Origin of the sequence: Aurantimonas coralicida DSM 14790, assembly GCF_000421645.1 — a bacterium.
Lineage (GTDB): Bacteria > Pseudomonadota > Alphaproteobacteria > Rhizobiales > Rhizobiaceae > Aurantimonas > Aurantimonas coralicida.
In genome coordinates, this window is record NZ_ATXK01000013.1 from 57,672 (window position 1) to 105,353 (window position 47,682).

The 47,682-nt window shown below is 67.1% G+C and carries 44 protein-coding genes (1 of these 44 cut by a window edge); 25 read left to right on the forward strand and 19 right to left on the reverse strand.

Going from position 1 to position 47,682, the window contains the following annotated elements; genetic code table 11:
* On the forward strand, positions 1 to 130 hold the final stretch of the coding sequence (locus H536_RS0119955; RefSeq protein WP_024352127.1) for a TRAP transporter substrate-binding protein. Its footprint begins 962 nt before the window's first position; the window shows 130 of its 1,092 coding nt (coding positions 963-1,092); the start codon falls outside the window, past its left edge; its stop codon occupies positions 128 to 130.
* Positions 131 to 208: 78 nt separating this feature from the next.
* Here H536_RS0119955 and H536_RS0119960 read toward each other — a convergent pair whose 3' ends face one another.
* The 3 genes from H536_RS0119960 to H536_RS0119970 all read right to left on the reverse strand — a co-directional run bounded on the left by H536_RS0119960 (position 209) and on the right by H536_RS0119970 (position 5,440).
* Positions 209 to 979 (reverse strand): MauE/DoxX family redox-associated membrane protein, encoded by a 771-nt coding sequence (locus H536_RS0119960; RefSeq protein WP_024352128.1) that lies wholly within the window; start codon positions 977 to 979, stop codon positions 209 to 211.
* 181 nt (positions 980 to 1,160) lie between these two features.
* A complete protein-coding gene (locus tag H536_RS0119965; protein ID WP_024352129.1) occupies positions 1,161 to 2,060 on the reverse strand; it encodes a response regulator transcription factor in 900 nt (299 codons plus the stop codon).
* Positions 2,057 to 5,440 carry a hybrid sensor histidine kinase/response regulator gene (locus tag H536_RS0119970; protein WP_024352130.1) on the reverse strand — a complete coding sequence of 1,128 codons (3,384 nt, stop codon included), beginning with the start codon at positions 5,438 to 5,440 and terminating at the stop codon, positions 2,057 to 2,059. The genes H536_RS0119965 and H536_RS0119970 overlap by 4 nt, the downstream gene beginning before the upstream one ends.
* A 309-nt stretch (positions 5,441 to 5,749) precedes the next feature.
* Between H536_RS0119970 and urtA the strand changes: the two genes are divergently transcribed.
* The 7 genes from urtA to H536_RS0120005 all read left to right on the forward strand — a co-directional run bounded on the left by urtA (position 5,750) and on the right by H536_RS0120005 (position 12,335).
* Positions 5,750 to 7,018, forward strand: a complete 1,269-nt coding sequence (urtA, locus tag H536_RS0119975; RefSeq protein ID WP_024352131.1) for an urea ABC transporter substrate-binding protein — start codon at positions 5,750 to 5,752, stop codon at positions 7,016 to 7,018.
* 154 nt (positions 7,019 to 7,172) lie between these two features.
* Positions 7,173 to 8,099, forward strand: coding sequence for an urea ABC transporter permease subunit UrtB (urtB, locus tag H536_RS0119980; protein ID WP_024352132.1), 927 nt, complete (start codon positions 7,173 to 7,175; stop codon positions 8,097 to 8,099).
* Positions 8,100 to 8,109: 10 nt separating this feature from the next.
* Positions 8,110 to 9,258 carry an urea ABC transporter permease subunit UrtC gene (gene urtC / locus H536_RS0119985; protein ID WP_024352133.1) on the forward strand — a complete coding sequence of 383 codons (1,149 nt, stop codon included), beginning with the start codon at positions 8,110 to 8,112 and terminating at the stop codon, positions 9,256 to 9,258.
* An 11-nt stretch (positions 9,259 to 9,269) separates the two neighbouring features.
* A complete protein-coding gene (gene urtD / locus H536_RS0119990; protein ID WP_024352134.1) occupies positions 9,270 to 10,016 on the forward strand; it encodes an urea ABC transporter ATP-binding protein UrtD in 747 nt (248 codons plus the stop codon).
* A gap of 11 nt (positions 10,017 to 10,027) precedes the next feature.
* Positions 10,028 to 10,717 carry an urea ABC transporter ATP-binding subunit UrtE gene (gene urtE, locus H536_RS0119995; protein ID WP_024352135.1) on the forward strand — a complete coding sequence of 230 codons (690 nt, stop codon included), beginning with the start codon at positions 10,028 to 10,030 and terminating at the stop codon, positions 10,715 to 10,717.
* Between the two features lie 42 nt (positions 10,718 to 10,759).
* On the forward strand, positions 10,760 to 11,989 hold the full coding sequence (fmdA, locus tag H536_RS0120000; protein WP_024352136.1) for a formamidase: 1,230 nt from the start codon (positions 10,760 to 10,762) through the stop codon (positions 11,987 to 11,989).
* Between the two features lie 4 nt (positions 11,990 to 11,993).
* Entirely contained in the window at positions 11,994 to 12,335 is a 342-nt protein-coding gene (locus H536_RS0120005) for an FmdB family zinc ribbon protein (protein ID WP_009208021.1), read from the forward strand.
* A gap of 87 nt (positions 12,336 to 12,422) precedes the next feature.
* Here H536_RS0120005 and H536_RS0120010 read toward each other — a convergent pair whose 3' ends face one another.
* Both H536_RS0120010 and H536_RS0120015 read right to left on the reverse strand, forming a co-directional pair.
* On the reverse strand, positions 12,423 to 13,883 hold the full coding sequence (locus H536_RS0120010) for an aldehyde dehydrogenase family protein (RefSeq protein ID WP_024352137.1): 1,461 nt from the start codon (positions 13,881 to 13,883) through the stop codon (positions 12,423 to 12,425).
* 79 nt (positions 13,884 to 13,962) lie between these two features.
* Entirely contained in the window at positions 13,963 to 14,688 is a 726-nt protein-coding gene (locus H536_RS0120015; RefSeq protein ID WP_051141664.1) for a GntR family transcriptional regulator, read from the reverse strand.
* 146 nt (positions 14,689 to 14,834) lie between these two features.
* Between H536_RS0120015 and H536_RS0120020 the strand changes: the two genes are divergently transcribed.
* The 5 genes from H536_RS0120020 to H536_RS0120040 all read left to right on the forward strand — a co-directional run bounded on the left by H536_RS0120020 (position 14,835) and on the right by H536_RS0120040 (position 19,779).
* Positions 14,835 to 15,812, forward strand: a complete 978-nt coding sequence (locus H536_RS0120020; protein ID WP_029703759.1) for a TRAP transporter substrate-binding protein — start codon at positions 14,835 to 14,837, stop codon at positions 15,810 to 15,812.
* Positions 15,813 to 15,941: 129 nt separating this feature from the next.
* A complete protein-coding gene (locus tag H536_RS0120025) occupies positions 15,942 to 16,460 on the forward strand; it encodes a TRAP transporter small permease (protein ID WP_024352140.1) in 519 nt (172 codons plus the stop codon).
* Positions 16,457 to 17,728, forward strand: coding sequence for a TRAP transporter large permease (locus H536_RS0120030; protein ID WP_024352141.1), 1,272 nt, complete (start codon positions 16,457 to 16,459; stop codon positions 17,726 to 17,728). Before H536_RS0120025 ends, H536_RS0120030 begins: the two co-directional genes overlap by 4 nt.
* 46 nt (positions 17,729 to 17,774) lie before the next feature.
* On the forward strand, positions 17,775 to 18,869 hold the full coding sequence (locus H536_RS0120035) for an isocitrate/isopropylmalate dehydrogenase family protein (RefSeq protein WP_029703762.1): 1,095 nt from the start codon (positions 17,775 to 17,777) through the stop codon (positions 18,867 to 18,869).
* Positions 18,870 to 18,894: 25 nt separating this feature from the next.
* Entirely contained in the window at positions 18,895 to 19,779 is an 885-nt protein-coding gene (locus tag H536_RS0120040; protein ID WP_024352143.1) for an NAD(P)-dependent oxidoreductase, read from the forward strand.
* A 54-nt stretch (positions 19,780 to 19,833) separates the two neighbouring features.
* Here H536_RS0120040 and H536_RS0120045 read toward each other — a convergent pair whose 3' ends face one another.
* From H536_RS0120045 to H536_RS0120065, 5 genes are all read right to left on the reverse strand, one after another.
* A complete protein-coding gene (locus H536_RS0120045; RefSeq protein WP_024352144.1) occupies positions 19,834 to 21,126 on the reverse strand; it encodes an amidase in 1,293 nt (430 codons plus the stop codon).
* A gap of 68 nt (positions 21,127 to 21,194) precedes the next feature.
* Entirely contained in the window at positions 21,195 to 22,154 is a 960-nt protein-coding gene (locus tag H536_RS0120050) for an ABC transporter substrate-binding protein (RefSeq protein WP_024352145.1), read from the reverse strand.
* Positions 22,155 to 22,190: 36 nt separating this feature from the next.
* Positions 22,191 to 23,057, reverse strand: a complete 867-nt coding sequence (locus H536_RS0120055) for an ABC transporter permease (RefSeq protein ID WP_024352146.1) — start codon at positions 23,055 to 23,057, stop codon at positions 22,191 to 22,193.
* A 9-nt stretch (positions 23,058 to 23,066) separates the two neighbouring features.
* Positions 23,067 to 23,840 (reverse strand): ABC transporter ATP-binding protein, encoded by a 774-nt coding sequence (locus H536_RS0120060; RefSeq protein ID WP_024352147.1) that lies wholly within the window; start codon positions 23,838 to 23,840, stop codon positions 23,067 to 23,069.
* Positions 23,841 to 24,195: 355 nt separating this feature from the next.
* The gene (locus H536_RS0120065) at positions 24,196 to 25,236 is read right to left on the reverse strand and encodes an SMP-30/gluconolactonase/LRE family protein (protein WP_024352148.1); all 1,041 of its coding nucleotides are present in this window, start codon (positions 25,234 to 25,236) and stop codon (positions 24,196 to 24,198) included.
* Positions 25,237 to 25,497: 261 nt separating this feature from the next.
* On the opposite strand from H536_RS0120065, the gene H536_RS0120070 reads away from it, so the two are divergent.
* The 9 genes from H536_RS0120070 to H536_RS0120110 all read left to right on the forward strand — a co-directional run bounded on the left by H536_RS0120070 (position 25,498) and on the right by H536_RS0120110 (position 35,740).
* Complete coding sequence (locus tag H536_RS0120070) at positions 25,498 to 26,562, forward strand: ABC transporter ATP-binding protein (protein WP_024352149.1); 1,065 nt, start codon at positions 25,498 to 25,500, stop codon at positions 26,560 to 26,562.
* 134 nt (positions 26,563 to 26,696) lie between these two features.
* Positions 26,697 to 28,013, forward strand: coding sequence for an ABC transporter substrate-binding protein (locus tag H536_RS0120075; RefSeq protein ID WP_024352150.1), 1,317 nt, complete (start codon positions 26,697 to 26,699; stop codon positions 28,011 to 28,013).
* 122 nt (positions 28,014 to 28,135) lie between these two features.
* Positions 28,136 to 29,068: a carbohydrate ABC transporter permease gene (locus H536_RS0120080; RefSeq protein WP_024352151.1), complete on the forward strand. Its 933-nt coding sequence runs from the start codon at positions 28,136 to 28,138 to the stop codon at positions 29,066 to 29,068.
* Between the two features lie 31 nt (positions 29,069 to 29,099).
* Positions 29,100 to 30,002, forward strand: coding sequence for a carbohydrate ABC transporter permease (locus H536_RS0120085; RefSeq protein WP_024352152.1), 903 nt, complete (start codon positions 29,100 to 29,102; stop codon positions 30,000 to 30,002).
* A 150-nt stretch (positions 30,003 to 30,152) separates the two neighbouring features.
* Entirely contained in the window at positions 30,153 to 32,270 is a 2,118-nt protein-coding gene (locus H536_RS0120090) for a catalase (protein ID WP_024352153.1), read from the forward strand.
* 64 nt (positions 32,271 to 32,334) lie between these two features.
* The gene (locus tag H536_RS0120095; RefSeq protein WP_162142674.1) at positions 32,335 to 33,390 is read left to right on the forward strand and encodes a glycosyltransferase family 2 protein; all 1,056 of its coding nucleotides are present in this window, start codon (positions 32,335 to 32,337) and stop codon (positions 33,388 to 33,390) included.
* On the forward strand, positions 33,380 to 34,465 hold the full coding sequence (locus tag H536_RS0120100) for an acyl-CoA dehydrogenase family protein (protein WP_024352155.1): 1,086 nt from the start codon (positions 33,380 to 33,382) through the stop codon (positions 34,463 to 34,465). The genes H536_RS0120095 and H536_RS0120100 overlap by 11 nt, the downstream gene beginning before the upstream one ends.
* Positions 34,462 to 35,181 carry a PIG-L deacetylase family protein gene (locus tag H536_RS0120105; RefSeq protein ID WP_024352156.1) on the forward strand — a complete coding sequence of 240 codons (720 nt, stop codon included), beginning with the start codon at positions 34,462 to 34,464 and terminating at the stop codon, positions 35,179 to 35,181. Before H536_RS0120100 ends, H536_RS0120105 begins: the two co-directional genes overlap by 4 nt.
* The gene (locus tag H536_RS0120110; protein ID WP_024352157.1) at positions 35,165 to 35,740 is read left to right on the forward strand and encodes a class I SAM-dependent methyltransferase; all 576 of its coding nucleotides are present in this window, start codon (positions 35,165 to 35,167) and stop codon (positions 35,738 to 35,740) included. Before H536_RS0120105 ends, H536_RS0120110 begins: the two co-directional genes overlap by 17 nt.
* Before the next feature lie 34 nt (positions 35,741 to 35,774).
* Here the strand turns inward: H536_RS0120110 and H536_RS0120115 are convergent, their stop codons facing one another.
* The 7 genes from H536_RS0120115 to H536_RS0120145 all read right to left on the reverse strand — a co-directional run bounded on the left by H536_RS0120115 (position 35,775) and on the right by H536_RS0120145 (position 43,683).
* A complete protein-coding gene (locus tag H536_RS0120115) occupies positions 35,775 to 36,533 on the reverse strand; it encodes an amino acid ABC transporter ATP-binding protein (protein WP_024352158.1) in 759 nt (252 codons plus the stop codon).
* Complete coding sequence (locus H536_RS0120120) at positions 36,530 to 37,210, reverse strand: ABC transporter permease subunit (protein ID WP_024352159.1); 681 nt, start codon at positions 37,208 to 37,210, stop codon at positions 36,530 to 36,532. The genes H536_RS0120115 and H536_RS0120120 overlap by 4 nt, the downstream gene beginning before the upstream one ends.
* Before the next feature lie 129 nt (positions 37,211 to 37,339).
* The gene (locus H536_RS0120125) at positions 37,340 to 38,101 is read right to left on the reverse strand and encodes an amino acid ABC transporter substrate-binding protein (RefSeq protein ID WP_024352160.1); all 762 of its coding nucleotides are present in this window, start codon (positions 38,099 to 38,101) and stop codon (positions 37,340 to 37,342) included.
* 187 nt (positions 38,102 to 38,288) lie between these two features.
* Positions 38,289 to 39,668, reverse strand: coding sequence for a hypothetical protein (locus tag H536_RS0120130; RefSeq protein ID WP_024352161.1), 1,380 nt, complete (start codon positions 39,666 to 39,668; stop codon positions 38,289 to 38,291).
* A gap of 146 nt (positions 39,669 to 39,814) precedes the next feature.
* Positions 39,815 to 41,728: a TRAP transporter permease gene (locus H536_RS0120135; protein WP_024352162.1), complete on the reverse strand. Its 1,914-nt coding sequence runs from the start codon at positions 41,726 to 41,728 to the stop codon at positions 39,815 to 39,817.
* An 88-nt stretch (positions 41,729 to 41,816) separates the two neighbouring features.
* Positions 41,817 to 42,776, reverse strand: a complete 960-nt coding sequence (locus H536_RS0120140) for a TAXI family TRAP transporter solute-binding subunit (protein WP_024352163.1) — start codon at positions 42,774 to 42,776, stop codon at positions 41,817 to 41,819.
* Between the two features lie 25 nt (positions 42,777 to 42,801).
* A complete protein-coding gene (locus tag H536_RS0120145) occupies positions 42,802 to 43,683 on the reverse strand; it encodes a fumarylacetoacetate hydrolase family protein (RefSeq protein ID WP_024352164.1) in 882 nt (293 codons plus the stop codon).
* 160 nt (positions 43,684 to 43,843) lie between these two features.
* Here H536_RS0120145 and H536_RS0120150 point away from each other — a divergent pair, with 160 nt between their 5' ends.
* The gene (locus tag H536_RS0120150) at positions 43,844 to 44,533 is read left to right on the forward strand and encodes a GntR family transcriptional regulator (RefSeq protein WP_230788450.1); all 690 of its coding nucleotides are present in this window, start codon (positions 43,844 to 43,846) and stop codon (positions 44,531 to 44,533) included.
* Positions 44,534 to 44,601: 68 nt separating this feature from the next.
* On the opposite strand, the gene H536_RS0120155 is transcribed toward H536_RS0120150, so the two are convergent.
* The gene (locus H536_RS0120155) at positions 44,602 to 45,300 is read right to left on the reverse strand and encodes a haloacid dehalogenase type II (RefSeq protein WP_024352166.1); all 699 of its coding nucleotides are present in this window, start codon (positions 45,298 to 45,300) and stop codon (positions 44,602 to 44,604) included.
* 124 nt (positions 45,301 to 45,424) lie between these two features.
* On the opposite strand from H536_RS0120155, the gene H536_RS24580 reads away from it, so the two are divergent.
* On the forward strand, positions 45,425 to 45,562 hold the full coding sequence (locus H536_RS24580) for a hypothetical protein (RefSeq protein ID WP_155898572.1): 138 nt from the start codon (positions 45,425 to 45,427) through the stop codon (positions 45,560 to 45,562).
* 58 nt (positions 45,563 to 45,620) lie between these two features.
* Here H536_RS24580 and H536_RS0120165 read toward each other — a convergent pair whose 3' ends face one another.
* Positions 45,621 to 47,135, reverse strand: a complete 1,515-nt coding sequence (locus tag H536_RS0120165) for a putative bifunctional diguanylate cyclase/phosphodiesterase (RefSeq protein WP_024352167.1) — start codon at positions 47,133 to 47,135, stop codon at positions 45,621 to 45,623.
* Between the two features lie 298 nt (positions 47,136 to 47,433).
* On the opposite strand from H536_RS0120165, the gene H536_RS23915 reads away from it, so the two are divergent.
* On the forward strand, positions 47,434 to 47,682 hold a 249-nt coding region (locus H536_RS23915), incomplete at its 3' end, for a helix-turn-helix domain-containing protein (RefSeq protein ID WP_155898391.1).

Consider the following 47,682-nt stretch of genomic DNA (forward strand, 5'->3'; position numbering starts at 1 on the left):
GAAGAGCCCGGCCTTCAAGAAGCTGCTCGACCACCAGATGGAATATCGCGACCGGACCTACCAGTGGTGGCGGATCTCCGACTACAGCTACGACACGCTGATGCTGCGCGCCGCGCAGGAACAATGGTGAGCGACGCCGCCTGAACGATCAGATCCCGGGGCGGCGAGGTTTCGGCCTTGCCGCCCTCCGATTGCAGTGCCCCGGAGCTCAGCCCCACAGCATCATGCGCAGGGGCATCCAAAGGCCCATGCCGATCATCACGAGGTTCTCGGTCAGCGACACGAAGCCCAAAGGCACGTTCGAGCCGCCGCCGGCGCAGGCGCATTTGAGTTCGCGCTTCTGCACATAGACCGCATAGAAGACCGACACGGCGCCGATCGTCCCGATGATCAGCGCGATCGGCGCCGACAGCCAGGTGAGGGTGCCGGCGATCATCAGCACGCCGGCCAGCGTCTCGCCGAACGGGTAGATCTTGCTGTAGCGCACCCATCGCTTCGCCAGGAGGTCGTAGTTCAGGAACATGGTCGAGAAGCTTTCGACGTCCTGCAGCTTCTGGATGCCGAGCAGGCACATGGAGATGGCGAAGAACCACTCGATCGCCCGCACGGTGAAGAGCGTCTCATAGGCAGCGAAGGAGACCGCCAGCGCCATCAGGAAGGCGACCGAGAAGATGGCGATCACCGGCTGGTAGGTGGTCTCGTCCTCAGACTGGACCGACTTGCCGAAATGTTCGCGCAGGTCCGTGTAGCCGCCGACGCGCTCGCCGCCGATGAAGGCCTGCGGCGTCGTCTCGACGCCATGCTTCGCCTTGAAGGCGTCGGTCTCCTCGCGGGTGGTCAGCCAGTTGTCGTCGACCGCGAACCCTTCGCGCTCGAGAAGGTCCTTCGACTTCAGCCCGTAGGGGCAGACATGCTCCTCCATGACCATCCGGTAGAGGACGGCCGACGAATTGCTGTCGTTCGCTGCGGCGTTGCTCATGCTCCATCGTCCTTCCTGCGGCGTCCCGCGCGCCACCTTGCCGTTGCCTCTTGGCCAAGGAGTTGCGAGCGCAGAAGTTCCCGCAGGAACCGCGCGGGATGCCGGACCTGCCGGAATCTTGCCTGGGGCAGGGTGAAGAAATTTGGTGCCTGCGGTACCGGCCGTTCTTGCCGGCGGGCGGTCAGACGAATTCGCGGATCTGTTCCATGGCGATCGCGGTGGCGGCCGAGCGGTTCTCGACGCCGAGCTTGCGGAAAACCGTCTCCAGATGCTTGTTCACCGTCCGCACGCTCAGCTTGAGGATGTCGGCGATGTCCTGGTTCGACTTGCCGCGCGACAGCCACAGCAGCACCTCGGCCTCGCGCGGCGAGATCGGCAGTTTCGCATTGAGGGACGCGATCAGCGTCGCGTCGCTGGCGACCTGCGAGACCCGCAGCAGGAATTCGCCGTCCCCCGCCTCGCCCAGAAAGGCGAAGCTCAGGCCGGTGCCGATCTCCGTTGCGGTCGCGCGGCCTTCGCGCAGGCTGGCGAGGATGGTCTTCAGGACGCTCGCGGGGATCGGCCCCTCGGCGGCTTCCAGAATGTGGCGGCGGGCCCATGGCGTCGTCCAGAGAACCTCGCCCGACGCGTCGATGGCGAAGAGATGCCGGCCGGCGCTGTCGAGGGCGAGCCGGGCCGAGCGGGTCTTGCGGGCATTCGCCTGGTGGACGCGCATGCGGGCGAAGACCTGCTCGATGACGACAGGCTTGGTGACGTAGTCGACCCCGCCGGCCTCGAAGGCCTCGAGCACGTGCTCGGTCTCGCTGAGCCCGGTCATGAAGATCACCGGAATGTCGGCCAGACGGCTGTCGGCCTTGATCTGCCGGGTGGTCTCGAACCCGTCGGTGCCGGGCATGACGGCATCCATCAGGATGATGTCCGGGATCGCCCGGCGGGCAATGGCGAGTGCCCGCGACCCGCTGGCGGCCACGAGCACGGTCATGCCCTCGTCCTCCAGCGCGGTGCGCAACAGGCTGATCGTGTCGGGCGAATCGTCGACCACCAGGACGGTGGTGCGGTGGCCGCCGCGTTCCGCGTTCATCGCCCGCCTCCCGCCAGAAGCGTTTCGACGGCATCGAAATCCATCCGCTCGACGGCGAGGCGGAGCTGGGCGACGCCGGCCGCGGCGCCCGGGTCGCGGCGGGCGATCTCGTCCAGCTTGGCGTTGATCCCCCGCACATGGCCAATCTCCACCAGCGCCTGCAGGTCGCTACGGTCGATCTCCGCAAGGGCGCCGAAGTCGTCGACACCGTCGCTTTCGCCGGACACCGGAGCCGGTGCGACCGGCGCGTCGCCTGCCGGTTCGTCGTCATGCAGCCATTCGAGACCCAGCGTGCGGGCGATGGTGTCGAGCAGGGTGTCGATCACCAGCGGCTTGGACACCCAGTCGGCGATCGGTCCGGTGATCGACTGGGGCCGGGCGTCGGCCGACAGCATGACGATCCGGCTCGCGATCCCGTCCGCGGCAATGCGCTCGGCGACCTCCCAGCCGCTCTGGCCGGGCATGCTGACGTCGAGAATGACGAGGTCGGGCTCGGCGAGCCGGGCCATGCGCAGGCCGGTCTCGCCGCCATCGGCGGTCAGGACGGTAAAGCCGATCGGTGTCAGGATTTCCTCGACCAGCTGCCGGTGCACCGGCTCGTCGTCGACGACGAGCACGGTCCGGCGTTCGCCGCGATAGCCGGTGACCTCCCGGCGCTGGGCCACGACCCCGACGGGGGCGACGACGGTCGCCAGCATCAGCCGGACCGTGAAGGTGCTGCCGACACCGAGCGTCGAGGCCAGCCGGACGTCGCCGCCCAGGATCTCGGCGAGCAGCTTGGTGATGGTGAGGCCGAGCCCCATGCCGGGCACCGGCCGCGCGGCGCCGTCCTCGATGCGCTCGAAGGGCTCGAAAACGCGCTCGACATGTTCCTCGGCGATCCCCGGTCCGGTGTCGGAGATGGCGAATTCGGCGATCTGGCTGCGATAGCGCACCGTCAGGGTCACCTGGCCCTCGCGGGTGAACTTGATGGCGTTCGACAGGAGATTGATCAGGATCTGCCGGGTGCGCTTGGCGTCGCCGCGCACGATGTCCGGCAGGGCCCCCTCGACCCTGTAGACGAAGCCGATGCCGGCATTGCCGGCCTGCAGGCGGAACATCTCGACGATCTGCGACAGAAGCGGGCCGAGGGCGAATTCGTCGCGGTAGATCTCCAGCTTGCCGGCCTCGATGCGGGAAATGTCGAGCAGGCCGTCGATCAGCCCGGCCAGATGCTCGCCGCTGCGGCGGATCACCTTGACGCCCTCGCGGCGTTTTTCGGGGATGGCCGTATCCTTGTCGAGAATCTGGGCGAAGCCGAGCAGCGAATTGAGCGGCGTGCGCAATTCGTGGCTCATGCCGACGACGAAGCGGGTCTTGGCGAGGCTCGCGGCCTCGGCCTTTTCCTTGGCCCGCTGCAGCTCGGCGTCGGTGATGCGATGCGCCTCGATCTCGCGGGTCAGAAGCCCGGTCTGGTGCCGCGTCTCCTCGAGCGCGACGCGGCGGCTTTCATGGGCGAGGACGAAGACCCAGGAGGCGATGCCGATGAAGATGATCAGGATGACGAAGACCTGCGCCAGCACCATGGCCGCGGTGGACGGATCGGCCGAGCGGGTCAGGGTCGCCTGCAGGTAGATCAGCGACAGGGCGGCGGCGCTGAAGCCGATCAGGGTCAGGAAGATCGCCAGATAATGGCCGCGGGCGGAATCGGCGAAGGCGGCGAGGCGGGTGGAGACGTTGCGCGCCAGCCCGTCGACGATCTGTTCGCGGGCCCGGCTGCCGGTCTTGCACAGGTCGTTGCAGCGCGCGTCGAGCGTGCAGCAGAGCGAGCAGATCGGCCCGGCATAGGCCGGACAGGAGGCCATGTCCTCGCGCTCGAATTCGTGCTCGCAGATGCAGCAGGCCAGCGTCGGCAGACCGGCCCAGTCGTCGCGTGCCCTGCGGGCCAGATAATAGCGGCCGTCGGTGGCATAGGCGATGGCCGGAGCCGCGACGAAGGCGGCGATCAGCGTCACGAACACCGACAGGGCGGCCAGGAGCTCGCCGAACAGGCCCACATGGGCGAGGGCGCCAAGGATGATGCCGGTGCCCATGGCGCCGAAGCCGACCGGGTTGATGTCGTAGAGATGCGCCCGCTTGAACTCGATATGGGCCGGCGACAGGCCGAGCGGCTTGTTGACGACGAGATCGGCGACGAGGGGCGCAACCCAGGCGACGGCAAGGATCGCGTAGAGCGCCAGGATTTCCTCCAGCGCCTGCAGGATGCCCATCTCCATCAACAGGACCGCTATCGCGACGTTGAAGATCACCCAGACGACGCGGCCCGGATGGCTGTGGGTGAGCCGGGAGAAGAAGTTCGACCAGGCGATCGAGCCGGCATAGGCGTTGGTGACGTTGATCTTCATCTGGGCGATGACGACGAACAGGCCGGTGATCCACAGCGCCGCGGTCGCGTCCGGGATGATCGCCTCATAGGCGGTCAGATACATCACCGTGGGATGATGGGCCTCGGCGATCGACAGGCCCTGTCCGACCACGAAGACCGCCAGCATCGAGCCGGCGAGTATCTTCAGCGTGCCGACGACGATCCAGCCGGGGCCGCCGGCGATCAGCGCGGTCCACCATGCGGCGCTCCGGCCGGCCCGGCGCCGCGGCATGAAGCGCAGGAAGTCGACCTGTTCGCCGAGCTGCGCGGTCAAAGCGAAGAGGATCGCCGTCGCGCCGCCGAACAGCAGGATGTCGAAGCTGCCGTCGCCGCGGGTGCCGGTATAGGCTGCCCATTCGGCGTCGGGCAGGCCGCCGGCCAGCGCGAGGGCGACGAAGGGGGCGACGTTGAGCAGCACCCAGATCGGCTGGGTGATCGTCTGGAAGCGGCTGATCAGGGCGATGCCGTGGGTCACGATGGGGATGACGGCGACGGCGCAGACGATGTAGCCGGCCCATAGCGGCAGGCCGATGGTCATCTTCAGCGCCATCGCCATGATCGCCGCCTCGATGGCGAGGAAGATGAAGGTGAAGCTCGCATAGATCAGCGAGGTCACCGTCGAGCCGAGATAGCCGAAGCCGGCGCCGCGGGTCAGAAGGTCGATGTCGACGCCGTATTTGGCGGCGTAGAACGAGATCGGCAGGCCGGCCAGGAAGATCAGGATGGCGACGCAGGCGATGGCGGGCAGGGCGTTGGCGACGCCGTAGCTCAGCGTCACCGTGCCGCCGATGGCTTCCAGCGCGAGGAACGAGATGCCGCCCAGCGCCGTCATCGCGATCTGCATCGGCGTGAAGCGCCGGGCGCTCTTGGCGGTGAAGCGGAGGGCGTAGTCTTCCAGCGTCTCGTCGGCGACGAACTGGTTGTAGCTGCGGCGCACCCGGAGGATGCGCTGGGGCGCGCTGCGCGGGTCGTTCACGCCGCGTCCCGGGAGAGGCACAGACAGCCGTCCTGCATTCGCGTCCTCACATTGCCGCCTCGCCGTGTGGCGTGGTCGATGGATGACAGCGACCGCCGGCCCGCGGTCCCCGTTTCCGCACGCTGGAATCTGCCGCCCGTCCTGTCGCAAAGGCCCGTCCGCATGGCGGGATGATGGGGCCTGACGGTCAGCACCGGAATACGTCAATCTGCGTATTGTTGCTCTGCAGCATTCGTCGCGATGATCGCCCTGTCAACCGAGTGGTCAGTCCGGACCGCCGGGCTCATTCATCCAAAGACGGGGTTTCAGATGACAGACGCGACCAGAGGTGACGGCCTGCGCTCCAGGCTGCGACGCCAGCTTCTGCTGGGGACCGCGGCGGCGTTGACACTTGCCGTGACCGGTGCGGGCGCCGCCTTCGCCCAGACGCCGCCGACCGAGGAGGTGAACACCACCGGCCTCGCGGTCACCGAGGACACCGTGAAGGTGGGCATCCTGCATTCGGTCACCGGTACCATGGCGATCTCGGAGACCGGCTCCGTCCAGGCCGAGAAGCTCGCCATCGAGCAGATCAACGCCATGGGCGGCGTCCTCGGCCGCAAGATCGAATACACCCAGGAAGACGGTGCCTCCGATTGGCCGACCTTCGCCGAGAAGGCCAAGAAGCTGCTCGTCGAGGACAAGGTCGCGGCAGTGTTCGGCTGCTGGACCTCGGCATCGCGCAAGGCGGTTCTGCCCGTGTTCGAGCAGTATAACGGCATGCTCTACTACCCGACCTTCTACGAGGGGCTCGAGGAGTCGCCCAATGTGATCTACACGGGTCAGGAAGCGACCCAGCAGATCCTGTCGGGCATCGACTGGGTGGTGAAGAACAAGGACGCCAAGAGCTTCTACCTGCTCGGCTCAGATTACATCTGGCCGCGCACCTCCAACAAGATCGCGCGCAAGCACATCGAGAAGCTCGGCCTGGAAGTCGTCGGCGAGGACTATTATCCGCTCGGCCACACCCAGTTCAACTCGGTCATCAACAAGATCAAGCTGAAGAAGCCGGACGTCATCTACGCCATCGTCGTCGGCGGCTCCAACGTCGCCTTCTACAAGCAGCTCAAGGCTGCCGGCATCGACATGACCAAGGAGGATCCGGTCCTCTTGACGATCTCGGTGACCGAGGACGAGATCCGCGGCATCGGCGGCGAGAACATCGAGGGCGCCTATGCCGCGATGAAGTATTTCGAGAGCCTGCCGAACGAGAACAACCAGAAGTTCGTCGCCGACTTCAAGAACATGTGGGGCGAGGACATCGTCATCGGCGACGTGACCCAGGCCGCCTATCTCGGCCCCTGGCTGTGGAAGGCCGCGGTCGAGAAGGCCGGCAGCTTCGACATCGACGCGGTGCGCGAGGCGTCCCCGGGCATCGAGCTGACCACCGCGCCGGAAGGCTATGTGCGCATCCACGAGAACCATCACCTCTGGTCCAAGACGCGCATCGGCCACGCCCAGGCCGACGGCCAGTACGAGGTGGTCTACGAGACCGAGGAGCTGATGGAGCCCGATCCGTTCCCGGAAGGCTACCAGTAAGCCGCAACGCTCCGGCGGGCCGTCCCTTGCGGACGGTCCGCCGATCGGCCGATCCGCCGGCCCTTGCCCGACCCAGCCGTTTTCCCGCCCGCGACACGTTCCGCTTCCCGCGACCCGTGCGCCGAGCCCCCTTCCGCCCAACAAGGAGCCCCGGATGTTTGCCGACTATTCCTGGAGCGAACTCGGATCGATCTTCGCCATGCAGGGCTTTGCCGGGCTGGTGCTGTTCTCGGTTCTGGTGCTCATGGCCCTCGGCCTCGCGATCATCTTCGGCCAGATGGGCGTCATCAACATGGCCCATGGCGAGTTCATGATCCTGGGCGCCTACGTGACCTACCTGGTCGCGGGCTTCTTCGAAGCGTTCCTGCCGGCCCTGGTGCCGATCTCCTTCTTCGTGGCGGTGGTGCTGGCGTTCTTCGCCTCCGGGGCCCTCGGCGTGGCGGTCGAGATGAGCCTGATCCGCTTTCTCTACAAGCGCCCGCTCGACACGCTGCTGGCCACCTGGGGCCTGTCGCTGATCCTGCAGCAGACCTACCGCACCATCTTCGGCGCGCGCGAGGTGGGCGTCACCCTGCCGAGCTGGATGATGGGCTCGCTGCCTCTGACCGACATCATCGAGATCCCGATCAACGGGCTCATCGTCATGGCGATCACGCTGCTCATCACGCTCGGCGTCTATCTCGTCATGTTCCGCTCGCGGCTTGGCGCGCAGACCCGCGCCGTTGTCCAGAACCGCACCATGGCGGGCGCCGTCGGCATCGACACCGAAAAGGTCGACCGGATGACCTTCGGGCTGGGCTGCGGCATCGCCGGCGTCGCCGGCAGCGCCTTCACCATGATCGGCTCGACCGGGCCGAGCGCCGGCCAGCTCTACATCGTCGACACCTTCCTGGTCGTCGTCTTCGGCGGCGCGGCAAGCCTCCTGGGCACCATCGCCTCGGCCTTCACCATCTCCCAGGCCCAGTCGACCATGGAATTCTTCCTGTCCGGGTCGATGGCCAAGGTGCTGACCCTCCTGACCGTCGTCGGCATCCTGATGCTGCGACCGCAGGGCCTGTTCACCCTCAAAGTCCGCCGGTGAGGATCAAACCATGACGAAGTTCCTGTCTTCCAACGGCCGATACGAGGCGATCGGCTTCCTCCTCCTCGCAGCCCTGCTGATCGTCGTGATCCCGGCGATGACCGACGCCTTCCGCCTCAACCTCGTCGGCAAGTACCTGACCTACGCCTTCGTCGCCGTCGGCCTCGTCCTGTGCTGGGGTTCGGCCGGCATTCTCAGCCTCGGGCAGGGCATCTTCTTCGGCCTCGGCGGCTACTGCATGGCCATGTTCCTGAAGCTGGAGGCCTCGACGCCGGAGGCGACGGCGATCCAGTCAACCCCGGGCATTCCGGACTTCATGGACTGGAACCAGCTGACCGAGCTGCCCTTCTTCTGGGAGCCGTTCCACTCCTTCGGCTTCACCCTTCTGGCGGTGGTGCTGGTGCCGGCGATCCTCGCCTTCGTCATCGGCTTTGCGATGTTCACCCGGCGGGTCGGCGGCGTCTATTTCGCCATCATCACCCAGGCCATCGCCGCGATCCTGACCATCCTGATCATCGGCCAGCAGGGCTATACGGGCGGCGTCAACGGCATCACCGACCTGCGCACCCTGCTTGGCTGGGACATCCGCACCGACGACGCCAAGACGATCCTCTATTTCGTCAATGCGCTCCTGCTGCTCGGTGCCATCGGCCTGTCGATGCTCGTGCGCAATTCCAAGCTCGGCCGCATCCTCGTCGCGCTGCGCGACAAGGAGGATCGGGTCCGCTTCTCCGGCTACGACGTCGCCGCCTTCAAGACCTTCGTGTTCTGCTTTGCCGCGGCGCTTGCCGGTGTCGGCGGGGCGATGTTCACCCTGCAGGTGGGCTTCATGTCGCCGACCTTCGTCGGCATCGTGCCGTCGATCGAGATGGTGATCTTCTGCGCCGTCGGCGGTCGCCTGTCGCTGATCGGCGCGGTCTACGGCACGCTTCTGGTCAACTGGGCCAAGACCTCCTTCTCCGAGAGCTTCCCGGAACTGTGGCTCTTCGCCATGGGCGCGCTGTTCATCGTCGTCGTCATGGCCTTCCCGAACGGCCTGGCCGGCATCTTCACCAGCCATGTGCGGCCGCTGATCGACCGGTTCCTGCGCCGCTCGCCCGCGCCGCTCGCCGACCGCCGAACGCCCGACGCCGCGGTCGCTCCCGCCGCCGCCGAATAAGGACCCGCGCCATGACGACACCCAAAGAGTTTCTCCTAGCCGTGGAAGGTCTCACCGTCTCCTTCGATGGCTTCAAGGCGGTGGACGATCTCTCCTTCTACGTCGATCCCGACGAGATCCGCGTCATCATCGGCCCGAACGGCGCCGGCAAGACGACGGCCCTCGACCTGATCTGCGGGCGCACCAAGGCGTCCTCCGGCTCGATCCGCTTTCGCGGGCAGGAGCTGACGAAGATGAAGGAGCATCAGATCGTCCATGCCGGCGTCGGGCGGAAATTCCAGAACCCGTCGATCTACGACGACCTGACGGTCTTCGAGAATCTGGAGATCTCCTTCCCGCGGGGACGCACGGTGTTCGGGGCGCTGGCGTCCAAGCGCGACGCGGAGGTGCGGGCCCGTGTGGAGGAGATCGCCGAGATGATCTTCCTCGCCGACCATCTGGACGATCGCGCCGAGTTCCTCAGCCACGGCCAGAAGCAGTGGCTGGAGATCGGCATGCTGCTGATCCAGGACCCCGAGCTTTTGATGCTCGACGAGCCCGTCGCCGGGATGAGCGTGTCGGAGCGGGTCAAGACCGCCGAACTCCTCAACCGCATCATCAAGGGCCGCTCGGTGATCGTCATCGAGCACGACATGAAGTTCGCCGAGGACATCGCGACGCGGGTCACCGTGCTGCACCAGGGCAAGGTCATCTCGGAGGGCGACATGGCCCATGTGAAGGCCGATCCCAAGGTCGTCGAAGTCTATCTCGGGCACTGAGGAGCACGCCGATGCTGAACATTTCCGACCTGCATGTCGCCTATGGCTCGAGCGAGGTGCTGCACGGCCTGACCTTCGACGTGGCGCCCGGCGAGATCGTCGCCGTCATGGGCCGCAACGGCATGGGCAAGACGACGCTGATGAAGTCGCTGATGGGGATCGTGCCCCAGTCCTCCGGCGCCGTGATGGTGGACGGTGCCGACATGTCGGGCGCGAAGAGCCACCAGCGGGTGAAGGGCGGTCTTGGCTACGTTCCGCAAGGGCGTATGATCTTTTCCACCATGACGGTGCGCGAGAACATCGAGACCGGCCTGACGGTGACCGGCGAAAGCCAGGTGCCGGAGGACATCTACGAGCTGTTTCCGGTGCTGCTGGAAATGAAGGGCCGGCGCGGCGGCAATCTGTCGGGCGGCCAGCAGCAGCAGCTGGCGATCGCCCGCGCGCTCGCCTCGCGGCCCAAAGTCCTGCTCCTCGACGAGCCGACCGAAGGCATCCAGCCCTCGATCATCCGCGAAATGGGCCGCACGCTGAAGCGTATCCGCGACGAGAAGGGCCTGTCCATCGTCGTCTCCGAACAGGTCCTGTCCTTCGCCCTCGACATCGCCGACCGGGTGCTGGTGCTGGAGAACGGCGACCTTGTCCATGACGAGCCGGTGGACGGCGCCGACGAGGCGCGCATCGCGAAATATCTGTCGGTCTGACCGGCAACCATTCCCGAAGCCGAAACGAAGGAGCGCAACGGCATGACCGACACCCTGATCAAGGTCGATTTGACCCAGTCGCCGCATGACAACGAGATGGTCCACAATCGCTGGCATCCCGACATCCCGATGGCCTGCTGGGTCAATCCGGGCGACGACTTCAAGGTCGAGACCCATGACTGGACCGGCGGCCAGATCAAGAATGACGACGACGCCTCCGACGTGCGCGATGTCGAGCTCGAGCAGGTGCATTACCTGTCCGGCCCGATCGGGGTGAAGGGTGCCGAGCCCGGCGATCTCCTCGTCGTCGACATCCTCGACATCGGCGCCTTCGAGGAGAGCCTGTGGGGCTTCAACGGCTTCTTCTCCAAGCAGAATGGCGGCGGCTTCCTGACCGAGCACTACCCGCTGGCCCAGAAGTCGATCTGGGATTTCGAGGGCATGTTCACCAAGTCGCGCCACGTGCCGGGCGTGCGCTATGCCGGCCTCATTCATCCGGGCCTGATCGGCTGCCTGCCGGACCGGGCGATGCTGGACGACTGGAACACCCGCGAGAAGGCGCTGTTCGACACCGATCCGGACCGTGTGCCGACCCTGGCGGCTTTGCCGAACACCCAGTCGGCCCATATGGGCAAGCTGACGGGCGAGGCGAAGGCGAAGGCGGCGGCGGAGGGCGCGCGCACCGTGCCGCCGCGCGAGCATGGCGGCAATTGTGACATCAAGGATCTGTCGCGCGGCTCGAAGGTCTATTTCCCGGTCTATGTCGATGGGGCCGGGCTCTCCATGGGCGATCTCCACTTCAGCCAGGGCGACGGCGAGATCACCTTCTGCGGCGCCATCGAGATGGCCGGCTGGCTGCACATCAAGGTCAGCCTGATCAAGGGCGGCATGAAGAAATACGGGGTCAAGAACCCGATCTTCCGGCCCTCGCCGATCACGCCGAAATACGACGACTATCTCATCTTCGAGGGCATCTCCGTCGACGAGGCCGGCAAACAGCATTATCTCGACGTCCACATCGCCTATCGCCAGGCCTGCCTCAACGCGATCGAATATCTGAAGAAGTTCGGCTATTCGGGCGCCCAGGCCTATTCGATCCTCGGCACCGCGCCGGTCCAGGGTCACATCTCCGGCGTCGTCGACGTGCCGAATGCCTGCGCCACCCTGTGGCTGCCGACGGACATCTTCGAGTTCGACATCATGCCGGGCAATGACGGGCCGACGAAGTTCCTCGACGGCTCGATCGACATGCCCATCGCGCAGGACCTGTAAGGCGATGCCCTTCTACGACTATGATTGTGCCGATTGCGGTACCTTCACCAGCCTGCGCCCCATGGCGCAGGCTGGTGAGCCCTGCGATTGCCCGTCCTGCGGCGACAGCGCCCGCCGGGTGATCCTCTCGGCGCCGCGGCTGTCGACCATGGATGCCGGCCGCCGCACCGCCTTCGCCACCAACGAACGCAGCGCCAACGCGCCGCGCTCGGGCGGCAAGAAGCACGGCGCCGGCTGCTCCTGCTGCGCGGCGCCCGGCGGCCGGGCGAAAGCCGGTGCGACGCTGACCATGCCGACCGGCGCCAAGACCTTTCCCGCCAAGCGGCCGTGGATGATCAGCCACTGACGGCAGACGGGTAAGGGGACAGGTTCGAGGGGGGAAGCGGTATCGCGGGGCGCGTCATGCGCGCTGCGATACCGTCCTTCGCTCGGCCTAGCCGTGCTTGATCGAGATCGTCTTCAGGCGGGAGAAGCCGTAGAGGGCCTCGAACCCCTTTTCGCGGCCGTGGCCGGATTTGCCGACACCGCCGAAGGGCAGTTCGACGCCGCCGCCGGCGCCGTAATTGTTGATGAAGACCTGCCCGACATGCAGCTTGCGGGCAAGCCGCATCTGGCGGGCGCCGTTCTCGGTCCACACGCCCGCAACGAGGCCGTAATCGGTGCCGTTGGCGATGCGGATGGCGTCGGCCTCGTCCTCGAACGGGATCAGCACCTGCACCGGGCCGAAGATCTCCTCCTGGGCGAGCCTGTGGTCGGGATCGACGTCGGCGAAGAGGATCGGCGCGACGTAGTGGCCGTCGGCCGGGGCATCGGCGTGGATCGTGCCCTCGCCGGCAATGGTCAGCTCGGCCTTGCCCTGGGCGATATAGCCCGCGACGATCGCCTTCTGCTTGCCCGAGACCAGCGGTCCGAGATCGTGGTCGGCCGATGCGGGGCCGACGACGAGGCCGGCATAGACCTCGGCCATGCGACGTTTCACCTCGTCATAGATGCCGCGCTGCACCAGCACGCGCGAGGCGGCCGAGCAGGTCTGGCCGGCGGCCTGGACGCAGGCGCCGACGAGGGTCGGCAGGGCCGCGTCGAGATCGCAATCGTCGAAGACGATGTGCGGCGACTTGCCGCCGAGCTCCAGCGTCACCGGAATGACGTTCTCGCTGGCGGCGGCCTGGATGCGCCGGCCGGTGCCGACCGAGCCGGTGAAGGAGACATGGTGGACGCGCGGATGCGCCGACAGCGCCGCGCCGACCTCGTGGCCATAGCCGGTGACGATGTTGAGGACGCCGGCGGGCAGGCCCGCTTCCTCGGCCAGCGCCGCGACGGCCAGCGCGCTGAGCGAGGCGTCCTCGGCCGGCTTCAGGACGCAGGCATTGCCCATGGCGAGCGCCGCGCCGACCGAGCGGCCCATGATCTGCATGGGGTAGTTCCAGGGAATGATGTGGGCGGTGACGCCGTGCGGCTCGCGCAGGGTCAGGACCGTCGTGCCTTGCTGATAGGGGATGGTCTCGCCGGTGATCTTGTCGGCGGCGCCGCCGTAGAACTCGAAATAGCGGGCAAGCGCCACGGCGTCGTTGCGGGCCTGGCCGAGCGGCTTGCCGACATCGCTCGATTCCAGATGCGCCAGCGTCTCGGCGCGTTCGGTGACGAGGCGGGACAGACGCACCAGGATACGGCCGCGCTCGGTCGCGGTCATGGCGCCCCATTCGCCGTCGAGCGCCGCTTCCGCCGCCGCGACCGCGGCCTCGACATCGGCGGCCGTGCCCGCGGCGATCTGGCCGATGTTCTCGCCGGTCGAGGGGTTCTCGACGGCGATGGTCCGGCCGCCGGCGCCGGGGCGCCATTCACCGCCGATCAAGAGCTTCGTCGGATCGAACCAGAGACCGGACTGGATTGTCATGTGATGTTCCTCCCAGGAAAATGCCCGCGCATGCGGCGCGGTGGGCGCGCCGGGACGATCCGCCGGCGGCCGGTGTCGTTCAGACGGCGTGTCGGACGTGCGGTTCGAGCCGCTCGCGGGCGGCTTCGAGATGGGCCAGCATGGCGGCTTCGGCCCGCGGCGGGTCGCGGTCGATGATCGCCTCGAGGATCCCGACATGCTCCTCGATGACGGCGTGGCCGACATTGGCGTGATAGCGCAGCCGGAAGATGTGCATCTGGGTGAACAGCCGACCCAGCGTCTCGGCAATGAGGTCGTTGCCGCAGGCCTCGGCGATGGCGGTGTGGAAGCGACTGTCGAGAACCACGAGCCGGGCGCAATGGGCGTCGATGTCCTCGCGCGACAGCGCCTGCATCTCGGCGGCGATCTCCTTCAGCACGGCAAGCTGGCCGGGCGTGGCATGTTCGGCGGCGCGCGCGGCGCTGCGCGGCTCGACCAGGGCGCGCATCTCGAAGATGCTCTCGAGCCGGGCGACGGAGGGCAGCGGCGCGACCGAGTAGCCGGTCAGATGCTTCTTGACGACGAGACCTTCGGCTTCCAGCCGGATCAGGGCGGCGCGGGTCGGGGTCTGGGAGACGCCGAAGCGGCGGGCCAGCTTGTCGACGGAGAGGCGTTCGCCGGGCGGGATCTTCAGGCCGATCAGGTCGTCGACCAGCCGCTCGTAGACCGCGTCGCCGAGCGACGGACCCTGCACGATCAGGTCGTCCGTGGACGCGGTCCAGTCCCCCATGCGATCTCCGCGAAAGGCGGTGTTGCGGTCGGCCACAGCCCGTCCTTGACCAATGCCATTCAGTCTCATACGGATATCGTATCGGATATCTGGTGTAAACATCATCGGATTTGAGGTTGCCGACGCAGGAGGATGCGGGCAATTTCAACCAAGACGGTCCGAACCGAATGGGAGGAATACGCATGACCCTGAGAGGCATTCTCGCCGGCGCCCTTCTGGCGACCAGCGCCCTGACCGCGACGTCGCTTTCGGCCAAGGAAATGAACTTCGCCATCGTGACGCCGCCGGACGGTCACTACGGCCAGGGCGCCAAGGCCTTCGCCGAAAAGATGAACGAGCTCTCCGAAGGCGAGATCACCATCAACGTCAAGGCCGGCGGTTCGCTGGGCGGCGAGCGCGAGCTCCTGGAAGGCGAGCAGATCGGCACGATCGAGCTGGCCATGACCTCGACCGGTCCGGTCGGCAGCTTCGTGCCGGAGATCTACGCCCTCGACTTCCCGTTCCTGTTCAACGACTACGCCAGCGCCCACGAGATTCTCGACGGCGAGATCGGCGACGAGCTCCTGGCCAAGTTCGAGGACAAGGGCATGATCGGCCTTGCCTGGTCGGAGAACGGCTTCCGCCACATCACCAATTCGGTGAAGCCGGTGCAGACGCCCGCGGACGTTGCGGGCCTGAAGCTGCGGACCATGGAAAACCAGGTCCATATCGACGCCTTCAAGGAACTCGGCGCATCGCCGACCCCGATGAGCTGGACCGAGGTGCTGACCTCGCTGCAGCAGGGCACGATCGACGGCCAGGAGAACCCGATCCCGATCATCGTCTCCAACAATATGTGGGACATGCAGAAATACGTGACGCTGACCGGCCACGTCTATTCGCCGGCGGTCATCACCATGTCGAAGATCCACTGGGACCAGCTCTCCGAAGAAGAGCAGGGCTGGATCCGCGAAGCCGCCAAGGCCGGCGTCGAGGCGACCCGCGCGGTCGTCGCCGAGACCGAGAAGAACGGTGTCGCCACCATGCGCGAGAACGGCATGGAAGTGATCGAGGATGTCGACAAGAAGGCGTTCCAGGATGCGGTCCAGCCGACCTATGACCGCTACGGCAAGGAATATGGCGAGGCCATGATCCAGCGGATTCGCGACGCCCAGAAGTAAGCCACTCGACAAATCGCGGGGCCGGACCGTCCGGCCCAGCGCCGCCCGGCTGCGGTTCGCGGCCACCGCCCGCGCGCGGCTTCGATCGAGGCCGCGCGTCTCGTCCTCCAGCTCTCGAAGGTGCCGTCCATGCGCAAGGCCGTCCTGACCGCCGCCGAGAAGCTGACCGTTCTCACACATAATCTCTCCGCCCTCCTGCTGGCGCTGGCGACGGCGCTGGTGTTCTGGCAGGTGGTGACGCGCTTCGTTCTCGGCGATGCCGCGGCGTGGTCGGAGGTGCTGGCCCGCGGCGTGGTGATCTGGATGGTGTTTCTCGTCGCCGGCGCCGGCTTCCGGCTGAGCGCGATGATCCCGCTGGAATTCGTGCGCAGCGTCCTGCCCGACCGCATGCAGCGCAGCGTCTCCTTCATCGTCCTTCTCGGCATCCTCGCCTTTCTCGGGGTGCTGACCTGGTTCGGCGTCTTGATGACGATCCGCGTCTCGACCCAGCAGGTGGCGATGCTCAACATCCCGATCTCCTGGCTCTATGCCGCGATCCCGGTCGGCGCGGTGCTGGCGATACCGGGCGCCATCCTCGAATTCCTGCGCCCGATCGAGCCGTCGCGGGCCGAGCATGACGTCCAGCGCGACCGGGAGTCCTTCGAATGAACGCCGCCCTCGTCGCTGCTCTCCTCGTATTCTTCTCGCTGTCGATCCCGGTCGCCGTCGCGATCGGCCTTGCCGCGATCGTCGGTGTCGCCTTCTTCTCGCCGCTGCCGCTGCTGGTGGTGCCGCAGAAGATCTTCACCTCCATCGACAGCTTCCCGCTGCTGGCGGTGCCGTTCTTCATCCTGGCCGGCAATCTGATGACCCATGGCGGTGTCTCGCGCCGGCTGGTGGATTTTGCCAAGTCGCTGGTGGGCGGCGTGCAGGGCGGGCTGGCGTCGACCTGCGTCGTCACCTGCATGATCTTCGCAGCGATCTCCGGCTCGTCCGTTGCCACCACCTTCGCCATTGGCGCGATCCTCGTGCCGGCCATGGCGCGGCACAAATATCCGCTGCCCATGGCCGCGACGATCCAGGCGACCTCGGCCGAACTCGGCGTGATCATTCCGCCCTCGGTGCCGATGATCATCTTCGGCGTCTCCACCGAGACCTCGGTGACCAAGCTGTTCATCGCCGGCATCGGGCCGGGCGTGCTCATCGCCGGCGCGCTGATCGTGATGACCCAGGTCTGGTGCCGGCTGAAGGGCATCGGCAAGGAGGACGGCGACGACGCGCTGCCCATCGTCAAGAGCACGATCGACGCCTTCTGGGCGCTGATGCTGCCGGTGATCATCCTCGGTGGCATCTATGGCGGCATCTTCACGCCGACCGAGGCGGCGGCCGTCTCTGCGGTCTATGCGCTGGTCGTCGGCCTGTTCGTCTACCGGGAGATGAGCTTCTCCGACCTGCCGCGGATCTTCCGGGCATCGGCCGTGGCGACCGGGGCAATCATGCTGATCATCGCCACGGCGGGACTGTTCTCCTTCCTCGTCAGCCTGTCGGGTCTGCCCAATGTCATCGGCAGCTGGGCGGAAGCGACCTTCGGCGGGGCGGTGGGCTTCCTGCTCTTCGTCAACGTGCTGCTGCTCCTGGTCGGCATGTTCGTGGAGACCTCGGCGGCGATCCTCGTCCTGGCGCCGATCCTGACGCCCATCGCCATCGGCTTCGGCGTCGATCCGGTCCATTTCGGCATCATCGTCATCGTCAATCTGGCGCTCGGCATGGTGACGCCACCGCTTGGCGTGAACCTCTTCGCCGCCGCCGCCGTGGCCCGCATCCCGGTGCAGAGCATGTTCCGCTCGCTCATCGTGCCGGTGCTCGTGGTGTTCGGCGCGCTTCTCCTGATCACCTTCGTGCCGGCGATCTCGCTGTGGCCGGCGGCGCATCTGTGAGCCGGCAGGCCGGCGCAATCCTTTCAGCCAGACCAGGGACTTCCGCATGAGTGCAGTGACGCCGTACCGCATCGCGACCATCGAGGGCGACGGGATCGGCCCCGAGGTGACGCAGGGCGCCATGCGGGTGCTGACGGAAGCCTGCGGCGCGGGCGTCCTCGACTTCGTCATGCTGGAAGGCGGCGCCGGCTCGCATGTGGCGACCGGCGAGGTGCTGCCGGCCGAGACGGCCGAGGCCTGCCGGACGCATCACGCGATCCTGCACGGCGCCGCCGGCCTGCCGGGCGTCGTCTATCCGGACGGCACCGAGGTCGGCAACGAACTGCATCTGAAGCTGCGCTTCGCGCTCGATCTCTACGCCAATGTGCGGCCGATCAAGCTTCTGAAGGGTGTCGCCTCGCCGCTGCGCGCTTATGAGGGCGGCGGCATCGACTATGTCATCGTGCGCGAGAACACCGAGGGGCTCTATGCCAGCCGCGGCGCTGGCGTGGTGCTGCGCGGCGAGATGGCCTCCGACAGCCTCGTCATCACCCGCAAGGGCACCGAGCGCGTCGCTCGCTTCGCCTTCGAGCTGGCCCGGCAGCGCAAGGGCGCGCTGCGTGACGGCAAGCGTCGCGTCACGGTCTGCGACAAGGCCAACATCCTGCGCAGCTACGCCTTCTTCCGCGGGATCTGCGACGAAGTGCACGGCGACTATCCCGATGTCGAGATCGACTACGCCTATGCCGACGCGATCACCGTGCATCTCCTGAAGCGGCCGGATTTCTACGACGTGATCGTCGCCGAGAACATGTTCGGCGACATCATCTCCGACCTCGGCGCCGCCACCGTCGGCGGCATGGGCATTTCGCCCTCGGGCGAGATCGGCGACAGCCACGGCCTGTTCCAGGGCGCCCACGGCTCGGCGCCGGACATTGCCGGCCAGGATCTGGCAAGCCCGGTGGCGGCGATCCTGTCGGGCGCGATGATGCTGCGCTGGCTGGCGGACAAGCACGACGACGCCGCGCTCGCCACGGCGGCCGGACGCGTCGAGGCGGCGGTCGACCGGACGCTGGAGGCGGGCGACTTCGTGCCCACCGATCTCGGCGGACGCGCACGCTGCAGCGAGATGACCGACGCCATCCTGCGGGCGATGGCCTGACCCTTTCTCACAAGAGGACAAGTGCATGACGAAGCAGACGGTCGGCGTGATCGGCGTCGGGATGATGGGCCACGGCATCGCCCGCAACATCCAGAAGAAGGGTTGGCCGCTCGCCTATCTCGACCATCCCGGCAACCAGCCGAGCGATGATCTCGATGCGGATGGGGCAAGGCGCTTCGATGACGCCTCGGCGCTGGCGGCGGCGTGCGACGTCCTCATCCTGTGCGTCACCGGCAGCCCGCAGATCGAGGCGCTGCTGCTGGGGCCTGACAGCGTCACCGCCGCGCTGCAGCCGGGCACCATCGTGGTCGATTGCTCGACCGGCATTCCCAGCGCCACCATGAAGGCCGCCGAAGCGGTGAAGGCGGTCGGCTGCGACTTCGTCGATGCGGCCATGACCCGCACGCCGAAGGAGGCCGAGGAGGGCCGGCTCAACCTGTTGATCGGCGGTGACGCGGCGACGGTCGAGGCGCTGACACCGCTGTTCGAGGCGTTTTCGGAGAACCGCTTTCATGCCGGCGGCATCGGCCGGGGCCAGACGCTGAAGCTGCTGCACAATTTCGTCTCGCTGGGCAGCGTCACGCTGATCGCCGAGGCGGCGGCCTGCGCCGCCGAGAACGACATCGCGCCGGAGGTGCTGGTGGACTGCCTGCGGCGCGGAGGCGGCTACGGCGCCGGTCTCGACCGCACCGCCCCCTATATCCTCGATGGCGATGTCACCCCAATGCGCTTTTCCAATGCGAACGCCCGCAAGGACCTGACCTATTACAGCCAGCTCGTCGAGGAGACCGGCACGTCCCGCAAGGTCGCCGAAGGCGTGCGCGGCGCGCTGGACTGGCTGGTCGAGACCGGCCATGGCGACGAGATGATGCCCACCGCCTGCACGACGTTCCGCAAGAAGGACGCTTGATCGCCTGACCCGGACGGCCGCCTCCAAAGCAGAGGCGGCCGTCCGAAGCCTTGATCAGCCCATCGTCGCCAGGGTCGCCTCGGCGAAGGCGGCGACGCTCAGGAGTTGTCGGTCCCGGCTCCACGGCGCGACGAGCTGGATGCCGAGCGGCAGGCCGTTGGGCCCGAAGCCCGCGGGCAGGCTGATCGCCGGGGCTCCGATGAAGGTCCAGGGCGCGCAGAGCGCCGGATCGCCGGTGTTGTCGAGCCCCTCCGGCGCTTCGCCGGTCGCCGGCACGGTGAGGATCGCGTCGTAGCCGGCAAAGTGCTCGGCCATCGCGCGGCGCAGATGCTTCTGGTTCTCCAGCGCGGCGACATAGGCCTTGGCGGAGATGCCGGCTCCGTCGGCAACCAGCGCCTTCAGATGGTCGCTGGTGCGATCGGGGAAGCGCTCGACGCGCTCCTCGTAGATATGCCGCCCCTCGACCCGCAGAACCGTCATGATGTCGTCGAGGGTCTGGGCGTAGAGCGCGTTCAGCGCCACCGGCTCGAGCATCGCGCCCGCCGCCGTCAGCGCTGCCGCTGCCCGGTCGCGCAGGGCGCGCTGATGCGGATCGACGCGGTCCCAGGCCGGTGGCTCGATGACGGCGATCCTGGGGCGTTCGGCCGCGACAGTCGCGCTGCCGGGCTCCGGTGCGGTGCCGGCCGGCAGGTCGCCATGCGGATCGGACGGGTCGGCGGCGGCGAACAGCCCATAGGCCCTGGCGATGGTGGCGACGTCGCGGGCGAACAGGCCGACATGGTCGAGCGACCAGGACAGCGGATGGACGCCGGTGCGCGGGATCGACCCATAGCTCGGCTTGTAGCCGACGACGCCGCAATAGGCGGCGGGGCGGATCACCGAGCCGATGGTCTGGGTGCCGAGCGCCAGAGGCACGATGCCGGCGGCAACGGCGGCGGCCGAGCCGCTCGACGAACCGCCGGGCGTGTGGCGCGAATTGTGCGGATTGACCGTCGCGCCAGGGCTGCGCCAGGCGAACTCCGTCGTGACCGTCTTGCCGAGGACCGTGCCGCCCAGCTCGCGGATGCGCGCGACGATCCAGGCGTCAGCGGCCGGAACATGCGCCGGGTCGATGCGCGAGCCGTAGCCGGTGGGCATGTCGGCGGTGTCGATGATGTCCTTGACGCCGACGGCGAGGCCGGCAAGCGGGCCGCTGGTGCCGGCGGCCGGCGCGGTGTCCGGCAGATGGGCGAAAGCGCGCAGGGCCGGATTGCTGCTGACGGCCATTTCGTAGGCGACCCCGACGGGGCCGAGCGTCGTGTCGCCCGCAGTGCCGATGCCGGCCGCGGTGGCGGTGATGTTTGCCATGGTCAGATCCCCCTCGAATGCGTCGCCGCGGGACGCTGGGCGCCCCGCGGCATCGATGATGCGCTCGCTCAGTCGACGATCGCCTTGTCGATGAACTGCCGGTCGATGAAATTGGCGAAGTCCGGCTGGGAGTCGAGATTGCCGAGGGCGATCTGGACGCCGAGGCTGGTGGTCATCGCCTCGTCGGTGATGTCGACGCTGGGAGCGTAGACGCCGTCGGTGATCATCCGCTTGACGGCGGCCTCGACCACCTTGGCGTCGAGGTTCGGGAACTCCTTCTGGGCGACCGCGACCGCATCTTCGGGCGAGGCCTGGATCATCGCCAGTGCCTTTTCGAGACCGTTGACGAAGCTCTGGGCCTTGTCGGTGTCGATATCGGTGCGGGTCATGATGGTGGAGAAGGCGTAGGGGCCGTATTCCTTCGGGAAGGAGACGATGACCTTCTTGCCCTCGGCGACCGCCTGGTCGACGCCGGGCTCATACATCACCGCCAGCGGCGCCTGGCCGCCGATGAAGGGGGCCGGCTCGGCGCCGATCTGCACCTGGGTGAGGGTGACGCTGTCCTCGGAGACGTCGTTCTCGCCGAGCATCTTGAGGAACAGCGACGTCGAGGTGGTCGGCATCATGCCGGCGACCACGGTCTGGTCGGTGAAGCTCTCGGGACCCTTGTAGTCGAAATCCTCGTCCGCGAGGATCCAGACGGCGGCACCGTTGACGACATTGGCGATGGTCTTGACCGGGGCGCCCTTCTCGAAGGCGATGGCGGTCCATTCGGGACCGTGCAGCGAGAAGTCGGCGCTGCCGGAAATGACCGAGTTGAGCGCCGTCGGGCCGGAGCCGGCGCTTTCCTTGATGACGGTCAGGCCCTCGGCCTCGAACATGCCCTTGTCCATGGCGACGTAGAGCGGCAGGTAGAGCAGCGACTGGAAGGCCTGGGAGATCGTCACCTCGGTCTTGTCCTGGGCCAGCGCCGGGCTGGCGAAGGCGGTGAGGGCGGCGGTGGCCGCGACGGCGAGAAACTTCTTCATTGTTGGTACCCCTGCTGGTGATGGGAGGCGCAAGCCTCAGGCTGCGACCTGTCGCGTGGACTGGTCCTGCTTCCACGGCAGCACGCGCCGCTCGATGAAATTGACGATGTGGTAGAGGGCGAAGCCCAGGATCATCAGCGAGAACAGCCCGACCCAGACGGTGTTCAGGTCGTAGAGATTCGACGCCGTGAAGACGAGGTGGCCGAGCCCGTGCTGGGAGGAGATGAACTCCCCGACGACGGCGCCGACGAGGGCGAAGCCGATATTGATGCGGAAGGTGGCGATCACCGCCGGCAGCGAGGATGGCACCACCGCCTTGAAGAAGATGCGGTGCTTGTCGGCGCCCATGGAGGTGAGCAGGCGCTGCAGATCCTTGTCGGAATCGCGGGCCGCCTGGTAGGCGGTGATCAGCGCCACGATGGCGGTCATGGCGACGACGAGTGCGATCTTCGAGGTGTAGCCGGTCCCGAACCACAGGATGATCAGCGGTGCTAGGGCGATCTTCGGCACGCTGTTGAGGGCGATGACGAAGGGCTCGACCAGTCGGGCGACACCGACCGAATACCACAGCGACAGGCCGAGAGACGTGCCGATGGTGGTGCCGAGGATGAAGCCGACGACCGCTTCCAGCGTGGTGTAGCCGGCATCGACGAAGAGCGAGCCGTCCATGATGAAGCGGGCGAAATTGACGAAGATTCCCGACGGCTGACCGAACAGGAAGCCGGACACGCCGCCGTAGCGCACGCCGAGTTCCCACAAGGCGAAGAAGCTCAGCACGGCGAGAAGCTGCAGTCCTGACCGGGCGATGCCGCCGCCCAGCCCGTCACTGGCGATCTGCCAGTCGATGCGGCGACGCGGCATGGCCCCGGTCGCGGCAGGATTGCGTGTGGTGGTGATGCTCATTCGGTGCCCTCAGTGCGTCTGGATGTCGAGCTCGTTGCAGAGCAGGTGGAAGTACTGGGCGAAGTGCGGATCGCTGCGCGACTCCACGGGGGAGTGGCTGGCGATGTCGATCTCGTGGATGGCCTTCACCTTGGACGGGCGCCCGGACAGGACGACGACGCGCTTGGACAGGGCGACGGCCTCGTCGACGTCGTGGGTGATCAGGATGACCGTCTTGCCGGATTTCTCGACCGCGTCGACGAGGACGCCTTCGAGATGCAGGCGGGTCTGGTAATCCAGCGCCGAAAAGGGCTCGTCGAGGAGCAGGATGTCCGGGTCCATGACCAGGGTGCGGATCAGCGCGACGCGCTGGCGCTGGCCGCCCGACAGGGTGCTCGGATAGGCGTTCTCGAAGCCGCTGAGACCGAAGGTGTTGAGGTAGTCGAGGGCCTTTTCGCGGGCTTCCTGCCGGTCGACATTGCGCATTTCCAGGCCCAGCAGGGCGTTCTGCAGGACTGTGCGCCAGGGAAAGAGAAGGTCCTTCTGCATCATGTAGCCGATGCGGCCGCGCAGGCCGTCCACCGGCTGGCCGCGATAGCGCATGACGCCGCCATCGGCCTCGAGCAGTCCGGCGATCATGTTGAAGATCGTCGTCTTGCCGCAGCCCGACGGGCCGATGATCGAGACGAAGTCCCGTTCGTAGATGTCGAAGGTCAGGTCGCGGACGACCGGGACCGTGCCACTGCGCGTGGCGAAGGTCTTGGCGAGGCCGCGGATTTCCAGTTGCGTCTGTCTGTCGCCCATATCGGCTCCTCATGCTGCATTGCGACAGACGCAGCATGGAGTGTGCCAGATGAGCGGGTTGGCCAGTCCGGACGGTGGTGCCCGACGCGCGGGTTCGTTCAAGTCGCTGGAATCACTGCGTCGCGGCCACCTGCATGGCTGCCCTGCACTTTCTGCAGGGCGGATTCTGCCGATTTTTTACCGCCCTCCGCCGCGGGATGCAGCCGAAGCGCGCGCAGAACATGCGCTTCATGGCTAAAATATATACACGACTTATGATTGCATCATTATAAGGCAGCGCAGAGTGGGCGCCAAGAATGCGCGGCCGGACGGGCGGCAGCTAAGGATCGCGCTGCCGCCGCGTATCTGTCGCCGATCAGGCGATATGGGCGCCCTGGGCGGCGGTGAAGATCGAATAGATCGACTGGCTCGCCGTCATCAGCAGCCGGTTCCGGTGCTCGCCGACGAAGGTGAGGTTGGCGCAGCCCTCCGGGGTCTTGATCTGGCCGATCTTGGTGCCGTCCGGTGCGTAGACATGCACGCCGTCCTGGCCTTCGCCGGCAAAGCCCGTCGCCGCCCAGACATTGCCGTCGACATCGGCGCGCAGACCGTCGTGGAAACCGCTTTCCAGCGTTGCGAATTCGCGCCGGCCGGTCAGCCGGCGGCCATTGTCCTCGACATTCCAGGCGATGATCAGGGCCGGCTCCGGATGATGCGTTGCAGCAGAATCGGCGACGTAGAGCGTGCGGTAGTCCGGCGAGAAGCACAGGCCGTTCGGCTTGAAGATCTCGTCGCTCAGCCGGGTCAGCGCGCCGCTCGACGCATCGATATGGTAGATGCTTGTCGGCAGTTCGAGCTCGCGCACGGTGCCTTCATAATACCAGTGGCTGCCATAGCCCGGATCGGTGAAGATGATGCCGCCGTCGTCCGGGTGGACCACCGCATCGTTCGGCGCGTTGAGCTGCTTGCCCTCGAAGGTCTCGGCCAGCACCTCGGCCGGGCCCTGGTGGCCGTAGCGCACGACGCGGGCGGTCGAGTGTTCGCAGCTGATCTGCCGGCCCTCGAAATCGAAGGTATTGCCGTTGGAATGGTTGGAATGGTGGCGCAGCGGCGTCACCGCCCCGGTGACCTCGTCCCAGCGCATCTGGCGATTGTTGGGAATGTCGCTGAAGACGGCGTAGCGGCCGACGCCGTTCCAGGCCGGCCCCTCGGCGCACAGGGCGCCGCTCCACTGGCGCTGCAGCGGCGTGTTGCCGATCATGTATTGCGAGAAGCGGGGATCGAGCACCTCCCAGGCGTCGTCGGGATAGCGGGATGGCTGCGGCGCGAGCGACTGCGCCCGTACGATATGCGGCATGGCGAGCGCGGCGCCGAGCGCCGCGCCGCCGGTGAGCAATGCGCGTCGATGAATGGTCATGGGTTCCTCCCCGTCGACCGGCATGCCGACCCTCCGGACGACCGTGTTGCTGTTGCGGGGAACGGCCGGCGCCGAAGCGTAACGCGAAGCGGCAGGCCGGGCCAGCGTAACGTATACGAAAAGCCCGCAATCGCGCTGTAACGGTCGCGGTTACCTTGCGGTGCAGCACAAGATTTCGGCGTCCGGCGCCCGCCAGCCATTGCGCAGGGGAGCCTGCGAATACAGTATACCGCCTGAAATTGCTGCGAGGGTGGGGCTTCAATGGCATCTGTGACATTTCGGGACGTGCGCAAGGCGTTTGGCCCGGTCGAAGTGCTGCACGGCGTATCCATTGATATCGAGGAAGGCCAGTTCGTCGTGCTGGTCGGTCCGTCCGGTTGCGGCAAGTCGACCCTCTTGCGGATGCTGGCCGGTCTAGAGCACATCACCTCCGGCGAGATCCTGATCGGCGACCGGGTGGTCAACGCGCTGCCGCCCAAGGATCGCGACATCGCGATGGTCTTCCAGAACTACGCGCTCTATCCGCACATCACGGTCGCCGAGAACATGGGTTTCTCGCTGATGCTGAAGAAGGCCTCCAAGGCGGAGATCGCCGAGCGGGTGCGGCCGGCGGCCGAGATCCTCGGCCTGACCAATCTGCTCGACCGCTATCCGCGGCAATTGTCGGGCGGCCAGCGCCAGCGTGTCGCCATGGGGCGGGCGATCGTGCGCGAGCCGCAGGTCTTCCTGTTCGACGAGCCGCTGTCCAATCTCGACGCCAAGCTGCGCGTCTCGATGCGCTCGGAGATGAAGAACCTGCACCAGCGGCTGCAGACGACCACGGTCTACGTCACCCACGACCAGATCGAGGCGATGACCATGGCCGACAAGATCGTCGTCATGCATGACGGCATCGTCGAGCAGGTGGGCAGCCCGCTGGAGCTCTACGACCGGCCGGACAATCTCTTCGTGGCCGGCTTCATCGGCTCCCCCGCCATGAACATGATGACCGGCGCCGTCGATCCGAACGACCGCGCGACCTTCGTCACCGGCCACGGGCACCGGCTGCCGATCGCGCGGCCGGGCAAGGCCGAGCCGGGCCGCGAGACGATCTATGGCGTCAGGCCGGAATCCTTCCGCCTCGGCGGCGACATTCCGCTGCGGGTCGAGGTTGTCGAGCCGACGGGCTCGGAGACCCACGTCATCGCCAAGCTGGGCGACAGCGACGTGATGTGCGTGTTCCGCGAGCGGATTTCGGCGGGGCCGGGCGACGAGCTGCCGGTCTCGATCGACGCGGAGGCGGTGCATCTGTTCGACGCGGCGACGGGCGCGCGCGTTTCGGCCTGAAGCCGGCAAGGCTTCGGGCGGCCGGTCGGGTTGGAGGACCCGGCCGGCAAGGGAGGACGGCCGTGACGGCAGCGGGAGCGCCGTCACTTCGGGGCACAGAATCGCACGCTCCCGCGCAAGTGGAGGAGATCACGATGACCATCAATCGCAGGACGCTTCTGGCCGGCACGGCCGGCCTCGCCGCCAGCGCGGCCTTCATCGGGCCGTTTGGCATGCGCGGGGCGCTGGCCCAGGCGGCCGCGCCGAAATTCAAGCCGGAGGAAGGCGCCTCGCTGCGGCTTCTGCGCTGGGTGCCCTTCGTCGCCGGCGAGGAGGAAGCCTGGAACGCCAACACCAAGGCCTTCACCGAGGCGACCGGCGTCGAGGTGCAGATCGACCAGGAAAGCTGGGAGGACGTGCGCCCGAAGGCCGCCGTGGCCGCCAATGTCGGCTCGGGCCCCGACATGGTGATGAGCTGGTTCGATGACCCGTTCCAGTATCCCGACAAGCTCGTCGACGTGACCGACCTTGCGACCTCGCTCGGCGAGCAGCATGGCGGCTGGTACGAGGGCCTGGAAGGCTATGCCAAGCAGGGCGACAAGTTCATCGCCGTGCCGCTCTGCGCCATCGGCAACGCCATCTGCTATCGCGACAGCCACATGAAGGCGGCGGGCTTCGAGGAATTCCCGTCAGACACGGCGGGCTTCCTGGAACTGTGCAAGGCGATGCAGGCCAACGGCACGCCGGCCGGATTCCCGCACGGCAAGGCGGTCGGCGACGGCAACAACTACGCTCACTGGCTGTTGTGGAGCCATGGCGGCAAGACCGTCGACGAGGCCGGCAAGCCGGCCATCGACAGCCCCGAGACCCGAGCGGCGATCGAATATGCCAAGGCGCTCTATGCCACCTTCATCCCCGGCACCGAGAGCTGGCTCGACATCAACAACAACCGCGCCTTCCTGGCCGGCCAGATCTCGCTGACGGCGAATGGCGTGTCGCTCTATTACGCGGCCACCAAGGACCCGGAGATGGCCGAGATCGCCGAGGACATCCGCACCACCACCATGCCGGTCGGCCCGGTCGGCCAGCCGGCGGAGCTGCACCAGACCTCGACGCTCAACATCTTCCAGCACACGAAGTACCCGGAAGCGGCCAAGGCCTATATCGAGTTCATGTTCCAGCCGGAGCAGATGAACGCCTGGATCGAGGGCGCCAGCGCCTATTGCTGCCAGTCGCTCAAGGCCTATGCCGACAATCCGGTGTGGACCTCGAACCCGATCCACGAGCCCTATTCCAAGGCCTCGGCCAGCCTGCGGCCGAACGGCTTTGCCGGGCCGCTCGGACCCTCGTCGGCCGCCGTCATGGCCGATTACGTGCTCGTCGACATGTTCGCCGAGGCGGTGACCGGCCAGCGCACCGCGGACGAGGCCATCGCCAACGCCGAGCGGCGCATCGCCCGCTACTACCGCTGAGGCGGCTGGCACCGGCCTGAACGGCCGGTGCCACAAGAGGCGGGCGCGCGGGCGTTGCTGCCCGGGCGCCTGTCGGCGGCGGCTTCGGCCGCGCGCCCTTTCGGCAACGGAGACGATCGACGATGTCCAGCATAGAGGCGACCGCCAGGCCCTCGGCATTCCGCCGGTTCGTGCAGAGCCGCGGCGGGCTCGGCCTGTTGTTCATGCTGCCGGCGGCGGCGTTTCTCTTGTGCTTCCTGACCTATCCGCTCGGCCTCGGCATCTGGCTGAGCTTCACCGACACGACCATCGGCCGGACCGGCATCTTCATCGGCCTAGAGAACTATGCCTGGCTGTTCGACGATCCGGTGTTCTGGCTGTCGGTCTACAACACCATGCTCTACACGACGGTCGCCTCGGTGCTGAAATTCGGGCTGGGCCTGTGGCTGGCGCTGATCCTCAACGAGCATCTGCCGTTCAAGAACTTCTTCCGCGCCATCATCCTGTTGCCCTGGGTCGTGCCGACCGTCCTGTCGGCGCTGGCCTTCTGGTGGATCTTCGACAGCCAGTTCTCGATCATCTCCTTCGTCCTGATGAAATGGGGCTGGATCGACGCGCCGATCAACTTCCTGGGCGATCCGACCAATGCGCGGGCCTCGGTGATCGCCGCCAATGTGTGGCGCGGCATTCCCTTCGTGGCGATCTCGCTGCTCGCCGGCCTGCAGACCATCCCGCAATCGCTGAACGAGGCGGCGGCGCTGGACGGCGCGACCTCGTGGCAGCGCTTCACCAAGATCACCCTGCCGCTGCTGACGCCGATCATCGCCGTGGTGATGACCTTCTCGGTGCTGTTCACCTTCACCGATTTCCAGCTGATCTACGTCCTGACCCGCGGCGGGCCGGTCAACGCGACCCATCTGATGGCGACGCTGTCGTTCCAGCGGGCGATCCCCGGCGGCCAACTTGGCGAGGGCGCGGCCATAGCGGTGGCAATGATCCCGTTCCTTCTCGCCGCGATCCTGTTCTCCTTCTTCGGACTGCAGCGGCGCAAATGGCAGCAGGGAGGCGGCGAATGAGGCGCGTTCAGATGCGGGGAGGAACGATCCGATGAGCAAGCAATCGGCGGCCGCCAAGGCGGCGAACGACCGGGCCGAAGCCTCCGGCCTCAGCCAGTTCGACACGCTGCCGCGGCGGATCCTGACGCTCTACCTGCCGCTGTTCGTCTTCGTCTTCGTCCTGCTGTTCCCGTTCTACTGGATGGTGATCACGGCGGTGAAGCCGGACAACCAGCTCACCGATTACCAGACCTACAGCCCGTTCTGGGTGGTCGGGCCGACGCTGGAGCACATCAAGTATCTCCTGTTCGAGACCTCCTATCCGGGCTGGCTGTGGAACACGATGGTGGTCGCCGTCTGCTCGACCTTCCTGGCGCTGGCCGCCTCGGTCTTCGCCGCCTATGCGATCGAGCGGATCCGCTTCACCGGGGCGCGGGTGACCGGCCTGATGATCTTCCTCGCCTATCTGGTGCCGCCGTCGATCCTGTTCATTCCGCTGGCCTTCATCGTCTTCCAGGTCGGTATCTTCGATTCCATGTTTGCCCTGATCCTGACCTATCCGACCTTCCTGATCCCGTTCTGCACGTGGCTGCTGATGGGCTATTTCCGCACCATTCCGTTCGAGCTGGAGGAATCGGCGCTGGTCGACGGGGCGACGCGCTGGCAGATCCTGACCAAGGTGGTGCTGCCGCTGGCCGTGCCGGGGCTGATCTCGGCCGGCATCTTCGCCTTCACCCTGTCCTGGAACGAGTTCATCTACGCGCTCACCTTCATCTCCTCCTCGGAGAACAAGACGGTGCCGGTCGGCGTCCTGACCGAACTCGTGCGCGGCGACATCTACGAATGGGGAGCGCTGATGTCCGGCGCGCTGCTGGGCTCGCTGCCGGTGGTTATCCTTTACTCCTTCTTCGTCGATTACTACGTCTCGTCGATGACCGGGGCCGTGAAGGAGTAGCGCGGCGATCCGGGAGGCTGATCAGCGGCAGGCGGCGCACCGATGCGCGCGCCGGTATGGTCGCGGCTGCCAAATTTTCCGACATCCGCGCGCATCCTTTAGGGGGCTACGAGTCTTATCCGAGTGAACATCCCTTCACCCGGAGCAGACATGACTCAGCAATCGAACGCGGATAAGCCGCTGAACGCCGGTACGACGCAGGACTATCGCGGCGAGGGCGGCGAGCTGCACCAGGTCGCCGGCGGCGACGTTCCCCAGATGACGACCCAGGGCGGCGCCCCGATCGGCGACGACCAGAACACCCTGAAGGTCGGTCCGCGCGGCCCGACGCTGGTCGAGGACCAGGCGTTCCGCGAGAAGATCTTCCATTTCGACCACGAGCGCATTCCCGAGCGCGTCGTCCATGCGCGCGGCTTCGGCGTCCATGGCGTCTTCGAGACCTATGAATCCCTGTCCGACATCACCCGGGCGGACATGTTCCAGCGCGCCGGCGAACAGACCGAGATGTTCGTCCGCTTCTCGACCGTGGCCGGCAACAAGGGCTCGGCCGATCTTGCCCGCGACGTGCGCGGCTTTGCCTGCCGCTTCTACACCAAGGAAGGCAACTGGGACCTCGTCGGCAACAACATCCCGGTGTTCTTTATCCAGGACGCCATCAAGTTCCCCGACCTGATCCATGCCGCCAAGCAGGAGCCGGATCGTGGCTTCCCGCAGGCCCAGACGGCGCATGACAATTTCTGGGACTTCATGTCGCTGACGCCGGAAGCCATGCACATGGCGATGTGGATCATGTCCGACCGCACCATCCCGCGGTCCTTCCGCTTCATGGAAGGCTTCGGCGTCCACACCTTCCGGATGATCAACGCCGAGGGCAAGTCGACCTACGTCAAGTTCCACTGGAAGCCCAAGCAGGGCCTGCAGTCGGTCGTGTGGAACGAGGCGCTGAAGTTGAACGGCGCCGATCCGGACTTCCATCGCCGCGACCTGTGGGACGCGATCCAGATGGGCGACTATCCGGAGTGGGAGCTCGGCCTGCAGATCTTCGACGACGAGTTCGCCGACCGCTTCGACTTCGACATCCTCGACGCTACCAAGATCATCCCCGAGGAAGAAGTGCCGATCCGCGTCGTCGGCAAGATGACGCTGAACCGCGTCGTCGACAATTTCTTCCAGGAGACCGAGCAGGTGGCGTTCCAGACCGGCAACATCGTGCCGGGCATCGACTTCACCAACGACCCGCTGCTGCAGGGTCGCAACTTCTCCTATCTGGACACCCAGCTGAAGCGTCTCGGCGGACCGAACTTCACCCATATCCCGGTGAATGCGCCGCGCACCGAGGTCCGGCACTTCCAGCAGGACGGCCACATGTCGATGCGCAACCCGAAGGGGCGCGCCAATTACGAGCCGAACTCCTGGGGCGGTGCGGCCGGTGGCCCGCGCGAGGCACCGCGGGGCATATATCAGAGCTTCCCCGCCGAGGAAGCCGGCCAGAAGCGCCGCATCCGCTCGGAGACCTTCGCCGACCATTACAGCCAGGCACGGCAGTTCTACCTGTCGCAGACCCAGACCGAGCAGCAGCACATCGCTGACGCCTTCGCCTTCGAGCTGTCCAAGGTCGAGACGGTGGCGATCCGCGCGCGCATCGTCTCGCATCTCCTCAATGTCGACGAGGATCTGGCCAAGACGGTCGCCAAGAGCCTGCGGCTGAAGGAGATGCCGGCCCCGGCCGAGGCCGCCATGCCGACGCGCATGGATCTGAAGACCTCGCCGAAGCTGTCGATCATCCTCAACGGTCCGGAGAGCTTCAAGGGCCGCAAGGTCGGCGTGCTGGTCACCGACGGTGTCGATGCCGCGCTGCTGTCCGGCCTGAAATCCGCCATCGAGGCGGAAGGCGCGATGATGGAAATCGTCGCCCCGATGGTCGGCGGCGTCGAGGCCAGCGACGGCAGCTGGATCGAGGCCAAGCAGAAGGTCGATGGCGGTCCGTCGCTGCTCTACGACGCGGTGGCGGTGCTCGCGTCCGCGGATGGCGCGTCTACCCTGACCAAGGAGGCGACGGCCCGCGACTTCGTCACCGACGCCTTTGCCCATTGCAAGTTCATCGCCTATTCGGCCGAGGCGATGCCGCTGTTCGAGAAGGCTGGCGTCGCCGGTGATCTCGACGAGGGCTGCGTGAAACTCGCCAGTGCCGAGGACGCGAAAGGCTTCATCGTCCAGTGTCGCAAGCTGCGCCACTGGCAGCGCGAACCGAACGTCAATGCGGTCTGACGGTTCGACCATTCGACGGGGCGCCCTGCGCGCCCCGTCAGGCGGCCTTGATTATCGGCCGATCGTGGCGGTCCCCGCCCGCAACGAGGAGGAGCGCCTGCCGGCGCTTCTCCGCGCGCTTGCCGAACAGTCCTGGCTTGCCGGCACCGGCCGGCAGCTCGACGTCGTCATCGTTCTCAACAACACCGACGACCGGTCGCGCGCGGCAGCGGAGGCGGCGGCGGCCGGCACCATGCTGCGGCTGCATCTGGTGGAATGCCTGTTTCCGGCGCCCTTCGCCCATGTCGGTGCGGCGCGTCGGCTGGGCATGGACCTCGCCTGCACCCTGTCGCCGGATACCGGCCGCACGATCCTGCTGACCACCGATGCCGACGCGGTGCCGGCACCCGACTGGATCGCGGCCAACCTGGCGGCGATCGAACGCGGTGCCGATCTGGTCGGCGGGCTGATCATCGGCGACCGGCGCGAAGAGGCCTTGCTCGGGCCGGCCTTTACGTCGCGCGCCAGGAATTACCTTCTCTATGCGGAATTGTGCGACCGGCTCGCCTGCCACGTCGATCCGCTGGCTCACGATCCCTGGCCGCGCCATCGCGACCATACCGGGGCGAGCTTGGCCGTACGCGCCAGCGTCTATGAGGCGGTCGCCGGCCTGCCGGCGGCGTCCTTCCGCGAGGATCTCGCCTTCGTGGCCCGCGTCCGGCAGGCCGGCTTCAGGCTGCGCCACGACCCGGCGGTGCGGGTCGAGGTCTCGGCGCGCACCCATGGCCGGGCGGCCGGCGGCATGGCCGATACGCTGGCGCAATGGGTGGCCGAGGCCGAAGCCGGGCGACCGCATCTGGTGGAGGCCCCGCAGCGCGTTCTGGCGCGGGCGATCCGCCGCAGCTTGCTGCGCGACGCGGCCCATGTCGAACCGGACGGGCTCGCGGCCATCGCGACGCGGCTCGGGCTGAAGCCCGCAGAGCTCCATGATGGCGACGGCCGGGTCCTGCCGCCGCACCTCCTGGTCGAGCGCCATGCGCCGGACGAGCCCGATGCCCCCGGCACGGTGCCGGTGCTGGATGCGATTGCGGAATTGAGAGCGTTGATCGGCGAGGATGAGGCGAGGGAACATGCTGCATAAGCTCCGGCCACAGGACGAGGCGGCGTCGCTGCGACGCGCATTGGTGGCACTGCCGCGCAGCTACGAGACGGAGGCCGAGTTCCCCCATGCGGGTTTCGCGCTGCTGTCGGGCTCGTCGCTGGCCGCTGATCCGCCGCTGGAACCCGCCGCCATCGGCGATCTCCTGCATCTCCTGGCCGAGGTGGGGCGCGGCGATCTGGGTGTCGGCCGGATCTATGAGGGGCACGTCAACGCGCTGTTGCTGATCCGTGCCTATGGCAGCGAGGCCCAGAATGCAGCGGTCCGCAATGCAGCGACTGAGGGCGCATGGCTGGGTGTCTGGAACACCGACGCGCCGGGCAAGCCGCTGACCGAGACTGACGGTGTTCTTGTCGGCGCCAAGAACTTCGCCTCCGGTGTCGATGGGCTGACCCGCGCGATCGTGACGGTGCCGGACGAGGCGGGCCGGAAGATGCTGCTGATGCCGTTGGCCGATGCGCCGGTCGACCGGTCGTGGTGGGACCCGATGGGCATGCGCGGCTCCGGCAGCCATGTCGTCGATTTCACCGGACTGAAGATCGAGGCCGGGCATCGTCTCGGTCAGCCGGGCGACTATACGCGCGAGCCTTGGTTCAGCGGCGGGGCGATCCGCTTTGCCGCGGTGCAGACCGGCGGCCTGCACGCCGTCTTCGACGTGGCGCGGGATCATCTGCTGCGCACCGACCGGGCCGGCGATCCCTATCAGGCACAGCGGCTCGCCCGCATGGGCCTGCATGTCGATGCCGCCCATGGTTGGCTGGCGCGCGGCGCAGAGGCCTGGAGCGCGGCCGCGGCCGACCCGGAGGATGCCGCAAAGGCGAGGCGCCTCGTCGCGACGGCAAACGCCGTGCGCTCGGCCGTCGAGACCGCGGCACTGGCGGTGCTGGAAGAGGCTGAGCGGGCCGTGGGCGCCGCCGGCTTCAACCGGCCGCATCCGCTGGAGCGCCTCGTCCGCGACCTGCGCACCTATCTGCGCCAGCCCAATCCCGATGGCGCTCTGCGCAATCTGGGCGATGCGATCGCCGCCGGCGACTGGCTGCCGGGAGAGGGCGCATGAGCGAGGCGCGCGATCCGCGCACTTTGACCGCCCGCAGCATCCTCATTGTCGCGCCCCATGCCGACGACGAGTCGCTTGGATGCGGCGGGCTGGCGACCATCCTCGCCAGGGACGGCCGCCAGTTCCATACGCTGTTCGTCACCGATGGCGGGGCGTCGCATCGCAATTCGGCGACATGGCCGCGGGCGGCGCTGGCCGCCAAGCGTCACCGCGAGGCCGAGGACGCGCTCGCCATTCTCGGCCTCGGCACCATGCCGCGCAGCTTTCTCGGCCTGCCCGATGCCGATCTGCCGCCGGACGGCTCGCCCGGCTGGGACGCGGCCCGCGCCCGGGTCGTCGAGATCCTCGCCGACGCCGCGCCCGATCTGGTGCTCTTGCCCTGGCGGCGCGATCCGCATTCCGACCATCGCGCGGCCTGGCATCTGGTCACACAGGCGCTGGAACAGGCGGGCCTGGCGCCTGCGCGGATGGAATATGCGATCTGGCTCGACGAACTCGGGGCGCCGGAGGATCATCCGCGTCCCGGGGAAATGCACCGGGTCTTCTTCGACATCGCCGATGTCGTCGAGATCAAGCGGGCGGCGGTGGCCGCGCATCTATCCCAGACCACGGCGCTGATCGACGATGACCCGGACGGGTTCATGCTCGACGGGGCCACCATTGCCCGGCTGACGGGCCCGATCGAAAGTTACTGGCAGGATGGCGAAGCCGATTGATCTGGACGGGTTCGAGGCGATGTTCGCCGCCGATCCCGATCCCTGGGGCTATGCCGCCTCGCCCTTCGAACAGTTCAAGCGCCGCATCCTGATGGAAGCGGTGGGCACGCGGATCTATGGCCGCGGGCTGGAACTGGCCTGCGCCAATGGCGAGAACAGCGCTGTGCTGGGCCGCAAATGCCTGCGGCTCCTGGCGCTGGACGGCTCGCCGACGGCGCTGGCCATCGCGCGAGATCGCAACCGGGCGACACCGCGCATCCGTTTCGCCGAGGCCGTGCTACCGGGCGGGATGCCTCGTGGGCCGTTCGACCTGATCGTCGTGTCGGAACTGCTCTATTATCTCGCGCCGAACGATCTGCAGGTGATGCTCGCCCGCTTGCGGGCGGCCGTCGCGCCCGGCGGGCGGATCGTGTTCCTCCACCATTTCCTTGATTTCGACGATGCGGCGACGCCGCCGGCGCTGGTCGGCGAGGCCGTCGAACGCGCCTTCGCGGCGGGCTTTGGCGTCGGCTACCGCGCCCGGACCGGCCGCTTCGTCGCTGTCGCCTTCGACCGCTGAGGCGGGTCCGGCGGGGAGCGTGTGCGGCGGGCGGTCAGTGTCCGCCGGCGGCGCCCAGCAGCGTGCCGACGAAACGGGTCGTCCTTGGATCGGTGGGCGTGCGGAAGATCGTCTCCGGCGGTCCCTCCTCGACGATCTGGCCGCCGTCGAGAAAGGCGACATGATCGGCGATCTGGGCAGCCAGCCGCAGATCGTGGGTCGCCATCAGCATCGTCATGCCCTCCTCGGCGAGGGTCCGCAGCACCTCGACGACCTCGATGGCGAGTTCCGGATCGAGGGCCGAGGTCGGCTCGTCGCACAGAAGCAGCGTCGGCGAAGCGGCGATGGCCCGCGCGATGGCCACGCGCTGCTGCTGGCCGCCCGACAGCGTCGCCGGCCAGGCATCGGCCTTGTGGGCCATGCCGACCTTTTCCAGAAGCGTCATTGCATGGCTTCGCGCCTTGGCGGCCGGCCATTTCCAGACGGTGGTGAGCCCTTCGGTCACATTGTCGGCGACCGAGCGATGCGGAAACAGCTGGAAGTTCTGGAACACCATGCCGGTCCTGCGGCGCAGCGCCAGGATCTCGGCCTGCGACGGGCGCTGGCCCGGCGCGAAGGCAACCCTCGCATCGCCGATCTCCAGCGTGCCGGCCTCGGGCATTTCCAGAAGGTTGGCAGTGCGCAGCAGCGTGCTCTTGCCGCTGCCGGACGGGCCGATCAGGGCGGTGACGCGGCCCTCGGCGATATTCAGATCGACGCCGTCGAGGACGGTGTTCTCGCCGAAACTCTTGGCGATGCCGGACAGGCGGATCATGCGCCGGACTCCAGATAGCCGCCCTGGCGCCCGAAGCGCGCCTCCAGCCGGCTCTGCAGGGCGGAGAGGACCGAGGACAGGACGAGATAGAGCAGCGCCGCCTCGACATAGAGGATGAGCGGCTCGTAGGTCGTGGCGACGATGCGCTGGGCCTGCTGGAACAGCTCCGGCACGGTGATCGCCGCGGCCAGCGAGGTGTCCTTGACCAGCGAAATGAAAGAATTCGACAACGGCGGCACGGCGACACGTATCGCCTGCGGCACGATGGTACGTTTCATCGCCTGGTTCCGGGTCATGCCGATCGCATAGGCGGCTTCCCACTGGCCCTTGTTGATGGAGGACAGGGCCGCGCGGATGATCTCCGACGTATAGGCACCGACGCTGAGGGTGAAGCCGATCAGCGCCGCCGGAAAGGCGTCGATCAGGATGCCGACGCTGGGCAGGCCGTAGAAGATGACGAAGAGCTGGACCAGCAGCGGCGTGCCGCGGATGAACCAGACATAGAAGCGGGCGATGGCGGCCAGCGGCTTCGGCCCGAACAGCCGCACGACGGCGGTCATGAAGCCGAGCGACAGGCCGAAGGCGAAGGAGAGGATCGCCAGCGGCACGGTGAAGACGAGACCCGCCCGGACCAGCGGCCAGAGCGAGTCGAGCATCAATTGCAGGGTGGGGGGCAAGGGACGGTCCGATCCTGTCGCAGCAAGCGGGCGCGGGTAACCCGGTTCCGGTGCTCGGCCGGAACCTCACCCTTCGGCGACGATGTAGGGCAGCGGCAGCGGCGGGCATCCCGCCGCCGCCGTCGAAGATCAGCGCGAGACGTCGGCGCCGAAATATTTCTGCGAGATGGTCTCGTAGGTGCCGTCGGCGCGGATCGCATCGAGCGCCTTGTCGATCTCGGCGACGAGCTCGGGATTGCCCTTCTGGACGACCACGCCGGAAGCGGCGGCCTCGGCTTCCGAGGCGACGATCTTCACCGGCGCGTCGGGCTTCTGCTTCTTGAAGTCGAGATAGGAAAGGTTGTCGTTGATCGTCGCGTCGGCGCGGCCGGTGAGGACGAGCTGGATCGACTGGTCGAAGCCTTCCGTGCCGACGAGGCTGGCGCCGGCTTCCTCGGCGATGCGGCCGTAATTGGAGGTCAGCGACTGGGCCGCCCGCTTGCCGTCGAGATCGGCGAAGCTGGCGATGTCCTCATTGTCGTCCTTCACGATGAGGACCGCCTTGGAGACGATGTAGGGCTTGGAGAAGTCGAAGCGGGCCTGCCGCTCCTCGGTGATGCCGACCTGGTTGATCACCGCGTCGTAGCGGTCGGAGGCGAGGCCGGCGATCAGGCCGTCCCACTTGCCCTCGACGAACTCGACCTCGACGCCGAGCCGCTCGGCGATCTCGCGGCCGATCTCGACATCGAAGCCAACGAGGGCGCCGGAGGCATCGTGATAGGTGAAGGGGGCATAGGTGCCCTCCGTGCCGATCCGCAGGGTGCCGGCGGACTTGATGTCCTCGAGGCTGCCGGCATGGGCGGCGGTGCCGAGGAGAAGGGCGGCGGTGAGCGTTGCGAGCGTGAGCTTCATGGGGTCATTCCTGGATTGGGAGGCGCCTGTCGCGCATTGACCGGAAACTCGGTATTCGCGGGGCTTCCATCAAGGAATGGATTGGCGCGGGGACGCCGGATCGGAGTTGGTTCTTCCCATCTTCGCCATTCGGCGCGCGCGGAGCATGGAAGCGGACGACCGGTCGCGGTCGCCCGCTCTTGCGACGTCAGCGGTTGGCGAAAAAGACGTCGTCCTGCTCGCTGCGCAGCCGGTGCAGCGTGCTCGCCGTGTCGAAGGCGACGGCGTCGCAGGTGACGATCTCGCCGGCCGCGACCGGGGCGCGCAGGGTGCGCCCGTCCATCAGGTAATAGGGCGCGGGCGCGCCGGCCCCGAGCGGCCGGGCCGGCATCAGCAGGTGATCCAGCGGCTCCATCTGGTGGCGCGCGCCGATGGCCAGCGTCTCGCCCGCGGTGAGATCGCGCCGGGCGCGGGCGACGAGGTCGTAGCGGGGCCTGACCTCGGTGCCGCCGGTCGAGCTGCCGAGCCGGGCCGCCGACAGCACCGACATCGGCGCCTCGACGCCGAGAAGATGCACCGGGTTATGGATTAGGAGATGGCGGCCGTCAGGGCTCGCCGGAATGCCCTTGCCCGCGAGGAGCCGCCCGGTTGCCGCATCGGGCGCCTCGACGATGACGAAGACGCCGCCGGCAAAGCTGAGCTCGTCCGGCCGGCGCAGGCAGTTGAACATGTCCACGACGCCGGCGCGGCCGAGAAGGCCACCGGCGGCGCGGGGCCGCATGAGATGCGGCAGTTCCACCGTGCGGGCGATGGGCGCGTGCAGTTCCGGCACGTCCGGATCAAGATCGGTGTGATTGGCGACGATGCCCATCTCGCAGAGATCGGGCACGGTGGTGCGGGCGAATTCCGCCAGTTCGCGGGGTGGGATCGCGGCGGTCGGATCGCCGGTCGCGAAGAGATCGCGAAAATGCGGCGCCGCAACCGATCGTCCCCAGGCGGTGACGGTGTCGTCGGCCGGGTTCCAGACGAAGTCGGATTCGCTGGCCTTGCCGGCGGCGACGATCTTCAGGCCGAGGAGCCGTGCCCAGCCGATCAGGCCGATCAGCAGGCTCGGCTGGTCGCCATCCACCGGCGTGTGGACCACGCCGGCCGAGGCGGCGCGCCGGGCGAGGATCGGACCGACGACGATCTCGGCTTCCTTGGTGGCGATGACGCTGTGGCGGCCATTGTCGATGGCGGCGGCGGCCGTTGCGGCAGCGCCTTCGGGATGGCCGGTCGCCTCCACCACCACGTCGAGCGGCAGCGCGGCCAGAAGCAGCGCATCGTCGACGACCGCCGTCCGGCCGGCTTCGATGGCCGCCAGCGCGGCGGCGCGCGTGTCGCACAGCGTGATGGCCTCCGCCGCGACGCCCGCCGCCAGCAGCGAGCGGCGGGCGCGGTCCATGTCGCGGTCGCAGATCGCCGGGACGACGAGCCCCGGAATATGCCGCGACTGCGCCACGAAGGTCGCGCCGAACTCGCCGGCACCGACCAGCCCGGCCCGGATTTCGCGCGCCTCGCTCCGCGCGAAAACTGCATGCAGGTTCATGGATCCCCTCCCGAAATAGATTCCCCCGCGGCCGGTCTAGGCTAGATTGTCGCAGGGCGGAAGGGTCCGGCCGCGAGACCCGGCCGGTCGCAAGCTGGCATGCCAGGCGCTGAACGACGCCCGGCGAGGCTGGCGCCGCGCCGCCGTCAGCCGGCCGCGATCCTGTTGCGGCGCGCGATGGCCGTCGGGGCAGCGGCGACGACGAGCAGGGCAAGGCCGGCCATGTCGATCCAGATGTTGGTCGGGAACATCAAGAGGCCGCCGGCAACGAGGAAGATCCCACGGCGCAGCGGTGTGACCACGCCGCCGACCGGCTCGGTGCCCTGAAGCGCGATGGCGAAGAGCACGCAGCCAAGGGCGTAGAGCGCCGTCGTGTAGGCGATGTCGAGCGGCGTGCCTTCAAGGAGCAGCTGCGGGACATAGACGAAGCTGAACGGCATCAGCACCAGCGTGGCGCCGAATTTGAGGGCCGCGAAGCCGGTCTTCATTGGCGGCGCGTCGGCGATGGCGGCACCGGCGAAGGCGGCGACGCAGACCGGCGGCGTGATGTTGGAGAGGCACGCTGCGTAGAACACTGCCAGATGCGCGGCCACCACAGGCACGCCGAGATTGATCAAAGCGGGCGCAGCGACCACCGACAGGATGATGTAGGAGCCGGTGGTGCTCGACCCCATGCCGATGATGATCGAGACGACCGTCACGAGGCAGAGCGCGACGAAGAGATTGCCGCCGGAAAAGTCGATCAGGACGGCGGAGAATTTCAGCCCGAGACCGGCCAGGACGATGCCGCCGATGATGATGCCGAGCGTGCCGATGGCCGCACCCGCCGCCGCGTTGCTGCGGGCGCCGCCGACCATGGCCTGTGCGATGGCGGTCGGTCCCATGCGGGTGTCGCGGCGCAGCCAGGACAGGGCGGCGGCCGAGACGGTGCCCCAGAAGGCGCAGAAATCGGCCGAATAGCCGGAGAACAGCAGGCCGATCACGGCGATCAGCGGCACGAAGAACTGCCAGCCCTTGGCCAGCACCGAGCGCAGGCTGGGGATTTCTTCCGCCGGCAGGCCCTTCAGGTCGAGGCGGACGGCTTCCAGATCGACCATCGACAGGAGGAAGATGAAGAACACCACGGCCGGGATGACGTTCATCAGGGCGATGGTCAGGTAGCTGGTCTCGGTGAGGGTCGCGAGGATGAAGACGCCGGCGCCCATGACCGGCGGCATGAACTGGCCGCCGGTGGAGGAGATCGCCTCGATGGCGCCGGCATCATGGTTGCGGAAGCCGGTGCGCTTCATCAGCGGAATGGTGAAGGCGCCTGTGGTCACGACATTTGCGACGGAGGAGCCGGAGATGGAGCCGAACAGCGCGGAGGTCATGACCGCGATCTTGGCCGGGCCACCGCGCCAGCGGCCGGCCAGCGCCGTGCCGAGATCCATGAAGAAGGCGCCGGCGCCCGAGCGCTCGAGAAAGGCGCCGAAGATCATGAAGGGGAAGACGAAGGTGGCGAAGGTCGCGGTGACGACGCCGAACAGCGCTTCCTGGGTGGAATAGGTGAATTCCAGGATGCGCTCGACCGACATGCCGGGATTGGCCAGGCGACCGGGCAGATATTCGCCGAAATAGAGTTGGCCGAGAAAGACGATGGCGATGATCGAGATGATCGGGCCGAGCGCCCGGCGGCTGGTCTCCAGCATAACCCCGATGGCGATGGCGCCCATCACCAGATCGGCGGTGTTGGGCGAGGAGACGCGGAACATCGCGTAGCTGACATACTGGTCGATCCAGTACCAGACGCTGGCGACGGTGGCGGCGACGAGAACGAGGTCGACGATGCTCGGGCGGTGGGACGGCGAGCCGGCGCGTGCCGGATAGAGCAGGAACACCAGCACCGAGGTCAGCATCAGATAGATGCCGCGATTGGTCTGGGTCGAGACGAGGCCGAAGCCGGAGGTGTAGAGGTAGAAGCCGGTGAAGCCCAGCGCCACCAGATTGAAGGCGAGGGCGTAGAAACCGGTCAGGGACCGGCGTGCGCCATCGACGCGCAACAGCCAGGATGCGTCCACCATCGTCTCGTCTTTTCGTGGTTGAAAGGCCCCCGCCTTCCGGTCAGCCGGAAAACGGGGGCGTCAGCAATGCGTTGACTGTGGCGGGTGGCTACTTCGCCGCGCCGCTCTCGGCGTAATAGGCGGCGGCGCCGGGATGCATCGGGGCGCCGAGCGCCTCGAAGTTCTCGACGTCGGGCTTCATCTGGGCCCAGGCCTTGTGGCCGTTGGCCAGCGCGTCCTGCCGGTCATAGGCCGAGGCCACCATCCGCTTGACCACGTCTTCCGGCACGCTCTCATGGGCGACCCAGTAGACGGTGGTATAGGGCATGTCGGTCGCCGGAACGCCCTTGTAGGTCGTCTCCGGCATCGTGCCCGTATGGTAGAAGGGATAGGTCTCGCTGATCTTGGCGAGCTGGTCCTCCTCGTAGGGCAGCACCACCACGTTGCGCGTCTCGGCCAGCTCGGTGACGGCCGCGGCCGGCGAGGAGGACTGGCAGAAGGCGTCGATCTGGCCGTTGCCCAGCGCACGGCCGGCGTCGGCGAAGGTCATCATCTGCGGCTCGACCTGATCGAGGATGCCGAGCGCCGTCAGGATGTTGGAGCAGTTGAAGACCGTGCCCGATCCCGGCGGTCCGAGCGCCACCTTCTTGCCGGCGAGATCGGCGATCGACGACAGGCCGCTGTCGGCGAGGGTGACGAAATAGGTCGGTCCCTCATAGGCCATGGCGACGCCCCGCAGCATGTCGCCCTTCTCTCCGTCCTTGAACGGGCCGGTCGGCTCCTGCGCCATGAAGACGTGGCTGCCATAGACGATGCCCATGTCGAGCTCACCCTTGATCAGCCGCTTGGCGTTCTCGGTGGAGCCGCCGGTGGTCACCTGGGTGATGTTGACGTCCGGCAGGTCCTTGCCGAGCTCGGTGCCGGCGACGCCGACCATGTAGTACATGACGCCGCCCGGATTGGAGCCGCCCCAGGCGATGCTGGTCTGGTCCTGCGCCACGGCGCCGGTTGCGAGCGATGCGGCGGCGAGCCCTGCCGCGAGCGTGCAGGCGATTGTCCTGAGTGTCATCCTGTCTTCCTCCCCATTGTTGTCGTTACTGGCGGACGGGATTCTCCAAGGTCCCGAGCCCGTCGATCGTGACCGCAACGCGGTCGCCGTCGGCGAGATAGCGCGGCGGGTCGAAGCCGATGCCGACGCCGGCGGGCGTGCCGGTGGCGATGATGTCGCCCGGCAGCAGCGTCATGGTGGCCGTCATCGTCTCGATCAGCGTCGGAATGTCGAAGATCAGATCGGCGACGCTGGCCTTCTGGCGGGTCTCGCCATTGACCGTGGTGGTGACGGTCAGCCTGGTGACGTCCGGCACCTCGTCGGCGGTGACCAGCACCGGGCCCATCGGCGCGAAGGTGTCGATGCCCTTGCCGATCACCCACTGGCTGTGATGGCGCTGCAGCTCGCGCGAGGTGACGTCGTTGATGACGACATAGCCGAAGACATAGTCCATGGCGTCGGCCTTGGAGACGCCGAAGGCGCGCTTGCCGATGACCACGCCGAGCTCGCCCTCGTAATCGACGGTGCGGGTGCGATCGAGGCCGGCCTCGATGGTCGCGCCGGGTCCGATGATCGCCGACAGCGACTTGGTGAAGATGACGGGCGCGACCGGGATGGCCTGCTTGCCGCCGGAATCGAAGCCGCTGTTGTGAAACTCGGAGGCATGCTCGCGGTAGTTCTTGCCGACGCAGAAGATGTCGCGGCGCGTCTCCGGCAGCGGCGCGAGAATGGTCACGTCGGACTGCGAGAGGCGCTCGGCGCCATTGGCCGCCTTGGTCTTCCACGCATCCAGCAGCTCCGCGTCGCCCTCGGCGATGCGCCGCACCGCAAGGCGGGCCGCCGCGCCGGTCTCGCAGACCACGATCTCGTTCCCATCCAGCAGGCCGGCGCCCGGAACACCGTCCCGTTCGAATGTCAGCAGCTTCATTTCCGCGATGCTTCCTTGTTTTATCGATAAAACATGCAAACATATGGAAAGTGACGGGTCAAGCGGCGTTGTGCCGGGAGCCCGCGGATTGCCAAGTCGGCGCAGAGCCGGCATGCGGGGCGCCAGCGAAGGAAAGGCTGCCACACTCATGGATCTGGACGTGTCGACGCGCCCCCTGAAACCGGACACCGGCATGACGCTGACCGACGCGGCCTACCGGCAGCTGCGAACCGACATCATCGCCGGGGTGCGGGCGCCGACGGAGCGGCTGCGGATCGAGCGGCTGAGCCGGATCTACGAAGTCGGGCCGACGCCGTTGCGCGAGGCGCTGCAGCGGCTGGCGGCCGACGGGCTGGTCATCGCCACCGGCAATCGCGGCTTCGCGGTGGCGCCGCTCGATGCCGACGAATTCGAGGATCTCAATACCGCCCGGACCGCCATCGAGCTGCAGATGCTGCGGATGGCGATCGAGAAGGGCGACGCGATGTGGGAATCAGGCGTCGTCGCCGCGGCCTACCGGCTGGGCAAGCTGGACGACCGGATCATGTCCGACGATCACGAGACCCTGTCGGAATGGGAGACCGCCAACCGGGACTTCCACTACGCCACGGTGTCGGCCTGCGGGTCGAAATGGCTGCTGCATGTGCGCAGCCTCCTGCACGACCAGTGCGAGCGTTACCGCCGGGCCTCGGTCGACCTGAAGCGCCACGAGCGCGATCTGGCCGAGGAACATCGGCAGATCGCCGCGGCGGTTCTGGAACGCGATGCCGACCGGGCCAGCGATCTGGTGGCGGCGCATTTCGAGCGCACGACGCGGTTCCTGGTGCAGGTGCTCGGCGCGCGGGCATGATCCTGCCGCGGGGCAGGGCGGTATGGACTTGCGGCGACAGCCAGCGCGCGGCCTTGGCCCCTTAGACCTCAGCCCTTCGGCGCGAAGCGCTGGATGATGGCGTCAGCGATCGCGCCGAGATCGGCAGCGACGATGTCGGGCCTTGGTGTTTCGGGCGCGTGCAGCACGGCGTTGCCGGGCCGGGTGACGAGCGCGCCGTAACAGCCGGCAGCCTGCGCGCCGATCGTATCCCAGACATGACAGGCGACGAGGCAGAGATCGCCGGTGGCAACGCCATGCGCCTCGGCGACGAGGCGATAGGTCTCGGGCGCCGGCTTGAACCGGCCGACGCTGTCGACGCTGTGGGATGCCTCGAAGAACTCTGCGATGCCAGCCTTGTCCAGCGGGGTCGGCGCGGCCGACGGCGGCGAATTGGTCAGGGTGACGAGGCGAAAGCCGGCGTCGCGCAGCTTCGCCAGCGCCGGGGCGACGTCGGGATGGGCCGGCATGCTGCCGATCCGCCGGCGCAGTTCGGCGACATCGTCATCGCCGACGGCGACATTCCGGGTCTCCCCGACCATGCGGATGACGCCCGCTGCGATTTCCCCGAAGGGCGTGTAGCGGCCCGACAGGGTCAGCGTCTGGGAATAGAGAACGAGCTGGGCGAACCATTCACGCATCACCGCCGCATCGCCGAAGACCCGTTCGAACAACGGCTCCAGCGTGGTGATGTCGAGCAGCGTCTCGTTGACGTCGAAGACGATGATCGGCGGAACCCGGCTGATCATGGCGAAACGCTCCCTGGTCGGCGCCGATCCTCACCGGATCGGCATCCCTTCTAGATGGGCGCTCCCTTGCAACATCCAGCCCGGCACCTGATCTGCGTCACAACCGGACACAAGGATTGCGATCATGATGCAGGACAATGAAATGATGATGGATTCCGGCCCGATGGGCTGGATGATGGGCGGCATGGGGATCGGCGCGGTGCTGGTGCTCGCCGTCCTGGTGCTGGGGGTCTTCGCCCTCGTCAAATATCTGCGGAGCTGACGACGCCGGCACGCAGCTGCGGCCGACCTGATCGGGCGTCCGACGCGGGATCGCCCGGTCAGGCCGCCTCGGTCGCGCGGATCCTGACGGGGCCGCCGCGATCCAGCATCGCCTGGATGTCGGACCATGGCTGGGGCCGGGCGAAGTAATAGCCCTGCAAGAGCTTGCAGCCGGCGGTGCTGGCCAGCAGCATCTGTTCGGCGGTCTCCACGCCTTCCGCGACGATGGCGAGCCCCATGGCGTTGGCGACGCTGGCAAGGGCGGTGATGAGCACGTTGTCGGCCTCGCTGTCCCCCAGCTTGACCACGAAGCTGCGGTCGATCTTGATCGAATCGATCGGGAAGGCGCGGAGGTACGAAAAGCCGCTGTAGCCGGTGCCGAAATCGTCGAGCGAAATGCGCAGGCCGAGGGCGCGCAGCGCGGCGAGACGGCGAATGACGCCGTCATTGGCGTTCATGGCGACGGATTCGGTGATCTCGATGACGATGCGCCTTGCCGGCATGCCGGTTTCGGCCAGCACGCGTTCGACCATCGTCACGACGTCGTCGCGCTTGAGCTGGCTGGCGGAGAAATTGACGCCGATGGACAATCGGTCCGTTTCGGCGCCATCCCGGCAGGCGCGGCGGAACACCCATTCGCCGAGCAGGTCGATGAGCAGCGATTGTTCGGCAATGGGGATGAAGTCCACCGGCGGAATGATACCACGCGACGGATGGCGCCAGCGCACCAGCGCCTCGCAGCCATGCAGCTTGCCCTCGGCGGTGACGATCGGCTGATAGGCGAGTTCCAGCTCGTTCAAAAGGATCGCGGCGCGCAGCTCGCGCTCGATATAGCGGGTGTGCTTCTGGTCCCGGAGCATCTCGTTTTCGAACAGGGTCGCCTGGGCACGGCCGTTCCGCTTGCTCTGGTAGAGCGCGAGGTCGGCATATTGCATCAGCTCGTCGAACAGGGCGGTGTCGCCCGGGCCGAAGGCGATGCCGATCGAGGCCGACAGGTTCAGCGGTCGGCCGGCGTGATAGGCGGTGTGGTCGAGCGCGATCAGGAAGCTCTCGGCCAGCCGGGTGGCCGCTTCGGGCGAGGCGCATTCGGTCAGCAGCGCAAATTCGTCGCCGCCGACCCGGCCGATGAGGCTGCCGGGGAAGACGCGTCGGGCGACCGTCGCCAGATGACGCAAGGCGGCATCGCCCATGTCGTGTCCGTAGGCGTCGTTGATCTGCTTGAGATAATCCATGTCGACGAGGAGGAGCGCGTAGCCGCCGGATGGGGGCGCGATCTTGAGCTGCGCTCCGCAACGGATGATGAAAACCCGGCGGGTCAGTGTCCTGGTGACGCCGTCGCGCTCGTGGATCAGCGCATTCTGGCGGTCCGTGGCGTCCTTCTGGCGAACCAGTTCGGTCTCGAGGCGATGCTGCCGGCATGCCCAGAACAGGGCGATGACGGCGACCGCGGTCGTCGCGGCGAGGATCCGGGTATGCCAGAGATCCTCGCTGCCGGCGCCGGTGAGCCCCAGAACGGACAGGCCGATGATGGCGAGAAGCCAACCCACCATCGAATAATGGCTGATCCGCATCATGGCGCGAGGGTCGCGAAAACCGGACAATTCATTACCCTGACAGTTGCATTTGCGACTTTGTGCAGGACGAACTCATAAGACCGGGTAAACAGTTTGTGATGACCTCATGACAGTTCACGTTCGGTGAATCGTTCCTTATCGGCCCGCCCTGTCTGCCGGACGTCCGTCGCGCGGTTTCTACCGGCGGCCGCCGCGCAACCGTTGGTTCTTCAGGCTAGAGCGTCCGGTAATAAGTGTGAATCGGATGGTTCCGCTTGGCCGCGTATTCTGATTCCTTGCGTGCGGGAGGATACGCACCATGGGAAGATCGGTTTCATCGGACTTGCGGCTTCGGATAGTTCGTGGTGTTGCGGCTGGCGAGACGCGGCGTGCGGCGGCGGCGCGGCTTCAGGTTGCGCCATCGACCGCGGTGAGAGTTCAGGCCCGTTACGCCCGCACGGGTTCCGTGGAGCCGGCCAAACAGGGTCGTCCTGCTGGATCTGGCAAGCTCGGGCCGCATCGGCTCGCCATCGTCGAGAAGGTGAAGGCCAGACCCGACATCACCATG

What these genes read in the sequence shown, in the direction of transcription:
- H536_RS0119960 (WP_024352128.1), bottom strand. Translation starts at nt 979, where the DNA reads ATGAGCAACGCCGCAGCGAACGACAGCAATTCGTCGGCCGTCCTCTAC.
- H536_RS0119965 (WP_024352129.1), bottom strand. Translation starts at nt 2,060, where the DNA reads ATGAACGCGGAACGCGGCGGCCACCGCACCACCGTCCTGGTGGTCGAC.
- urtA (WP_024352131.1), top strand. Translation starts at nt 5,750, where the DNA reads ATGACAGACGCGACCAGAGGTGACGGCCTGCGCTCCAGGCTGCGACGC.
- urtB (WP_024352132.1), top strand. Translation starts at nt 7,173, where the DNA reads ATGTTTGCCGACTATTCCTGGAGCGAACTCGGATCGATCTTCGCCATG.
- urtC (WP_024352133.1), top strand. Translation starts at nt 8,110, where the DNA reads ATGACGAAGTTCCTGTCTTCCAACGGCCGATACGAGGCGATCGGCTTC.
- urtD (WP_024352134.1), top strand. Translation starts at nt 9,270, where the DNA reads ATGACGACACCCAAAGAGTTTCTCCTAGCCGTGGAAGGTCTCACCGTC.
- urtE (WP_024352135.1), top strand. Translation starts at nt 10,028, where the DNA reads ATGCTGAACATTTCCGACCTGCATGTCGCCTATGGCTCGAGCGAGGTG.
- fmdA (WP_024352136.1), top strand. Translation starts at nt 10,760, where the DNA reads ATGACCGACACCCTGATCAAGGTCGATTTGACCCAGTCGCCGCATGAC.
- H536_RS0120005 (WP_009208021.1), top strand. Translation starts at nt 11,994, where the DNA reads ATGCCCTTCTACGACTATGATTGTGCCGATTGCGGTACCTTCACCAGC.
- H536_RS0120010 (WP_024352137.1), bottom strand. Translation starts at nt 13,883, where the DNA reads ATGACAATCCAGTCCGGTCTCTGGTTCGATCCGACGAAGCTCTTGATC.
- H536_RS0120020 (WP_029703759.1), top strand. Translation starts at nt 14,835, where the DNA reads ATGACCCTGAGAGGCATTCTCGCCGGCGCCCTTCTGGCGACCAGCGCC.
- H536_RS0120025 (WP_024352140.1), top strand. Translation starts at nt 15,942, where the DNA reads ATGCGCAAGGCCGTCCTGACCGCCGCCGAGAAGCTGACCGTTCTCACA.
- H536_RS0120030 (WP_024352141.1), top strand. Translation starts at nt 16,457, where the DNA reads ATGAACGCCGCCCTCGTCGCTGCTCTCCTCGTATTCTTCTCGCTGTCG.
- H536_RS0120035 (WP_029703762.1), top strand. Translation starts at nt 17,775, where the DNA reads ATGAGTGCAGTGACGCCGTACCGCATCGCGACCATCGAGGGCGACGGG.
- H536_RS0120040 (WP_024352143.1), top strand. Translation starts at nt 18,895, where the DNA reads ATGACGAAGCAGACGGTCGGCGTGATCGGCGTCGGGATGATGGGCCAC.
- H536_RS0120045 (WP_024352144.1), bottom strand. Translation starts at nt 21,126, where the DNA reads ATGGCAAACATCACCGCCACCGCGGCCGGCATCGGCACTGCGGGCGAC.
- H536_RS0120050 (WP_024352145.1), bottom strand. Translation starts at nt 22,154, where the DNA reads ATGAAGAAGTTTCTCGCCGTCGCGGCCACCGCCGCCCTCACCGCCTTC.
- H536_RS0120055 (WP_024352146.1), bottom strand. Translation starts at nt 23,057, where the DNA reads ATGAGCATCACCACCACACGCAATCCTGCCGCGACCGGGGCCATGCCG.
- H536_RS0120060 (WP_024352147.1), bottom strand. Translation starts at nt 23,840, where the DNA reads ATGGGCGACAGACAGACGCAACTGGAAATCCGCGGCCTCGCCAAGACC.
- H536_RS0120065 (WP_024352148.1), bottom strand. Translation starts at nt 25,236, where the DNA reads ATGACCATTCATCGACGCGCATTGCTCACCGGCGGCGCGGCGCTCGGC.
- H536_RS0120070 (WP_024352149.1), top strand. Translation starts at nt 25,498, where the DNA reads ATGGCATCTGTGACATTTCGGGACGTGCGCAAGGCGTTTGGCCCGGTC.
- H536_RS0120075 (WP_024352150.1), top strand. Translation starts at nt 26,697, where the DNA reads ATGACCATCAATCGCAGGACGCTTCTGGCCGGCACGGCCGGCCTCGCC.
- H536_RS0120080 (WP_024352151.1), top strand. Translation starts at nt 28,136, where the DNA reads ATGTCCAGCATAGAGGCGACCGCCAGGCCCTCGGCATTCCGCCGGTTC.
- H536_RS0120085 (WP_024352152.1), top strand. Translation starts at nt 29,100, where the DNA reads ATGAGCAAGCAATCGGCGGCCGCCAAGGCGGCGAACGACCGGGCCGAA.
- H536_RS0120090 (WP_024352153.1), top strand. Translation starts at nt 30,153, where the DNA reads ATGACTCAGCAATCGAACGCGGATAAGCCGCTGAACGCCGGTACGACG.
- H536_RS0120100 (WP_024352155.1), top strand. Translation starts at nt 33,380, where the DNA reads ATGCTGCATAAGCTCCGGCCACAGGACGAGGCGGCGTCGCTGCGACGC.
- H536_RS0120105 (WP_024352156.1), top strand. Translation starts at nt 34,462, where the DNA reads ATGAGCGAGGCGCGCGATCCGCGCACTTTGACCGCCCGCAGCATCCTC.
- H536_RS0120110 (WP_024352157.1), top strand. Translation starts at nt 35,165, where the DNA reads ATGGCGAAGCCGATTGATCTGGACGGGTTCGAGGCGATGTTCGCCGCC.
- H536_RS0120115 (WP_024352158.1), bottom strand. Translation starts at nt 36,533, where the DNA reads ATGATCCGCCTGTCCGGCATCGCCAAGAGTTTCGGCGAGAACACCGTC.
- H536_RS0120125 (WP_024352160.1), bottom strand. Translation starts at nt 38,101, where the DNA reads ATGAAGCTCACGCTCGCAACGCTCACCGCCGCCCTTCTCCTCGGCACC.
- H536_RS0120130 (WP_024352161.1), bottom strand. Translation starts at nt 39,668, where the DNA reads ATGAACCTGCATGCAGTTTTCGCGCGGAGCGAGGCGCGCGAAATCCGG.
- H536_RS0120135 (WP_024352162.1), bottom strand. Translation starts at nt 41,728, where the DNA reads ATGGTGGACGCATCCTGGCTGTTGCGCGTCGATGGCGCACGCCGGTCC.
- H536_RS0120140 (WP_024352163.1), bottom strand. Translation starts at nt 42,776, where the DNA reads ATGACACTCAGGACAATCGCCTGCACGCTCGCGGCAGGGCTCGCCGCC.
- H536_RS0120145 (WP_024352164.1), bottom strand. Translation starts at nt 43,683, where the DNA reads ATGAAGCTGCTGACATTCGAACGGGACGGTGTTCCGGGCGCCGGCCTG.
- H536_RS0120155 (WP_024352166.1), bottom strand. Translation starts at nt 45,300, where the DNA reads ATGATCAGCCGGGTTCCGCCGATCATCGTCTTCGACGTCAACGAGACG.
- H536_RS24580 (WP_155898572.1), top strand. Translation starts at nt 45,425, where the DNA reads ATGATGCAGGACAATGAAATGATGATGGATTCCGGCCCGATGGGCTGG.
- H536_RS0120165 (WP_024352167.1), bottom strand. Translation starts at nt 47,135, where the DNA reads ATGATGCGGATCAGCCATTATTCGATGGTGGGTTGGCTTCTCGCCATC.